This window comes from Pseudoalteromonas sp. CnMc7-15, assembly GCF_022347925.1.
Taxonomy (GTDB): Bacteria; Pseudomonadota; Gammaproteobacteria; order Enterobacterales; family Alteromonadaceae; genus Pseudoalteromonas; species Pseudoalteromonas ruthenica.
Genome location: NZ_JAKRFT010000002.1, coordinates 1 through 57,671 on the forward strand (window position 1 = coordinate 1; position 57,671 = coordinate 57,671).

Sequence of the window (57,671 nt, forward strand, 5' to 3'; positions counted from 1 at the left end):
GGGCAGATCATGTTGTGATCGTTTCGCCTATTTGGTGGGGCAGCCTTCCGGCAAAATTCAAAGGCCTGTTTGATAGAAGTTTCCTGCCCGGGTTCGCATTTAAGTACCAAGGCTATACACCCGTGCCTCTACTCACCGACAAGACCTCACGCATCATCTTAACCATGGATGCACCGCCGCAGAGCCTACAAGACCAAGCCGCATCGGTTATTGCACAACTCGATATATTCACCTTACAGTTCAGTGGGTTTCAGCCCAGCGCAGTGAGTTTATTTGGCTCGGTAGTTGCGGCCTCTGAATCCGAAAAGTCTGCTTGGGTAAATGAAATAAAGCAATTAGGCCGAGCAGCGAAATAGCTTTCGATAACTTTCTTGCTCGATAATAATGTAGCTTAGGCCAAGCCCCAACTTCCTTAACAAGGTCTACTTATCATTTACAGCATAGTTTTACTGCTGGTCTCGACTCCTCATACTTAGTGAGGGCCGTTTTAGGTGTTCTGGCAAGCGGGCTACATTTACTATAAAAATAAGTCAAAGCGGTCATTTGTTTCAGACATAAAAAAGCCCCACCTAAAAGGTGGGGGCTTTGGGTTAACGTATTTACGTATTACCAAGGAACTCTGTGCGCACTGGCCATGGGCAGATGGCATAGTGCACCGCAAAGACGTTACTTTGCGTTAACTAAATTTATTTAAATTGATTCAAGCGCGATTTTAACCATTTCGTTAAACGTGCTTTGGCGCTCTTCCGCTGGGGTTGCTTCGCCGGTGATCACATGATCGCTCACAGTAAACAACGCCATGGCTTTGGCACCATATTCAGCAGCTACGCCGTATAAACCAGCGGTTTCCATATCCACCGCTAACACACCCAGTTTGTTGAGCTGCTCATAAAAGCTGCCATCGGCCTGGTAGAAGGTATCGGTGGTGAATACATTTCCTACTTTGGCATCAATGCCTAAGTCGCGGGCTGCGCGCACGCCATTTTCTAGCAAACCAAAATCGGCAATCGCGGCGTAGTCGTAACCACTGATGCGGGCGCGGTTCACGTTAGAGTCGGTGCTTGCGCCTTGGGCAAAGATAACATCACGAATTTTGGTGTCTTGGGCAATGCCACCACAGGTGCCGATGCGAATAATGTTTTTAACGCCAAAGCTAACAATCAGCTCACGCGCATAGATAGACATAGAGGGAATACCCATTCCCGAGCCCATGATGCTCACAGGCTTACCTTTATAGGTGCCAGTAAAGCCAAACATGTTACGTACACTGGTGACTTGTTTGGCATCATCCAAAAAGTGCTCAGCGATGTATTGCGCACGAAGTGGATCGCCTGGCATAAGTACCGTTTCGGCGAAATCACCTGGGGCTGCGCTGATGTGTGGCGTGCTCATATTCTATCCTCTTGCTATTCGTTCTTAGCGCTCTAGCGCCGCTTTAAACCCTGTACCATAGTCTAGCTCAGGTAAGTTAAACCACTGCGCTAAGGTTTGCCCCATATCGGCAAAGGTTTCACGCTCGCCCAGCGCCGCCGGAGTCATCCCCGGCCGATAGGCAATGACTGGGACATACTCACGGGTATGATCGCTGCCAGCTGCAGTGGGATCACAGCCGTGATCCGCAGTGATTAACAATAAATCGTCGTCATTCATTTGCGCGAAAATACGCGGCAAAAAGTCATCAAAGGTTTTCAAAGCTTCGGCATAACCGATGGCGTTGCGACGATGACCATATTTTTCGTCAAAATCCACCAAGTTGGTGAAAATCAGACTGTTATCCGGCGCTTCAGCCATCACTTGCGCGGTTTTCTCGAGCAAGTTTTCAAGGCCCGGCGCTTTGTGTTTTTGAGTGATGCCTTGGTGCGCATAAATATCAGCAATCTTGCCAATACTGATCACCTCACCACCGGCTTGCGCGAGTTTATCAAGCACCGTAGGCGCCGGTGGCAACACCGAGTAATCACGGCGGTTGCCGGTGCGCTCAAAATCGTCGCTACTCTCCCCCACAAAGGGGCGGGCAATAACGCGGCCAATGTTATGCTCATCAAGTAGTGTCCGTGCAACTTCACATACTTCATAGAGTTTATCTAGGCCAAAACTTTGCTCATGAGCGGCCACCTGAAACACGCTGTCACTGGAGGTGTAACAAATCGGTTTACCGCTGCGCACATGCTCTTCACCTAACTCGGCGATAATAGTGGTCCCCGAGGCATGGCAATTGCCTAAGATGCCAGGAATACCTGTACGCTCAATCAGCTCATCAATGAATGCTTGCGGGAAACACGGTTGCTCAACGGGAAAGTAGCCCCAATCAAACAACACCGGCACACCGGCCATTTCCCAATGCCCTGAGGGCGTATCTTTACCACTGGAAAGCTCTTTCGCATAGCCCCAAGCTGCTTGGGGTTGTTGGCGTTCATTAATGTTAATGCTCGCCCCCGATGCAGCCTCACATGCATCGATTAACCCTAAACGCGACAAGTTTGCCAATGCCAATGGCTGGCCCTTGTCTTGCTCGTATGCCTGCAAAAGATGAGCGAGTGTGTTGGCGCCAACATCACCGAATTTATCAGCATCTGGAGCTGCACCGATACCTAAACTATCAGCCATCAGGATAATTGCGCGTGCCATACTCACCTCACTTTTGTGGTTTTATGGAACCACTTTAACGACTTGTTACTAGGCGACACAGGACAAAAGTCCGTGCTTTGTGGGTTGCTATGAATGCAGCCGCAACTGACGATGGCTGTTCACATTCAGCGGACATAAGTCCTTATTTTGACCACTTAATAATAGCTACATTTGTCGGAATAACGTGAGGATTTGCGTCACTAAGGCGCTAGACAGCAGTAAAGGACGACATCTTCAGAGATTAATAGCAGCGAATTTGCTAAAGTAATCCTTTATCTTACATCAGTCTGGGTGCTTGTCTGTGACACAAACGATTATCGCGATCGCTGGTGCGTCTGCATCAGGAAAGTCGCTTTTTAGCCAAACAATATATAACGAGTTGGTAAATGAACTAGAGCCGGGGGCCATCGCCATTATAGAGGAAGATGCCTATTACCGTGATCAGTCTCATTTACCGATGGCGCATCGTATTAAAACCAATTATGACCATCCCGATGCGTTTGAGCATGAGTTAATGGTGACTCACCTACGCAATCTGCGTGCGGGAGAGTCAGTTGATGTGCCAATTTATGATTATAGCGAACACACTCGCAGCGCCGAAACGCGTCGAGTGTTGCCAGCAAAAATACTCATTGTCGAAGGTATATTGTTATTAAGTGACCCAGCACTTCGCGACGAATTTAACATTAAGGTGTTTATCGATACGCCACTGGATATTTGCTTGATGCGCCGAATGCAGCGCGATATTGAACAACGTGACCGCAGTTTGCAATCGGTGGTTGAGCAATACAAACGAACAGTGCGACCGATGTTTTACCAGTTTATTGAGCCCTCGAAGCACAGCGCCGATTTAGTGGTGACCCGAGGCGGTAAGAACCGTGTAGCAATCGATATAATAAAAAGTAAAATCAAACACCTACTACAAGAATAACGGGAACATCGGGCATGACAACATTAATGAGCTTGGTGGGTATGCTAGCCCTACTCGCCATCGCTTTCGGCGCTTCAACGAACCGTAAAGCAATAAACCTGCGTACGGTTGGTATCGCCTTTTTATTACAAGTCATCATCGGTGGCTTTGTATTATTTTTTGAATTTGGCAAAAACATACTCGCTAAGATGTCGGCTGCGGTCGCGCAAGTGATTAGCTACGCCACCGATGGCATTACGTTTTTGTTTGGGCCATTGGCCTCGGAAAAAACACTGGGCTTTTTGTTTGCCTTTCAAGTGTTGCCGGTCATTGTCTTCTTCTCCTCCTTGGTGGCGGTATTGTACTACCTCGGGGTGATGGACTGGGTTATTAAAATTCTCGGTGGGGCGCTGCAACGGTTATTAAAAACCTCGCGTCCAGAGTCGCTCTCGGCAACGGCAAACATCTTTGTTGGGCAAACCGAAGCGCCACTTATTGTAAAGCCGTTTATTGCCTCTATGACTAAGTCAGAGTTGTTTGCGGTAATGGTCGGCGGATTGGCGACGGTGGCGGGCTCAGTGATGGCCGGCTACGTCAAAATAGGCGTCGATTTACAGTATTTGATTGCCGCAAGTTTTATGGCGGCGCCAGGTGGTTTCCTTATGGCAAAAATGATTGTGCCAGAGACAGAAACCCCGAAAGAAGATTTGGCTGAACTGGATGGCGACCACGAGCAGCCCGTTAATGTTATCGATGCAGCCGCATCAGGTGCATCAAGCGGGATGCAGCTTGCTTTGAATGTAGGCGCTATGCTGCTTGCATTTGTGGCCCTGATTGCATTGCTTAATGGCGTATTGGGTTGGTTTGGTGGTTGGTTTGATTACCCACAGCTCACGCTACAAGAAATTCTCGGGTATGTTTTCGCGCCGGTGGCCTGGTTATTAGGTGTACCGTGGGACGAAGCCATTATTGCCGGTAGTTTTATCGGCCAGAAATTAGTCGTCAATGAGTTTGTAGCTTATTTAGACTTTATAAATTATCGCGACCAGTTAAGCGAACACACTCAAGCCATTGTTACCTTTGCGCTGTGTGGTTTTGCTAACTTGTCTTCGATAGCCATTTTACTAGGTGGGATTGGCGGTATGGCGCCAAGCCGGCGAAAGGACATCGCACGCCTAGGGCTCAGAGCAGTGTTGGCAGGATCTATGGCCAACCTCATGAGCGCCGCAATTGCTGGGTTTTTCCTCTCTATTGCTTAGAAACAAAGAGAAGCCACAGTTGCAAAACAGGGCCTCCTCGGCCTAGGTTATTGTTTTAAGGGGTTAAGGCAATAGCTAACTTGAACGATACTTCACCAAAGGGCCGCAAGGCCCTTTTATCGTTTAGGGCAAAAAATCATCGCAATTCGCTGTGAACTTATCTATTCTAAAAACAAGTGCTGTGTCTTTGGTTTATCGCTTTATGGCTTTGTTTTTGGCTCGCTTTACGCTGTGGGTAACGATTTTATTATCGACCACGCGCATTGCTGCACAACCTATTGAAGTGGTCACAGAGCTGAGCCCACCCAACCAATTAGTGATCAACGGTCAAATAGGCGGTAGCAGCACCGATATAGTCCGCCATGTGCTCTCTAAAGCCAATGTCGACGCCACTATCAATATGTACCCTTGGGCACGCGCTTTTCACCTGGCACAAAAAAAGCCTAACACTTTACTTTACAGCGTTGCCAAAACCCCCGACAGGCTCGACAAATTCCAATGGTTAGGCAAAGTGGCGTATTTCCGCTTGGGTTTTGTTACCTTGGCTTCACGTTCTGAGATTAACTTACGCCAAGTGAACGACGCTCGTCCTTATCGTATCGCTGTGCAGCGCGGCGATATCAGCGCCAAGTTCTTTGCCGATCGTCAGTTTAGCACCGTACAAACCGCTGATATTAAACATTCCTATCGACTGCTGCTTTCGGGCAAAGTCGATTTAGTAATTGATGACCCCAATTACCTGGGTGCTATGGCCAAACAGTTTAATGTCCCCGCCAAGGAGCTACGCTTTGTCAGAGATATCGAGCAATTGAGTGTATATGGCTATCTCGCCGCTAATGTCGATAGCGACCCACAATTGGTGGCCAATATAAAAGCCGCTTTCTCAGCTATCGAAAAAGCGGCTTGGTATCAACAAAAATTATATAATCCGTATCAGGATGTATTAACGCGTTAGCACTACGCGATAACGTGCCTTGCCTTCGCGGACATGGTCAAGGGCGGCGTTGATATCATCAAATTTAAAGGTTTCGATTTGTGGAGCAATGTTATGCTGCGCAGCAAAATCGAGCATTTTAGCAATGGTTCCTGGGCTGCCCACTGGGGAAGCAGATACACTGCGCTGGCCCATTAACAAACCAAACACGCTTAAGTCTAACGGCTCAAGCGTAGCGCCAACAAAATGCAAACGGCCTTTGGGTTTCAAGGTATTGATGTACGCATTCCAGTCAAGCTTCACATTGACGGTGGAAATAATAAAGTCGAACTGCCCTGCGGCCTCTTCTAGGGCCTGCTCCGAACGCGAGTTAATAATGTGATGCGCACCCAACTCTTTGGCTTCTTTGGCTTTGCTATCACTGGAACTAAAAGCGGTGACTTCGCAGCCCCAGGCGTTTAAAAATTGCAGCGCCAAGTGGCCCAAACCACCAATACCAATGACTGCGACCTTATCGGTAGGTTTGATATCGAACTGTACCAAGGGGTTGAAAACAGTGATACCGCCACAAAACAACGGGCCTGCCGCCTTGGCATCAAGCCCCTTAGGCAGTGGGATCACACTTTTGCTTTGCGCGCGCACTTTATCGGCAAAGCCACCGTGGTGAGCAATAATAGTCCCTTGCGCACTGGCACAGAGGTTTTGGTCGCCATCATCACAGCTCGGGCAATGACCGCAATAGCCGCTGTGCCAACCTAGGCCTACCGTTTGTCCAACTTCAAGATTACTGACATCGCGGCCGACTTTCTCAATGCGCCCTATCACTTCGTGTCCGCCCACCAGCGGATATTCACTCATCCCCCACTCGTTATCGATCATCGACAAATCAGAGTGGCAAATACCACAGTGATCGACGGCGATTTCAACTTCATCGGCGGCCAGCTCACCCGGATCATATTGGTACGGCTCAAGCGCTTTACCTGCTTCCATCGCAGCATAGGCGTTAATTGTCATTTTTTGCTCCCGTTTAATAACTCAGTACTGAGTGAAAATGTACTGATAACAATGGCATGTCGATCAACTTAATGCAAAATCATAATCGGGTTGCACATTTAAAACTCAAACTCTAGCGCTAAACGAACGCTGTGGTCTTTGCCGCCATGACCTACTTCGGTAATAAAGCCTGCCTCCCACTTTAGCTGTCGCTGCCCTGCAAAACGGTGCAAACCGATAAATCCAGGGCCGATGCCAATAAAATCTTCACCGCTATATAGCTCTATTGCAGGTTGAAATGCAGCACGCCAGCGATAACGATATTGACCTCGAAACTCACTTTCCCATTCACTATCTATATCCGCGCCCCACTCATAAACCGCAAATGCATTAAGCGTTAAGCTGGTCGATCCAAATTCTTTTTCAAATAATAGCCCGGTGGTAAATTCATAGGCATTTTGACGATGGCTTTTTTCTACTTCAAACAGGGCTCCAAAATCAGCCCAATAACGACCTTGCTCCACAACTTGCCAGCGCAATTCAGTTTCATAAGCAGCAAGACCAAAATCACCATTGTCATCGCGCTCACCCACCGCATAAAGCTCCACACTGAGAGTCTCGCTAATAGCGCCGCCGCCACCGATGCGCTGCGCCAGCACATTTCCAGCGTCACTTTGATGCGACACTAAACGCCATTCGAGTTCTTTTTCATAGGGTAAAACATAAGGATGATACACCTTATCAACCACCATACCATCAGCCCAACAGGGCAAGCTGAGGAACAGCAATAAGCCACTAAGGTAACGCATGATTTCTCCTTCGTTGCCAATAGGCGGCAAGCAGCAAGAGAGCTCCAGCGCCAAGATAAACACACACAGACAATATAGATGGCATCGCCTCGTACCCGATTAGAATCTTTAAAAGTCGCCCTATTGGGCTATGCTCATCAAGCCACTGACGACCATCAAACAGTGGTTGTGGCAAGGTGATAAGCCCAGCGCCAGCGGCGATATCTAGCGAAGTAATAAACTGGCCACTGACATGCAAGGCAAAAAGCGCAACACAGAGCCAACCATTTAGCCATTGTGCCAGCCAGGCGAGTAAAAACACGAGCAACACCGCCATACTGAGTACAATGCCCACCCCTAAGCCAATTCCCAGCAACACACTGGTATTGAGTTGCAGCTGCATTAACCAAGGTACATAGTGGCTTAAATACAAACAGGTAGCGCAAGCAAACAGCGCCAGCATTGACATGAAGTTACGAAAAAAAGCCAGCCCGCCAGCACTTAGGGTCAACAACACAATCAACAATATTTGTGAGTATTCAAAACCTAAATAGTTAAACCCTTGACTCAATTGCTCAAGTGCAGCGATATAAGCCACGGTGGGCACAGTGACGAAAAAAGCAAGCGCCCCCCACTGTTTGCCTTGTATTTTTTTATCGACAAAGTAAATTGCAAAAACGCCGATGATAGCAAGCGGCAACAGCTGGTTAATGGTCACGATGACGCTATTGATCATTGTCCCTCCTGAGGCGCTTTGACGATAACGACTCCCCTAGCTGTATCCGGTGAGAATTCACCAAAAAAGGCATATTCGCCTGGTGCTAATGGGCCAATGAAAATAACGTTCACACGTCCAGGAAAGAGCACTTTTTCACGATTTAAATCAAAGCTGTCAAATTCCTCTGGGGTGGCATCGTGATTGCTGACCAATAACCGCACTTTCTCCCCCGCCGGAATTTCCAGGCGTGACGGATAAAATAAATGGTTTTTTAGGGTTAGATGAAACTCTTTGAGCTCGGCCTTAGCGGGTAAGCTCAATAGCAACACAATCCAAATCAGTCGCTGCATAAGGTATCTCGCTGCCTAGCCAAAGTGACCTGCACCTGCAGACCGCCCCAGGGACTGCTCATCAATGCCAGCTTACCTTGATATAATCCGACAACATGCTGCACGATAGCCAACCCTAACCCTGCTCCGGGTATATGGCTTGGGTGACTATCCCCACCGACACGAAAAAAGCGGTCAAAAATACGCTCTCGAAGATCAGTAGCAATGCCAGGGCCTGAATCGCTGACACTCAGTATCACCTCAGCGCCGAGGTCTTGCAGCTCTATCACCACTTTACCCCCTTCAGGTGTGTACTTCACGGCGTTACTAATAATGTTTTTTATCATCACTGAAAGGGTAAAGGTTTCACCCTGAATGTCACGACACTCTCCATTTAAGCTGATATCCAGCTGTTTCTTTTCAATTTGCGGATACAACTCGGCAATACAGACTTGGCATAACTGTGCCAAGGATTGCGGCCCGAGCTTATCCTGCCACTGATGGGAAGAGGTGCGCCCCAGCGCGAGCATTTGTTCAACTAAATGGTTTAGCCGCTCTACACTCTCCACGAGCGCCTGCGCATCATCGTCATCATAGCGCTGCTGTAAGTTATGTAAGTTAATTTTCATTGCGCTTAGCGGTGTGCGCAGTTCATGTGCGGCATCACTGGCAAAATAACGTTCTCGCAAATACGCTTGCTCGGTGCGATGCAAAAGCTCATTAAGAGTTTGCACAACCGGCTTAATTTCCGACTCATTGGGTTGCATCTGCAACAAGGTAAAATCGTGAGCAGCTCGCCCTTTCAACTCCTGTGACAACTGCGATAAGGGCCGCAATGCACGCTTCACTACGATACTAATTAACAGCGCCAGCAGGGCCATACCCCACAACATAGGTACCACCATGGCCATGATCAGCTGCTCACTGAGCGCAAAACGCTCAGCGATGGGCTCAGCAACGGCAACACATTGTTGCTTTTGACAATACGTTGCCACACGCAGGCGTTGTCCTTGTGCATTGAGGGTACTCATGCCTGATTGCTCGGGCTGCGTCAGCCAAGTTGTCGAGCCAGCGACAATATCGCCCTGATGCCAACGCTGCCAAATGACATTAGGTAAACTTTGTGGTGCTATCTCGCCACTGTGAAAAAGAACCTCGGCCTGGGTATGCAAATGTGAATCAAATAACGTCTCGGCGCGGGCTAAACTGCGTTGGTAGCCCTCAACCAGAGCCAAAAATAAGGTCAAAACCATCACTGATATCAATAACAACAAAAGTTTTGCACGAATACTCATCATCGCTGCGCTTATTGAGGCTCACGTGCGAGGACGTAACCAATGCCCCGCAATGTTTTGATCATGTTAGCTGGCAGCTTTTTACGCAAATGGTGAATATGGACCTCAATGGCATTTGAGCCGAGTTCTTCGCCCCATTGATATAACTTTTGCTCTAGCTGCTCCTTTGATAACACTCGGCCTTGGTTTTCCATCAATGCTTTCAGCAACATATACTCCTTACGCGGTAAGGACAGCGGCTGCTCGTCAACCCAGGCTTGATGCGCAGCTAAATCAAGACGCAGTGCAGCACAATGCAGTAAACTAGAGGTGACGCCACTGATACGCCGCGACAACACCCGCAGTCGAGCAAGCAGCTCATCCACTTCAAAGGGTTTCACAAGGTAATCATCAGCACCTAAATCAAGGCCTTTAATCTTATCATCTAAGCTATCTCGTGCCGTTAAGATCAACACCGGCAGCGGCTTTTTGCGCCCTTTTATTTGGCTCATCAAGGTGAGTCCATCACCGTCGGGCAAGCCTAAATCTAAAATCACCATGTCAATGTCGTCGCTGGCGATATATGCGCGAGCTGACGCTAGGTCTGATACCGACTCCATCGCGTAGCCCTCATTGCCTAATGTTCGCGTCAGCCCTTGATTCAAGAGCGCATCGTCTTCAACTAACAAAAGCCGCAACCCAACTCTCCCCTATTAACGGCGTAATTTACGCTCAACTTTAGCTAATAAAGTGCTAATTTCCTGCTGCCGATACTTATCTGCAAGCGGGCGAGCCAAGCGAGGTGGTGCGGCTTGGGCCTTAAGCAGATAGGTTTTCGCTTCTTTATATTCTCTTTCATCATAGAGGAACTGAGCATAAAAGTAATTAACGTCAATGCCTTCAGGGTTGATTTGCAGCGACTTCTGTAGCAGTTCTTTGGCTTTATCATCGTCACCGAAGCCGATAGGCCAACCCGGTACTTGCGCATACAAGGTCCCCAGGCTAGTGTAAGCAGAGCCTTGTAAAGCACTGCCATCTAAACGGATAGCGTACTCCAACTCTTGCTTCGCTTGCTTTGCCAAACCCAAGGCACCTAGTCCCCCTTTCGCACCAGCAAAACTGGAATAAATAATACCTGCCCAGATATGACCCTCTGCATCTTGTGGAAACTTGTGGGTGTAATCTTTGGCAGTCCCCATCAGCGCTTCAAAAGCCTGCTCTTGGTCATCATCTTGTAGCTCATAATTAACGTGTGCCCATTGGCTCATCAATTCAGCGACACTGATAGGTGGTTCATCTGCGTAGGCTGGGGAGTGGCACAGTGCCACAGTGAAGATCAAAGATAAAAATGATGTTTTCATAGCTCACCTCATTAGCTTTTTAATAACAGGAAGTTGCTTGGCTAGCGCGTTATCAACCAAGGTTGGCCATAGTGCATTTACCTTGGCGAAGAATGATTCTTTCTTGCCAACACTGCGTTGGCGCTCTGAAGAGTCGAGTAGGCGTATAAATTCATCGGCTACATAATCAGGCGTATCCATAGCGTTACCGAGTGCCGTGTTAAGTGCCACCACTTTGTCGCTGTTGATCGCCGTGTGTGTTGCTCGTGGGGCGAAGTATTTGACGGTAATCGCGCTGTCGCTGAGCTCTCTAGCTAATGCTTCGCTAAAACCACGTAATGCAAATTTGCTCGCACAGTAATGGCTTTGCAGGGGGTAACCGATGGCGCCGAATGACGAACCAACATTAATAATGGTGCCCCGAGCTTGGCTCAAAGCCGCCAATAACCCCTGGCTCAGCAGCATTGGCGCACGAATATTGACGCTCAATACATTATCGATTTGTGTAGTCGAGAGCGTCTGTAGGGGCTGCATACTGTTGACACCGGCATTGTTAATGAGCAAGTCACAACGACCAATCCCACTAAGTAAATCAATAACATGGTTAATATCATTGGTCATTGCCAAATCGACACTGAGCCCGATATGGTGACCACATTGAGGACTTGGCAACTCGCTTATTAAAGAATCAAGCAGCTGTTGCTGGCGCCCAAGCAGCACCAAACGATAGTGACGTTGCGCTAAGCGTTTGGCGATGGCTTGGCCGATGCCCCCAGTGGCTCCGCTGAGTACGGCGATAGCTTGGCTCATGCGCTCACCTGCTGGTCACGGATTTTGGCGAGACCGTGCTCGGCGCTCAAAGAGTGAAAGATATTCCCATAAAGGTGGTAAAAGCGCTGCGCCGCATGGATGATCGCATGTTGATCATCTGTATCAGTAATACGATTCATAAGCCCCTGAAAAAACTTCACATGTTCTTGGTCTAAGGCGCCATGGGAGGTGAGATAAGTAAACGCCTTTTGAGGCAGCGCCAATGACGTTTTTATTTCGCTTGCAGCAGAATCTGCAAGTGCTATCGAGGTTCCTTCCAGTACATGCACCATGCCAAAAAATCCAAGCGGATTGTTTCGCGCTATGGTGTCGTAGGCATAACTCACCATCAGCTCTGTCGCCATAGCTGGCTTACTGGCCCGGGCTTGCTCTTTATCAAAGCCGCAAGCAGCAATATCATTGAGTATCCATTCTTGGTGCCCCAACTCTTCCTCAATGTATTCGGCAAGGGCGTCTCGTAGCCACTCTTTGTGTTCAGGGACGCGTGCACCACAGGCCATAAGTAACGGCACAGTGTGCTTTACGTGATGATAAGCTTGGGTTAAAAAGGCGACGTACTGATCTATGCTCACCTTACCGGCCAATGCTTCACTAATAATCGGCGCTGACAATAAATATTGACGTTGCGCCTCGGTTTTAGCCACTAGCTGTTCAAAGAAGGTCATTTTGGGTTGCTCCTGGTATAAATCATTTAAAATATCGCTGAATGCGTGCGCGATAGCGGCGCGTTTTGGCCGATGGTTAGCACTTAGGTGCCCAGCGTCCACAGATAAAGGAGTTGCAAGGCGGTGGTAACGCATGATTTGCGCATAACTTGGCAGTGCTTTATTGACACGCGCTAGTGCGCTGTTTAATTGCTGGTCGGATACATTTTCAGGCGCCCACAACAACGCCACAAGGTGGGCTTGAGCCTCACCAAATACCACAGCCTGAGTAACTGCAGTTTGGTTTAACAGTTCAGCCTCCGGCCACTCAGGGGAAACATTGCGGCCATTCGCTAAAATAAGGCGGTTACTTTTTCGACCGACAATAAATAACTCACCCTTTTCCACGCGCACGAGATCGCCAGTTCGATAGTGCTGCTGGGTAGAGTGTGGCTCGCCGAGATACCCCAAGAAATGAGGTGCAACAAGACATAACTCGCCATCTTCAATATGATATTCAACATGCTCTAGTGGTCGGCCGACACTGGGTAAGTTATTGCAGCCCTTAGTTGCAAGGCTCACCACCGAGCCGGCCTCAGAAAGGCCATACCCCTGATAAACAGGCAGACCCAATTGCCTTGCGCGTGCGATGAGTTTGGCACTGACTTTGGCCCCACCCACAGCGATAAACTGCAATGACGTAGGCACGTGCCAGCCATTCTCAGCCCCTTGCACTAACCCCTTAAGCAATTCTGGAACAAGGATCAACGAGTGCGGTGCAAAGGTGCTGATATAGGTCAACAGCCGCTGTGGTTGTACAAGCTCGATACCATCGAATCCAAGTGTTCTTAAACTTGGCGCATGCACTTGCCCTCCCGTCAACAAGGGTGCATACATACCAGCCACATTTTCAAGCAATACCGCGAGGGGAAGTAAACACAAATGTTTCGCTCGAGTCAGGGTCGTGCGTTGCACGAGCGAATTGGCAACTTGAATGAGCTGTTTGTTGCTCAAACACACCCCTTTTGGGTTGCCCGTAGAGCCCGATGTAAAAGTGATCTTCTGGGTGTTTTTAGGAAAGGCCTGAGCTTGCTGCTTATACTCAAGCTTTGTCAGTCGCAATTCAGTGCCTGCCACCCACAGTGATTGACCTTGATGACAAGAATCGCTGAGCACATAATCTGGCTGAGCAGTATCTAGGGCATGCTGGCGCTGTTGTGGGGTAAAAAACGCAGGGAGCGGCAACGCAACAACGTCTGCTTGCTGCATGGCCAAATCCAATACCATCCACGGTACGCCATTATCTAGCTCTAATGCGATACATCGCGCCGACATTATGCTTAGCTGTTGTGCTAGCTGGTATACCGCGAGTTCGAGCTGTTTAGCTGTCAAGGTGGTATGCTCGTCACTAATGTGGCTGCCCGATGGCAACGGCCATAACTTGTGGTTCATAGCATTTTCCCCTGCCAAGCTAGGGTGTTCACTTCCTCACTTAGGCTGTTGGCCAGTGTTTGTAACTTAGGCGTGTTATCTATGTGCTTACACACAGAATCTATATCGACGCGACATACTTGAGGGCGGTTAAAGTAATAACTTCCCCAACATCGCCCCTGATCGCTTAAACATTCGGGTTGAGCGTCGCACACGACCTCAAACGGTGCCCCGATCCGCGATAGTAAAGCGCGTATGTGGGCCGTGGCGCAAAAAAGTAGGCTTTTTTTATGTGCTTGTTTCAACGCCTTAGCAAGGATCACAAAGTGAGATAATGTAGTCTCGCTGTGTGTCGACACTAAATTACCCATTTCTACACATTGCTGCGGCGCTATCTGCCATTGCTTAAGATATGACGACAAAGGCCGAGACAGATAGTTCTCTATAAACAAGGGCTCATTGGCACTGCGTAGGCCGAAACAACAATAGCGCTCTTTGGTAGTCACCAAACAAACCAATAACGGCATAAATTGGTTGATATCCGCATCATAGTGCTTGGCAAAGCCTTGACGGATCCGCGTACATAACACCTTATAATGATGGTGCTCTAACGTGGCCGTAAAATACCCGGTGGACGGAGGTCTTTTTGACGTGTTCAGCGACTCTGGCGCAAGTCGCTGTTGGTGGTTTAACGCTATCGACTCCATAACTTATCTCGTTTTACTTATGCTATGGAATCAAGTTAGTGAGCCAATCTTAAGTAAACCTTAAGGGTGCTTAAAAATATAAAAAGGCCATGATTATGGCCTTTTTGGTGGGCGTATTATTGGCAGGCGGGATCAGAGCCGATTCGGCGCCACACACCCCAGGGACCTGATTCTGAGGGGACATCTCCTTGTGTCCACCAGCGTGCCTGATAGCGATAGCCATTGTACGTGACCTGATCGCGACGATAGTAAATGGTATTAGCGTCCCAATTACCTTTACAGACGCTGCCGCCATCCACTGCGTTAGCCGAAATTGCCGCGCTATATTGGCGTGGACTCTGCTCGACACTGAAATCAAACGTTACACCCAAACTCCCAGCAGCTGATGCACCAAACTCAACACCAACGCTACAACTTTGATTCGCTGGCAATGTTGCAGCGCTGCAGCTATCTTGCGCTTTGACAACAGTTGATGCCACACCAGCGCTTGATAGGCTCACGGTATTGAAAGTGACGGCGCTGCTGCCTGTGTTGGTAATGGTGAAAGTGTGCTGTTGCGTCTCTCCCAAGGTAAAATTACCCAAGGATTCGTTTTCTGTATACGATAAAGACACTGTCGGTGTGCCTGAGCCACCGGTTATCCCATCAATCCAACTGCGTAAGTCAGCGACATCAGCGTACACCCCGTAGTTGTTTGGTCTGGCGCACCCGATCCCCCAACTTACGATACCAAGCTGCACCCTTTGCCCACCGGAATTAATCACAATAGGGCCACCGCTGTCGCCCTGACAGGCATCTTTTTGTCCTTGCGAATAACCAGCACAAAACTGGGTTGCGCCGACATTGTTATAAGAGCCCCCGGATTGGCGACACACACTATCGGACACCAGCGGTACATCTACTTCATATAAGGTACTCGGTGACGAGCCACCTTCACTTAAGCGCCCTAAACCTGCAACGGTGAGTAAATCACCGTTATTAGCGTACTGACCTATCGACCCCTGTGCCATGGTTACCGCTTGGCCTTGATTTGGAAGACGTGCCAGCTTTAATAGCGCCACATCGTATCCCGTTGACACTGAGGCGAAGTTCGGATGTACGTATACTTGCGACACGCCAATACGATCGCCATCACTGCCGCCGCTGCTAAACCCCGCTACTTTTACATTCAACGAGGAAGCTGAGCTGCCATCAACACAGTGCGCTGCCGTTAATACATAGCCATCTCCGATGTAGCTCGCGCCACAAAAGGGAGAGCTACCATAACGTGATAATAGCTGAGTGAAAAAGGGCCAATCTGCGGTGTTAGCAGGATTGCCGCCGACAATAAGAGGGCTCACTTGTCCCGGCCCATCGAGGTGTTGTTGAGCATGCACTGCTGCACTAGTAAGCATAACTACGGTCACCCCAGCGCAGGCCAGAGCTCGTTGAACGGGGTTGAGGGTTGTTGTTTTCATTACCTTGGTCTCCTTGTTAGTTCGAAGTATCAATATAGGTACGGAAACAACAATGTAAATTTTTTGTTATTGAATATTATTCAAGCGTATCGCTCCTGTTGTTCACGCTGCGTTTAAATTTCATGCAATTATTACGTTATATCAAAACTTTGCGTCATTCTTTTATTTGCCTAACAAGCCTTTACTACACGCGTGCGTATCTAAAAATTTACACTTAGCGCAGCTTAGACCAGTCCCCTGAGTTGAGAAAATAGGCTGCGGTTCTATACGAATAAGCAAAAAAAAGCCACCGGGAGGTGGCCTTATAAGTGCTAATCGCGCCCTTATTTTTTTCGCCGTAGCCCTAGCATAGCGAGCAGCAATAATGCCCAACCACCCATGGAGCCACTGCCACCTTCATCACTGTCTGAGGGCGTGGGCTGAGGCTCGGGTTCAGGAGCTGGCTCGGCGATATTATTGACACTCACCTGCGCATCTTGCTGAGCAATCAGCTCGCCATCGCTCACCGTCACGGTGAATTCCAAGGTTTGCTGCGCACTGACTTGTGGTGCATTAAAACTGACTGTGGCCGTGTTAGCTGCGCTGAGAGTCACGTCAGGCCCAGCAGTTTGTTGCCATTGATAGCTCAAGGTATCACCGTCAGCATCTTGCGCATCTGCGCTGATACTGACCTGCTCTCCCTCATCAACACTTTGCGCTGGTATCTGCGCAATAACAGGAGGACGATTATCACACCCTTCCACGTCGCCGGGTACAACCTGATAAAACACCTCAGAGCTGATCCCCGCAATACTGACATTGTCTATCCACCAACCGGTATCTTCTACGCTGCCATCGGAGCTGATACGAAAACGCAATTGCACTTGCTCACCTGCCAGTTGCTGGCCAAAATCAATGGTTTCCATATTGCCAAACACGCTGTCGGTGCTATTGCGCCCAGTAAACACAGGACGCTGTTGCAGCGACTGAGCCGGGTTCTGGTTGAGTTGTCCATTATAGCCGACAGCGAACTGCCCTCCCGCCTCGGTGACATCTTGCCAACCTTGATCATTGATGTTCACTTCAACGACCGCGCCATCCCAAAACTCTTCTAGGGCATAGAAGTGCCAAAAAGAGACGCTAAAGTCTTGCTCTTCAGCAACCGTAAACGCTCGCGTGGTCAGAGCCACATCAGACTCGAAGCTATTGTTGCGTAAAAATAAGCTTTGCTCGCCCAGTTGCACACCTCCTTGTTCAAAGGTGTCGATGATATCTGAACTATCAAAGCTTAATGTTTGCTCAGAACCCACCGTGTCTTTGAGCAAAGAAAGCGCTAAGTTCTCTTTACTCAATGCCGCTAATTCCATGTCGTCACTTTGACTGGCATCGGTGAGAGGCGCATCCGCAAAGGCAATATTTACTGTAAACGTCTGGGTGATAGGTTCGGGACGTTGCACACTCTCACCATCGTCAGGGAAGCTAACCTGAAGCTGCAAAGGCGAGGCAATATCAGCATCATTTAAGCTCACATTGATGGGCGTGCTTTGAGCGCTGGCAAAGGGCTCAATGCTCACCACTTCACTCTCACCGCCATTGCCTAGGGTTACATCTTGCTGCGATAGCACGCTAAATTGCACAGGAATGTTATTAAGTGTTTCACTTCCGGTATTACTAATTTGCACCGTCAGCGTACCGGTTTCACCAATATCAAGGTAGCCATCGGCGCTACAGAAGCTCACTCCTTCGGGGTCGAGCGTTATTTGCTCGGCACTAAATGCTGACGCTTGTGTTTCATAGGACTCGACCACGCCATCTAAAGTAGTACTGAAACGCTCAGGCGATTGCGCACCCAGCCCCATCCCACGGTTGGCAAAGGCATTCAGTGCGAGGCGATAGTCGTCGACGTCCTCTGCGGCAATGGCCGCTAATAAAGCATCTCGTGCTTCGGTGTAAAGCGGAGAGACCGGGGTCATTTTATACCCGGCAACGAGATAGCGCGCCATGCGTTGTTGGGCCTCGCTAAAGCCATGTTCATTAATCAACGCCACGTAGCTATCCCACAGCACAGACGCCCATAGTTCACCCGGTGCATGAGGTGAGGCGACACTGGTAGGTGGTAAACCAACGTCACCACCTGCACCTTCAGTGATATGCCTAAAGTTCAGTGGGTTGATATCTTGATTCGGCGTATAAGGAACACGACGAATACCAAAGTAAAAATCCTCTACAAAGGTGCCGGTAGCATAAGGCTTGGTAAAATCGCTATTACCGGCAATTTGCGCATCACTGGCTTTAGCAATAAACAGGAGTGAATGAAAATCTGCCCAACCCTCGCCCATAGCACGACCTTGGAAGTTACCCAGCCCTGAGCCGTTGCCAATCAACCGGTTACTGATGTAATGACCCCATTCATGAGCGATTATACCGTTATCAAAGGTGCCATCTTTGAGCGGGTTGGTATTAAACATTCGCACCGTAACCGAGCCCAACAGCATGGCATTATACAACTGTTGGCCGTCATCGAAGCTGAGGCCCATATTGCCAATGGTGACGGTGGCGTCCTCACCGCCCATGGGGGCTGGGGTGCCATCATCGACATTGTTAGTGACAATAGCGCCTAATGCGCCAGCATCTTGTGCGTTTTTAACCTTCACCGTGAAGTTACAACTGCCACGCTCAATAATAGCGATTTTACTCGCCAAGGTGCTGGGGTCAGCAGCGGCCTCGCACCCATCAAACACACTGCCTGAATCAACATCGTTGCCATCGTTAAAGCGCGCAAGCTCGCCAGTGATATCAAATTCTAAAGGGCCAAAGGCCGAGCGCTGCGATGAGCTCAAAGTGCCTATTCCTGTCGGCCCGATAACACCAAAGTCTTGGCCAACTTGGGCGTCTTTTGAGTTATACAAATACATTTGCATTCTTGGGCTAGCGCCATCTGCAGGGGTGGCCATATTGGCGTTATTCAAACCACTGTAATCTTGTGCCTGCGCCTCTATCGGATCACCAGCAGCGCCGCCTCGGCCATAATTATTTTGTTGAGCAACGCCAGCCGTCTCATCAAAGCCGTAGTCGTAAAAAAAGTCATGCAAAAAGTTATTCATGTAAAAGAGGTTCACCACCGCCGCTTTTACGTTGCCTTCAGCAGTCGGAGCTAATTCTGGATCAATAGGATAGTCAAAGGTGAACGCCGAAGTCGTCTCGGCACTCACGTCGCCGGAGGTAAAACCTTGGGGAGCATTGATATCTGCATAAGCAAAAACGTTGTTACCCTCGGTGCGGGTGGCACTCTCGCCAAGCCATGGGTCTTGGGTTGAAATCGCCGAGTAATAGGCAATATTAACCAGCGGTGCAGCTAGAATAGTAGTTTCGTCGGTTTGATTCGGGCCATCGGCGGGGATCACATCACCATGCGGCCCCTCTAGGGGATAACCGCTTTGCACATCAGCGTAAACTCGGTAGTTATACTCCGTGGCATGACTGTGCAAATTGTTTTTAAACAGCACTTTACCGGTGTCGCTGGCAATCACATAAGCAAAGTAATCACTCTCCAGTGAGTCGCTGCGTTTGCGTTCCACTTCAACGTAATGGGCTGCTTTCAACTCATCGGCAAGTGGATAAAACACCGCCTTCACACGCACATTGTCAAATTGTTGCTGGTCGCTGGCACTGCGTACTTCAAAATGGTTATAGCCTTGGCGAATACGGCGTGCATCGAGTTGTACCGGCACATCACTGAGCTCGGCAATAGCCCTAAGCGCTGCCTTCTGCTCAGACGAAAATGCGCCAAGGGCGGTAAAGTTCTGCGCGCTTTGCGGTACATCAGCAAAATATCCGGCGCCAGCAACGAGGCTACCTTGACGGTTGAGCATAACGCTGTAGCGGCGATTAAATACTTCAATACCTTGCACAAATTGCTGATAACGCGCCACGATAGCACCAGTACCTATGTCATGCCAGTCATTGAGGCGCACATCAACCTGAGATGATTTGAGCGCACTGATGCCGCTGAGCCGTTGCATATGCGTGTGTGCACGGGTTTTTAAATCTGTGACTTGGGCAGTGACGGGTGCCGCCTTAGCTTGACCCCACACGAAGGTAGCGCGCTCTAAGGTATTATCAAAATGAGATTGATGGCCACTGGCCGTTGGTTGCTGTGCTAGCTTTCGTTGCGCCACGGCCAGCGGCACTGCGGCCTTGGCCACCGCTTGGTAATGGTCTTGGCCAGCCTGTTGTGGCGCGCTATGCAGCGTTAGCGGCATACCAAATAAAGCAGCGCTCAATGCAGCGGTAACTGCAACGCTTGAAGCCGTTCGCGTTAATTTAAAAGAGTTACTGCATTGTTGAGATTGAGCCATAAGTCACCTTGCGTTCGCGGTTATATCGGAGCTACCTTAAAGGTAGACCATATTACTAATACACATTCGGAGTAATAATGCGATCAATTTATCTCCTACTCAGCGCGCTATTGCTAACCAGTTGCATGCCTCAGACGCCGACTTCTGCCACTGCACAAAAAAGCACACCTGCTGTTTACACGCTAAACAACAACGGCGATAAGATTCGCTGGCAAACACCTCGCTTGCAAGCTGGAAACAAGGTATTCAACGTATCGACAGGTGAATATGGCACGGTAGTGGGCGATATTGTTGTGACCAGCCAAGCTTTACCCGCTGACATGCTGCGCGCTCGATATAAAATAAACAACCTCTCTGGGAATAACTATCGCTTAACCCCCATAAATAAAATTGATTTAGCCGCTGAGATGATGCAACTGCAACAAAACGAAGCCATCGACGTTGTTGAGCTATTAGTGGATTATTCAAAACCAAGCCAAGCCGCTATCAAGTGATAAGAAGAATTCTGGTTGTGCTAGCACTCTGATCTCGGTCAAATAAAATGTATCCTTTGCAGGAACTTTTTAGGGCCTAAGCTATACTTTTTAGCATTTGTGGGAAGACTCGCTCTCACGCTTATTGTGGACTGCCTTGTTAAGGATAATCATGAAAACCCTCATTTTTTTATTATTGCTCACTCCCACGCTGGTTCTCGCCAATGACGATGAAGTCCAGGATATGTCTGATCCCTTGGCAGTGTATACCCAAGCTGGTGTTGGCGTTACCGACAAAGGAGTCAATTTTAAAGTGGGTCAGTCTTACGATACTGGCAATGAACAAACCGCCGCGATGAATATCATCGAGGCTAAAGGCCTGTTAGGGGACACTCTAGGTTGGCGCTCCGATACGCGCACATCACAGTCACTCGACTCATTTCGTTTTCGCAACTTCAATGTTACGCTCCCCAAAGGTCAAGCGCAGCAGCTCGATATTAATTACAACTTTCGCGGCAGTTTGGTTGCTGATGAAAGCGCTGATATTTCTTACAGTTTTATTCAGGCATTGCCTGCTCACGGAGCTTTTAGCTTCTACCCGCTCGCCGGGGTGGGGCTCTCAGTGGGTAAAGACCGAGTGCAAAGCGATGGCGGCATTGATGACGGCTACGCGCTCATGGGCAGTTATGGATTGTTAGGTATGTATTCTAAATGGGCCATCAGCGACAATATTTGGGTAAACTACAACCCTTTTTGGTTAACTACGCTAACCGGCTCCAGCCAATACAGAGATAATTACTATGGCGCCCAAGAAAGCACCCTACTCACCCATGAGTTCGCCCTCAGCTATCAGCTCACCCCGCGTATGAACCTGCGCTACTTTGCTAATTGGAATGAAAACACTGACTTTTTTGCTGGCGATCATCGCTTAGAGTTTAACTATCAGCTTTAGTAACAAATACTTAGTGCAAAAATGCTGTGCTTTACTGCGCAGCAAATAAACTGTTATAAACAAGTTAAATTATCAATGTAGTGAATGTAGCAATGGATTTGAGCAAATTAGGCAAATGGAGGATCGTTGGCGTTGCCTTGGTGCTGTTTACTACACTCGCTTTTGCCGACCCTCAGCAGTGCGCCACCTGCCATCAACAACAGGTCATGGATTGGCAGCAATCAGATCATGCCAACGCGATGGCGCTAGCCAGCAAAGAGACCGCCCTAGGGGCATTCGATAACCGCACATTGGCGTTTCAAAACCAACAAGCGATCTTTAAGCAACGCAATGCGCAATTAATTATCTCCATGCCTGACTTACAAGGGCGAATGCGTGATATTGAGGTGACTCACACCTTCGGTCACTTCCCTTTACAACAATACATGTTTGCGTCAGACAATGGCCAACTACAGTTTTTTCCATTCGCTTGGGATAGTCGCCCAAAGGCACAAGGAGGCCAGCGTTGGTTTGTTCTTCACCCTGAACAGCAGCCCCACGACGAATTCCATTACAGCCAAAAAGGGCAAAACTGGAATCATATGTGCGCTGATTGCCACTCCAGTGATTTTGAGAAACGTTATTTAGCAAAACAGCAACAATTCGACTCGCGCTACAGCGCTATTAATGTCGGCTGCGCGTCCTGTCATGGCGATAGTCAGGCGCACTTGGCATGGGCAAAGGGCGACAAAACCATTAACGATAAAGGCTATGAACACACTATCGGTGTAAAAACGCCGCTGTTTAAGCGCCAGCAAGATGGCAGTATGAAAGCGGTCAGTCCACTGCGTCCCAGCTCTCAAGTTGCAGTGTGTGCCACTTGCCATGCACGACGCTCGCAAGTGGCCGACCGCCAAGGTCCGCATAGCTTTATGGACAGTTTTCAACCAGCGCTGCTGGAACCTGAGCTGTACCATGTTGATGGTCAGATATGGGATGAGAACTATGTTTGGGGCTCATTTGTGCAAAGTAAAATGCACCAAGCGGGTGTCACGTGTGCGAACTGTCATAACCCGCACAGTGGCAAATTAACTCTGCCAGGGAATCAAACCTGTACCCAGTGCCATACTGCTGAAGTCTTTGATACCGCCAAACACCATGGCCACAAACACGACACTGAGGGTAGTCAGTGTGTCGATTGCCACATGCCAGCGACTACTTTTATGCAGGTGGATGCACGTCGCGATCACAGTTTTCGCGTACCACGTCCCGATTTAACGGCGAAAACACACGCTCCCAACGCCTGTAACGGTTGCCATCAAGATAAAACGCCGCAATGGGCAACGTCGCACATAAAGCGCTGGCACCCGAACTCAAATTACTTGGGCACGCCGCACTTCTCCGAGGCCTTTTATGCTGCAGACAATGACTTGCCGAGTGCATCCGCCATGCTGACAAAAATAGCGCAGGATAAGAGTTACCCAAATATCGTCCGCGCTTCAGCATTGGCTCGCATGGCAGATCAGCCAGATAGAAATGCCGTAGTCGCAATTGTTCGCGCGGTGCGGGACGACGAGCCTTTAAAACGCCAAGGAGCCATAGCCGGTGCGCGCAACTTTGCCATTGCCGAGCGCTATCGTATGTTACAGCCTTTGCTCACAGATCCTCGCCTGCCCATTCGCGCGGAAGCAGGGCGAGCCTTAGCTGAAATGCTCACGGCTCCCTTTGCGACTCAATTAAGTGATAAGCAGCGTCTTGAGCTTGAAGATGCACTAAAGGACTATCGTCAAATGCAGCATTATCAAGCTGAGCGCGGCTACAGCCATACTAATCTTGGAAACTTGGCACGCTCATTAGGCGAGCATCAGCAGGCTGAGCAACATTACTTAGCTGCCATCGCAGTGGAACCCATTTTTATTCCGGCTTATGTCAATCTGGCCGACCTTTACCGTGCACTATCGCAAGAGCAAAAGGCCCGTACTACGATTAAGCAAGGGCTCAGTGTTAATAAAAATGCCTCTGCGCTGCACTACGCTTTGGCCATGAGCTTAGTGCGCTCAGGACAAAAGCAGCAAGCACTCTCCCATTTAGCGCGCGCAGCACAAAGTGACAATGGTGATTATGTGTATACCTATGCGCTACTTCTGCAAGATAGAGGGCAGCACCAAGAGGCGCTTGTGCAACTAAACAACGCATTTTCACTTACACCAGCCAACCCTGATATCAGCTATAGCTTGATGCAATTGCATGCACAGCAAAAGCAGTATCGCCAAGCCTATCGCTATGCCCAGCAACTGCAGCAATTGCTGCCAGATAACCCGCAGATAGCGGCCATGGTCGAGAAGCTCGCGATGATGCAGCAATTGCAAAACCAGTAACAGCGCAACCAGAGTGAGCAACCTCACTCTGGTTACACGCGCTTAACGGTTATGCGATGCCGATTTCGCCTTTTTAATTGCCTCATTAATATTTAGTGAAGCAGCTTCTTGGCGCGGCGGGAATTTTTCAAAGCTCTTGATGTGTTTGGTCAACAGGGCAATGGCTGGTTGGAATACCCAGCTTTTTTTCATGATTTGGTGAAAGCCTGTCACGCCATCATAATGCTCCATTGGGTCTTTGCGCAGATTAAACAACTTCGGCATGGTATGAGTCACTAAATCTTCGTAGTAGCGGCCACCGGGTTTTGAAGCAAAGTGCATTTTCCATGGGCCAACGCGAATAGCCGTTAGTTGTGATTCATAGTAATAAAAGAAGTGATTGCGCGCAGACTCATTAGCCTCACCACGCCAATAATCCAGATTGTTCTCACCGTCGATATAAACATTGAACTCTTTTTCCATCTCGGTACGTAAATCATCCTCACCGACGGCTGCGGCTATGGTCGGGAACACGTCCTCATGCGAAGAAATACCATTGAGTTTTAAACCAGCGGGAATTTCCTTGGGCCATCGCACTAAAAATGGCACGCGCACTCCCCCCTCCCACGTCGTCATTTTTTCACCTCTGAACTTGGTGGTGCCGGCGTCCGGCCAAGAACTCTGCTCAGGGCCATTGTCGGTGGTGTAAATAACAATTGTATTATCAGCGACTTTCAACTCATCCAGCTTATCCAATAACTGACCAACATGGCCATCATGCTCCAATAAGCCACTGCCAAATACGTCTTCTTCGGAGCTAATATGAGTTGCTAAATGGCGGCTTTCAGGTTTGAGGTGAGTGTAGACATGCATGCGACTGGGGGCATGCCAAATAAAAAACGGTTTATCGGCGGCCACCGCTCGCTCCATAAAATCCAATGATTTGGCTAACACTTCCTCATCAAAGGTTTCCATACGCTTACGCGTCAACGGGCCGGTATCGACAATACGACCATCGGCAAACGCCTCAATCACCCCGCGCGGTCCAAACTTGTTCTTAAACTCTTTGCTTTTTGGGTAATCCTCTTGTTCAGGCTCTTCCGACACATTGAGGTGATAGAGGTTGCCGTAAAACTCATCAAAACCATGGCGAGTGGGTAAGTGCTCGTCCAAGTCACCTAAGTGATTCTTACCATACTGCGCCGTCATATAGCCGCGCTGTTTTAGAAACTCTGCCAAAGTTGGGTCGGCCTCTTTGATCCCTAATGGATTTCCTGGCTGGCCAACCGTCGTTAAGCCTGTGCGTACTGGCAGTTGCCCCATTAAAAAGGCAGCTCGTCCAGCGGTACAACTGGGCTGGGCATAATGGTCGGTAAATAGCGCCCCTTCGTTGGCAATACGGTCAATATTTGGGGTGTTATAGGTCATTCCATGGGAATAAGCACTTAATGAAACTTGCGCCACATCATCCACCATAATGGCAAGCACATTGGGATCATCCTTTGCACTTAAGGTGAAAGTACTTAGCGCTAACACAGCCGCCCCTAGGTATTTTTTCATGATGTTTCCTTACTAACATTTGTACGATTTATTTAATTGCAAATAAAATATAGCAGAACAGGGACAAGCTGCTGGGTGAGAACCGTAATTGATTAAAGTTTCCAACAATAAGTTGATCTGAGCCCATATAGACCGAGCAAAGCTGCTGTTATTAAATGCACACATAATCGCTAGGCGATTGTTTTTCATACGCTAACCATGTAGCCTAAAAAAATAATTAAGTATTTGGAGCGTTATTGTGACATTTACGCCGCCCTAGGCTTTTTCCTTCCTTTTGTGCACTACACTTAGTGCCGCAACCTTTGTTGTGCGCGCAGTATGCGAACACACTCAATAACACAATCATTGTCCATTGGGACAAAGAATAGTTCGTGCCATGTTATCGAGGCTGTGACGCTAAGCTTTTCAGCGTTTGTAGCTTACCCGAGGGCGCCAACTAGTAACGCGTTAGGTTATCTCTATGTTTGAACACGTAAAACAAGACTGGTTTTCTAATATTCGCGGCGATGTGCTTGCTGGAATCGTAGTGGCGCTTGCTCTGGTGCCCGAAGCCATTGCTTTTTCCATTATCGCCGGGGTTGACCCTAAGGTGGGGTTATACGCCTCTTTCTGTATCGCCGTGGTAATCGCCTTTGTTGGTGGTCGTCCGGGGATGATTTCGGCAGCCACCGGCGCCATGGCGCTGCTGATGGTCACACTCGTCAAAGAGCACGGCTTAGAGTATTTACTGGCCGCGACCTTACTCACTGGGGTACTGCAAATCATTGCTGGCGCACTGCGCCTCGGTGAGCTAATGCGGTTCGTTTCTCGTTCGGTGGTCACCGGCTTCGTCAACGCCTTGGCGATATTGATATTTATGGCACAACTGCCGGAGCTCACTAATGTCACCTGGCATGTGTATGCGATGACCGCTGCCGGCTTAGCTATTATCTATTTATTCCCCTATGTCCCTGTGGTCGGCAAAGTGATCCCCTCACCACTGGTATGCATCGTATCGATGACCATTGTTGCCATGGTTCTGGGCTTAGATATTCGCACTGTCGGTGATATGGGTGAGCTGCCAGACACCCTCCCGGTATTTTTGTGGCCGGATGTGCCTTTGAACCTTGAGACCCTTAGTATTATCTTTCCCTACTCTGTCGGCCTTGCCGTGGTGGGCTTACTGGAATCGATGATGACCGCCACTATCGTCGACGATTTGACCGATACCCCAAGCGATCGTAACCGCGAGTGTAAAGGCCAAGGTATAGCCAATATTGGAGCTGGCTTGTTCGGCGGTATGGCCGGGTGTGCCATGATTGGGCAATCTATTATCAATGTTAAATCCGGTGGCCGTGGTCGGCTTTCTACTTTTGTTGCTGGCAGCTTTTTATTGATCATGGTGGTGTTTCTCGATCAATGGCTAAAACAAATCCCCATGGCGGCGTTGGTGGCAGTGATGATTATGGTGTCGATTGGTACTTTCTCGTGGTCGTCTATTCGCGACTTACGCGCCCATCCATTATCGACTAATGTAGTGATGATCAGCACCGTTATCGTGGTCGTTGCCACCCATAACCTCGCCTTGGGAGTGCTCGTTGGGGTGTTACTCGCCACGCTGTTTTTCGCCAATCGTATTGGTCGCTTTATGGCGGTTACAACAAGCCATAATGAACAGCAGCACAGCGTTACCTACACCGTCAAAGGCCAAGTCTTTTTTGCCTCGGCAGAGCAATTTATTGCTGCTTTTGACTTTAAAGAAGCGGCCCCCAAAGTGATTATTGATTTAACTCATGCTCACTTTTGGGATGTGACAGCCGTGGCTGCGTTAGATAAGGTAGTCATAAAATATCGCCGTGAAGGCGCAGAGGTCAGTGTTATCGGAATGAACGAAGCCACCGAAACCGTAGTAGACAAATTTGGCGTTCACAACGACCCCAAAGAAGTGGATAAGCTCATGGGCGGACATTAGGAGCATACTATGAAGAAAATAATTACCTGCGTGGATGGCTCAGCAATCACCCAAGCGGTCACTGACGCCGCTATATGGTCAGCAAATAAACTGCAACACCCGCTGTGTTTTTTACACACCATTGAGCGCCAACAGCAACACGGCGCGGACGACCTTAGCGGTGCAATCGGTCTCGGAGCTCGCTCATCGTTACTCAATGAGATGACAGAGCTCGATGAAAAGCGCGGCAAAATGGCGTTGGAGTTGGGGCAGCAGCTACTCGAAGATTTGGCCACACAAGCCAAACAGGCTAACGTTGAGCAAGTAGAAACGCGCCAGCGCCATGGCGATGTGGTCGAGGCCATTATTGACCTCAGTGACATGTCACGGTTAATTGTTATCGGCCGCTGTGGTGAAAACCATGAAAATAATTTCAAAGCATTGGGCTCACACATTGAGACCTTGCTACGCCAGGCCAGCGCGCCAGTGCTATTGGTGCCAAAGCAGTTCTCAGCACCAAAGTCATTTATGATTGCCTATGATGGCCGCGCCACCGCCGACAAGGCACTGCAAAAGGTTATCGACGGGGGCCTTTTACATGGCATCCCCTGCCACTTAGTGGCGGTAAAAAATAAAGAACGTGACTTAGCACCAAAGCTGAAGCTAGCCACGCAGCGTTTGCAAGAGCAAGGGTTTGATGTCAAAGCTGAGCTGCTTGAAGGCCCTATTTACGACTCGCTGACGGCCTATAAGCAAGCCAATGATATCGAGTTGATGGTTATGGGCGCCTTCGCGCACTCGAAACTGCGGCAACTTTTTGTTGGCAGCAATACCCTACGGATGCTGGAAACCTTAGATATCCCGCTGGTGGTGTTACGTTAAACATACTTAAAGCCCGCTAGGCGCTTTGCGGCGCGGGCTTTGCCTTCAATATTTGCAAAGTAAGGGATTATTTACTTGCTTTGCACAATCAACTGCCTTATAGTAGCCGCTTGTTTGCATTATCTCACCAAGCAAACCCGACACCACAGTGTCATCGTGATGCCTTTCCTTGATCCAGTCAGTTCCATCGCCACAATACAAGCCTTAAAAGTCTGACCAGAGATTTATAAGCTCAATGCCTTTATCTGTTGCAAGTAAAAGCCAGAGCCTGCTCCGTGTGAACAACGCGGCCATTTCCAGACGATAATAAGGCTTATTTTTTGCGCCCAAGGCGCCCAAATAAAAAGAGTTTTATTATGTCCTATTTATATCAAAATCAGCGTATTGATATTGCGCTACCTATCCATGCTATTTCCGTGAACAAACATGCGATGGCGATTCGCCACCATCAAGGAAAAAGCTACATTGAGTTTGCCAACAAAGCCGATATGCAAGGTTTTATGCATTGGCTCTCAAGCCAGTGATCAAGTGTGCGGTGCACCCAAGCGCCGCGCCTCTGTTATTTCACATAATTTGACCTCAATCATCTTACTTACCATTTATACTATAAATTCTCGGTGGCCTGCTTGATTAATTTTTAGGTACTAGCTATACCTAGTTGAGTTTAATCACGAACAAGGAACCAAGATGCTTCGCCTCGCTGTTTTTATATTACTTTTGCCCTGTTTCTCTGCCTTTTCCGCTGACAAACCCAACATTCTAGTGATTTGGGGTGACGACGTGGGTATGTGGAATATTAGCGCTTACCATCGCGGTATGATGGGAGGCAGTACGCCTAACATTGACAGCATAGCCAATGACGGCATGATGTTTATGGACCATTATGCCCAAGCGTCATGCACTGCCGGACGCGCAGCCTTTATCACAGGCCAATACCCAATGCGCACGGGACTAAGTACCGTTGGCTTGCCTGGGGCGAAAGAAGGGATCCAAGAAAGTGATCCAACACTGGCAACCTTACTCAAAGCTCAAGGTTATACCACCGGTCAATTTGGCAAAAACCATTTAGGTGATCGCGATGAGCATCTGCCCACCAATCACGGGTTTGACGAGTTCTTTGGCATCCTTTATCACCTTAATGCCGGTGAGTATCTGGAGCAGCAAGATTACCCTCAAGACCCTCAAGTCCAAGAACGCCTAGGCTTAAAAATGCGTGGCGTAATTCACTCCAAAGCGCTGGAAAACGGCGGTCAACGCATCCAAGACTTAGGTCCATTTGGGCAAGAGCGACAGCGTAACCTAGATCAAGAAGTATTAGTTGAGTCAAAACGCTTTATTCGTGAAGCAGTTAAACAAGATAAGCCATTTTTCGTTTGGCATAACACTACCCGCATGCACTATCGCACTAACCTTAACGACCATTACCAGGGTCGCAGTGGCTATGGATTATATGCCGATGGCATGATGGAAATGGACGACGATGTCGGTGAGCTTTTAAACTTACTTGATGAACTTAAGGTCGCCGATAACACCATAGTTATGTTTTCGACCGATAATGGTGCTGCATCTAATTCGTGGCCAGATGGCGGTAATCAGCCCTTTCATGGCGAGAAGGGCGTTGGTGGTTGGGAAGGCGGCTTTCGCGTGCCATTGGTCGTAAAATGGCCGGGCAAAATTCCCGCAGGCGTGAGCACTGGCGAATTCATGACCATGGAAGACTGGCTGCCCACCCTTATGGCATGGACTGGCAATAGCAATATTAAACAGCAGTTACTGCAGGGCAAAGAAGTCGCCGGACGCTCATATAAAGTACACTTAGACGGTTATGACCAAAGCGAATTGCTGCTCAATAACGGGAAAACCAAACGAAAAGACTTTTACTATTTCACCGAGACCACTTTTCATGGCCTTCGCCATGGCGACTGGAAGCTACTATTCACTGAGCAAGAGCATTGGTTCCGCTCACCACAACAGGCGCTCACCACCCCCTATATTACTAATTTGAAGCAAGATCCTTTTGAGCGTTTCCACGAAGCACGGGGCTATGACGAATGGGCCGAAAACCGCAGTTGGATCCTTGGCCCAGCAGCGAAGCAAATAGCTGAATTTGTCGCTACTTTTAAAAAGTTTCCGCCTTCGCAGAAGAGTATGTCAGTACAAGTTACTGATATTAGTGAGCAGATCAGTAATCAATCAATGGGGCGCTAATCACAGATGGCAGGGTATGCGCCCTGCCTAGCCTGCAATGCTGAGATGCCAGGTACTATTAAACGCCGGGGTAAACCCTTTTATGCCCTCGGGCATGGCTGCTCGGTTAAGGCAATCAAGGCGATAATGGTCACCATAGAGTTGCTGTAATTCATCTGCTGGAACCGATTGCGGTGTGCTTTGCGGCTCGGGTTGAGGATACTCCACAGTGACCACAAGCTGCTGCGCCTGAGGGCACAGCTCTTTTAATTTGGCGCTGTAACGCATGCGCAGGGGCGCATCTAAAGCAACCAGTGCGCCGCGATCGTAGATAGCCGTCACTCCCTCTAATTGTGCCCGTTCAAGCGCAAACACATCACCCACATACACGCAGAGGTTGCCCGCCTGATAACACCGGTGTTCACCCTGCTGAGTGGTATCTGGGGTGAGCTGAAGCGCTTGAAACAACGCCTGCACGGCGTCTTCACTGAGCTCCACCGCAACCACAGCGTGCCCTTGTTGCAACAGCCACTGCATATCAATACTTTTACCACACAATGGCACAAACACCCGCGCGCCTGGAGTCAGTGCTAGGGTGGGGAAAAACGCCACTAGGTTGCTATTAGGCTCTTGTTGATCAAAGCCAATATCCCCTTGCTGCCAACGTTGTAACCAATATTCAGGATTCATAATACACTCTCAATTACTCACAATTAGACTGCCAATGTGTAGGCCGACACCAAAAATACCATGGCTCAGCATGCTTTTACCCCGTGCCAGCCAGGGCTTGGGGGTGTGGCGCGCGGCTAAGCCTGCGCCCATGCCCGGCTGCATTACAAAAAATGCAAACACCACCGTGGCTAAGGCGTAGGCGATAGCAATCATTAGACTGGGTGGGCGCTGCAGCCACTGCAACATAAGAAAATACCCTAAGGCAAAGAGTATTCCAATAGCGTAATGCACGCTCCAGCCCAATGCACATTCACCACGATGCCCTGGTTGTTGCGCAACATGGCGTTGCACCATGCCCTGCCCGGGCATTTGCAGTAGCCAGCGCCCGAGCACACACAAGCGCAATGAAGGCACTTGCAGGGTCGATTTTAATAGCCATGCCCAGGCATCAAGTAACGCAGTGGCGATCACTCCGACAATAAGCGCCGATAACAACATGTCTGTATTCATGTGCGACTCCCAAAAGATATTGGCAGTAGCATATTCAATTTCACTAATAACCTATACACTGAAATAAACAACTTTAAATTTCATCTATGAAATCATGCTTGATGATATTCGTGTATTTGTTCATATTGCTCAACAAGGCGGACTAGGCGCCGCCGCTCAGGTTTTATCGCTGCCACCGGCCACGGTTACCCGGCGTTTACAACGCTTAGAGCAGCACCTTAATTGCAAACTACTAAACCGCAGTGCTCGTCATTGCCAACTGACGCAACAAGGCGAGGTTTACTACCATGCCTATGTCGATTTGGTGGCACAATTTGAGCACACTGAGCACCGTCTTAACGAGGCCAACGCCTCGCTAACGGGACAACTAAAAGTATTGGCGCCGATGAACTTCAGCCACGGTTTTTTAAAGCCGTTTTGGCTGCATTTTACCCGCACCTATCCACAAATTGCTCTACAGTTGGAGCTCAGCAATGATAAGCAGGATATGGTCAACACCCAAGCGGATATGGCAATACGCATTGGGCCCCAACACGATAGCGCGTTTATGCAACAACGCTTAGGTGAAAGTGACACCTTACTGGTCGCCAGCCCTGAATTTATGCAACGGCAAAACTGTGAGGAGGTAAACACTTTAGAGCAGCTGCGTACCTTGCCTTTAATTGGCACTACGCTGCGTAAAAGCTGGCAATTAACGCACTTACCCTCGAAACGCCGCCATAAGTTTGTGCCGCGTTTTATGCATCAATTTAACGATACCAGCTTTGTAAAGTATTTGGCTTGTGATGGCCAGGGCGCAGCGCTGCTACCCCGCTTTGAAATTATCAATGAGCTACAGCGCAATGAACTAAAATGCATCGCCCCAAATTGGCGCTCTGAGCCGCGTACAATTTATGCACTATGGTCCAGTGGCCGATTACTCAGCCGTCGTGCCCAGCTATTAAAACAGCAACTAAATGAGTTTATTGCCACGCATTTACCATCCGACAATGGCTGATCGTTGGCTGCAACGCAGGCATCCAGTCACGCTCGTTTCACTCGTACAGAGTATAAAATGTGAATAAACGGAGACGAGTTTGAAATTAGTTCTTGTATTCAAAAGTTGTTCGCCATGCCTTGCTCATGCTTTACACTAAATGCATGTAGCCTGCGAACACTTAGCTGTCATGAATTACCTCGCGCATTTATTTTTGGCCCAAAACACAGCGGATTCCCACTTTGGTAATCTGCTTGGCGACTTTCGCCGTGGTGTTAGTACCGAGCAATTGCCTCGGCCTGTGTATTTGGGATTAAAAAATCATTTATTAGTGGATAAGTTCACCGATAACAATGAGCAGGTTAGGCAAGCCAAGCAGTTGTTTTCACCTCAGCGCCGCCGCTTTGCCGGGGTGGCGTTAGATGTGTTGTTCGATCACTTTCTCATTCGCCATTGGTCGCGCTTCAGTAGCACGGAGTTTGCTAACTTTCGCAATCACGCCTACACACTGCTACTAAGGCGTCAGTCGCATATGCCCCAAGCCATGCAACAGGTTGTTGCGCGTATGAGCGACCAAGACTGGTTTAGCACCTATGCCCACTTAGACGGGGTGGCTTTGGCGCTGGATAATATTGCCAAACGTATCCGCTTTAACAATGAGTTTGCTGGCAGCATTAACGATATTGAGCAACATTTTGAGCAGTTTGAGGCGGTGTTTTTACACTTTTTCCCGCTGTTGCTCGCTCACGTCAAACGTCATAGCGTCGAAGCCAGCTCTAAAACGCAGTAATGACAGCTACCCAAACGAGCGCATAGATGATTAATGCCACGAGTACAGCGGCTGACCCTAAATCTTTTGCCCGTCCAGATAAAGGATGAATATCTAACCCTACTCTATCGACGACCACTTCAATTGCGGTATTTAATATTTCAGCAAACATCACAAAAAGTGTAGCCCCAATCACAGCTATCCATTGATATATACCGGCTTGTAACACACCAAGCGCGACTAACGATACGAGTAGTAATGTCACCTCTTGCTTAAATGCTGATTCGTTTTTTATTAACCAAGAAAGAGCCCTTAACGAGTGTCGCAATGCGAAGACAATTCGCTTGAACCCTTTTGGCTTTTTGGTGTTGTCAAAGCGCATAGTCAACCCTCTCTCGTTTTATCATGGTGTGGTAATTCATTACTTAGGTTGTGGCAGTTGATATAAGCGCTTTTGATACGCCATCGTGCTATACAAGGCATGGGCCAACGCTTTATTTTTCAAAGTGACCAACTTATTGCCCGTTGATAACGATGTTTGCGTTTTTGATGCTTTGTTATAAGACCAATAACTAGCCCTTTGACCAGGCATTAATACCACCGCTTTATCATTCTCTAAGTATGCAAAGTTGTCGTAATACTGCATCAGCGCTCTTTCCACTGGATAATGCTTTGTAAGATCAAACCCAGTCATAGGCGTTGCTGCTTCAATACCTGCTAAGGATAGTAAAGTCACTGGCAAGTCTATTTGACTGACAAGCCGATCATCTTGAATGCCGTCAAAAGGAGAATTGAGAATAACGCCGGGAATATGAAAGGATTTAATTGGCACTGGCTCACGCCCATACACCCTAACATCATGATCTGCAACGATAAGAAACACAGTATCCTGCCAATATTCACTGTGTTTTGCACGCTCAATGAATTGACCAAGCGCCATATCGGCATATTTTATAGCCAAATCTCGCTTAACATGTTCATTGGTACCGACCGCATCGAGGACGACTTTATTCTCTGGAATATCAAAGGGGTCATGATTACTAGAAGTAAAAATAAGACTAAAAAAAGGTCGTTGCTGCTGCGCTAAATAAGAGAGTTCTTTATCTGCTTGAATAAATAAATCTTCGTCACTGACCCCCCAAGAGGACGTAAACTGAGGCTCGGCAATATCATTCATATCGACAATATCCTGAAACCCATTCCCTAGAAAGAAGCTTTTCATATTATCGAAGTGACTCTCGCCACCATAAATGAACTGTGTCATATAACCGTGCCTAGCAAGCAGCTGAGCAATGGTAAAGAATTGCTTCTGGGACTTTGATAGCTTCACCACTGAACGTGAAGGCGATGGTAAAAAGCCACTAATAACCGCCTCAATGCCTCGCACCGAGCGCGTGCCCGTTGCATAAAGGCTATGAAATCCCCATCCTTGAGCGTATAAATTATCTAGTTGTGGGGTTAATCCTTTACCACCCAAGGCGCCAACAAACCGCGCTCCCAGACTTTCCTCTAAAATAATAACCACGTTTTTACTTTGACCTTGGTGGTAAGGAGCATTAACCGTGAGTGTAGGGATATGCTCATCGCCCATTGAGGAACGAAAAGTGGATGACTTCATTATCTTAACAACCTGCTCCTCAGCCATCGCCCCGTACAAGGTCTGCGCGCTGCGTTCCGAGGCCATATTTTTGGCTGCAAAAACCACACTGTATGACGAGTTCAAAATGAGTGAATTCACTAAAGCGTCTTGAGAGAAATAAACTAGTGCAGGGTTTAAAGGACGATGTGCAAACGTACCTCGAGCTAAAACCGCCAGCGTAACTATCGTGACTAAGACTGCGAATACGCTGAAGCGACGAGACTGATGTTGGCAATAAGGACGTGGTATATAACGGATTGTAGCAATGGCGAAAATCAAGGCCAGAATGAGTGAGATTGCTGCCGCGAGAAAGTGCCCATTAGCAAGCATGGATAGAACCTCTTTGGGGTATTGCACATATTCTATGAATAATCGATTTGGTCGAACGTCATACTGCAAGATAAATGCTGGTGTTGCGGCTTCGACCAACACAATTGTCGCAATAGTAAGTGCCGCATAAGCCTTTAATAAAATAAATAAAACGTATTTCAATTTGCGTGGTGCCATCAAGTACACCACATTGATGATTAATAGTGGCAGAGCTATATAAGCAATACTGCTCAGGTCAATACGCACACCACCTAGCAATACCAACCCCCACTGACCTACTTCCAAGCGCTCATGTTGCCAGAGCATTAAACCGAGCCGAGTAGCCACAAAAATTACTGCTAAAGTAGTTACGAATAAAATAAAGGGGGCAAATTGCCGTATGTATAATTTGAGCATGTCATCGCATTAAAGAGAATTCGTGCGGCTAACATAAAATGTGAAACTTAAGTGAAGCTTATGGCGATGAGAAAACAGTAGAAATGCGAACGCGGTAGACAAAAAAATACCCAAGCTCAAGCTCAGGTATTTCTTATTGCAAGTGAGCGTATGCGCTCAATTACATCACAGGTTAACGCCGTAATTAAACAGCAGTAACTTGTGTAGCTTGTGGGCCTTTTGCGCCTTGTTCAACAGTGAACTGAACTTCTTGGCCTTCTTGCAAAGTGCGGTAGCCGTCATCAGAAACGATAGCGCGGAAATGTACGAATACGTCTTTGCCGCCATCAGTAGGAGTGATGAAACCGAAACCTTTGCTCTCGTCGAACCATTTAACTGTACCAGTTGTATTAGACATAGTGTCTCCAAAATCTTTTAAATATAAATGTGCGCTGTTAACAGACGCGGTAATGCCAAACTAAGTACTAGCTAACACGAACGGCTTGGTGCTTAAATTCGGGTGGAACACTAACTGGATAGGACTCACGAAGAACTGAAGGACAAAAGCAAATATCGAATCTGGGTAGAACTCATCAGACAGGGGCACCTTAACACAGGCACTAGGGTTTACCTAATGTTATTTCATTTATCTGCGCCAAGCTCAGTACCTGACATATTTTGTAACAGCCTTTTATCGCAGCGCTGTCGCAATTGTAAGTACCCTTGTTATGATGTAACAGCTTCTAAAAAAAGGGTTACCAAAGATGAGAAAAATAACCACCTTGGCACTTGCCATGGCCGCAACGCTGGCCCCGTGGGTGTCAGCCTATGAAACTGAAGACACACGCTTATTGCGCTTTCCTGATATTCATAACGAACACGTCACCTTCATTTACGCCGGCGATGTGTATGTAGCAAACACCGAAACCGGTGCCAGCCAGCGCCTGACCGATCATATCGGCTTTGAAACTTTCCCTAAATTCTCCCCTGATGGCCAACGGGTCGCCTTTGCCGCCGAATACAATGGCAGCCGACAAATCTACGTCATTAACCGTGATGGTTCTGGCCTTAAACAGCTTACCTATTACAACGATGTTGGCCCTATGCCACCGCGTGGTGGTTTCGATTACCGGGTGCTTGATTGGACACCCGATGGTAAACATGTGGTATTTCGGGCTAACCGCACTCCTTGGGGTAAACGCATGGGCCGCCCATACATGGTGCCTGCCGATGGTGGCCTAGAGCAGCCTCTGGCTATTCCTGAAACCGGGGGTGGCATGCTAAGCCCAGATGGCAGCAAATATGTATACACCCCGATTGATCGTGAATTTCGTACCTGGAAACGCTCGCGCGGCGGTCGTGCCCAAGATGTATGGGTGTATGATTTAGAACAAAACAGTTCCAAGCAACTGACCACGGATCGCGCCACCGATCAGCAACCAACTTGGGTGGGCGATAATATCTACTTTGTCTCCGATCGCGACTACACCTTAAACCTGTATCAATACCGCGAAGGCGAAGCGCCTAAAAAGCTCACCACCCATGAAGACTTCGATGTGCTGTGGCCATCAGCTGGCCCCAACGCGGTGGTGTACGAAAATGGGGGCTATTTGTATCGCTTCGACCCTAAAACCGAGCAAAGCAATAAACTCACCATTAATGTGGCTGGCGTGCGCCAATATGCCATGCCTTACAGCAAAAATGTGAGCGACTTTATCGACTCTATGTCGCTGTCTCATGATGGCAAACGGGCCTTGTTTACCGCCCGAGGCGAGCTATTTAGCGTCCCCGCTCAAAAAGGCCCAACTCGTAACCTTTCCTACACCCCTAAAGGCCGAGAAATAGACGCCAGTTGGTCACCCAACGGCCGCTATATTGCCTACATGAGCGACGAATCCGGTGAATACGAAATTTATTTACAGGACCGCGCGGATAATAACGCCGTTAAGCAACTGACCAGTAATGGTACCATTTGGCGCTTTACCCCCATCTGGTCACCCGACAGCTCTAAGCTGCTTTTTGCCGATAAAAACCACACGTTATGGTGGCTGGATGCGCAATCAGGCAAGCAGCATAAAATTGATACCAGTATCTATGATGAAGAAGGCATTCGTCAGTACACGTGGTCACCTAATAGCGAAGACATTGTCTATGTTAAAAACAATGAAAACCGCTACGGTTCGTTATGGCATTACAATACCGACGAGCAAGACGTGACTCGCCTAACCGACGAGATGACCAATGAGCACAGCCCCACTTTCTCACCGGATGGCAACTACCTGTATTTCACCTCTGAGCGCGACTTTAACTTAGCCTTTAGCAGCTACGAGTTCGATTACATGTTTAACCGCGCCACACGCATCTACGCTGCGGCGGTGAACACTGATATAACGCCATTGGTTGCATTGCAAAGTGACGAAACCACCATAGTGAGTGACGACGATGCGCAAAGCGATGCCGACAATGGCAACCAACTGCAAAGCTCGGGCTTTATGCAACGCGTGACCGCGCTAAACGCGCCCTCGGGCGATTATCGCTCACTGCATGGCGTTGACGGTGGCGTGTTGGTGATGGCTAACGGCGCCTTGCAACTTCTTGGCACCGAGCACGATAGCGAGCTGAAAACCGTGGCCAAGGGCGTTAGCAGCTATACGGTATCGGCAAATGGCGAACACCTGTTGGTGCGCGCTGGCGATGACTACAGCATTATTGCGCCTAAACCAGAGCAAGATTTAAGCGCCACAAAATTGGATTTAACCAATATGACGCTGAAAATCGACCCTCAGCTTGAGTGGCAACAAATGTATGTGGAAGGCTGGCGCACCCTGCGCGATTGGTTTTACGATGAGAATCACCACGGTCAGGACTGGGATGCCATTGTTAAGAAGTACCAAGGCATGGCCAATGCCGTGGCCCACCGCGCTGATTTAGATTATGTTCTCAGTGAAATCGCCGGGGAAATTAACGCCGGCCATATTTATGTGCAATCCGGCGATATGCCCAAAGCCGAGCGTAAAAACCATGGTCTACTGGGTGCCAAACTAGCCAGCCACCGCTCTGGCTATGTGCAAATTGAGCACATTTTCCAAGGCGAGAACTGGCACGAAAACTTCCGCTCTCCGCTTGGTACCACCGGTGTGAAAGCCAGCAAAGGCGATTTTATCATCGCCGTTAATGGTCGCTCGGTAAAAACAGTAGCGAACTTTTATGAGCTGTTGGAGAACACTCAGGGTGAGCAAGTTGAGCTGGTGCTTAACGACAAACCGAGTCCCAAGGGGGCATGGCAAGTCAGTGTCGAGCCGGTAGCCAGCGAGCAAGGGCTACGTTATTTGCATTGGGTCAACACCCGCGCCGCTTATGTTGATAAGCTCTCTGACGGGCGTATTGGTTACGTGCACTTGCCAAATACCCATTATGAAGGTAACCGCGCCATGTTTAAAAATTACATGCCGCAAACCACCAAAGACGCCATGATCATTGATGATCGTTATAATGGCGGTGGGTTTATTCCCGAGCATATGATCACCTGGTTGGCTCGCAAGCCCCTTAATTATTGGAAGCGCCGTGGTGTCGAGCCGACAAAAACGCCGCAGTTTGCGCACGATGGACCAAAAGCCATGCTGATCAACGGCTATTCCAGCTCCGGCGGTGACGCCCTACCCTATTACTTCCGTCAAGCTGGGTTAGGTAAACTGATTGGTACCCGCACCTGGGGCGGCCTCATTGGCATTTCAGGTAATCCCAGCCTAGTGGATGGCGGCCAAGTGATTGCCGCGACCTTCCGTATTTTAGATAACGAAGGCAATTGGATTATCGAAAATGAGGGAGTCAGCCCTGATATTAAGGTGATTGATCGCCCAGAGCTTATTTACAAAGGCCAAGACCCATCGATTGAGCGTGCGGTTGAAGAGCTGTTAAAAGAGCTGAAAGCGAATCCGAAAAAACCACTGAATGTGCCGCCGGCGCCCAGTGAGTTTTAATTCACCTTGAGCAATGAAAAGGGCGCAAATCGCGCCCTTTTACATATAAAAGAATTGGCTAGCTGTTATTCACCTGCCTTTTTATTAGCACTGTTGATTCACGGTTTCCATGTATTTAAGCACTTTGCGCTTTCTTCGGTGTAAACGTCTTAGTATCAGGGCACTCACGTAGGCTAACCTACTGTTGAGTAACCATAAAGACAGGCTATTCAGGCTCAAAAAAACCAATGCTGATGTGGGAGGGTATGAGTTGAGCTCGGCACCGCCTAAAACCAACAAACATAGGTGCACAATAAAACAGAGTAACACTGCCAACTTACAGTATGGTAAAACGCCTACCTTACCTTGAGATAACATCCATCCCGCAGCGCACACTATGAGTACCCCCAGCATAGTAGCCATATACCATACTTTAAGGTGTTGATCTAAAGAGAACACTATATTGACAGTGATCGATATCGTCGTATAACAAAACACCAACGCCATGATGCAAGCGACTAATGTCAAAGAATACCTCAACTTAGGAATGAACTCATTTATTGGTAAATCTTCGGCTTTCATTATTCTCATGCTCATTTTAAGTTTTCGAGAGCTCTTTCACCATTAGAGTATGGGTAAGAAGTTAGAGGTCATTTGCAGATTTGCTCACACTATGAAGTGCCCCTAACTGGGCTTCAATATGCAGCAGGTTCCGAGTCTATAACTTGTTTGTTTTCTAACGCACCACAAAGTCAAAATAGGTATCTGGATAGGGTTGGGGTTTTAAGGAAAAGTGCCACCATTCCATCGCGTAGGGGGCAAAGCCCTGTGCAGTCATGAGATCGCGTAGTAGATAGCGATTGTTGCGCTGTTGCGCACTGATACGCGGATCATCAGTATTTGATATCGGGTCAAACATATCAAACGCCGAGCCCATATCCAGCTCCTCACCGGAAGCCATGTCGACTAAGGTTAAATCAACGGTTGCGCCTCGGCTATGGCCCGACTTTGCGGCAATGTAATCACCAAGTAAGACGCCCTTATCTAGATTCGGGTAATAGTGTGCTTTGGTATCTTGTGCGCTGGTATCGCTCACCCAGCGGACAAAATGATCAACGGCGCGCTGTGGTCGGTAACAATCAAACACTTTCAGGGTCATGCCTTGTTGCAGTGCCTTTTTTTGTACCTTTGCTAGCGCTTTAGCGGCATCTTGATGTAATAGACATTTAGGTGCCAAGTAACCATCGATAGTCGTACCAACAAAGTTATCACGACTAAAATAACGGATATCTTTTTGAATACTTGGCGCGATATCAGCAATGGCGACAAATTCACTCGGCTTCGCTGCCACAGGGTTGAGAATGACGCTGGCAAACACAGCTGCACCGATAACACACCCTTTCATAACCTTTCATTCCTGTTTTTGACCAAAGCGATAAAATAAACAATACCCTATTCCATCGCTAAGGAAAACCACCGCTCATGCGGGACTCAGCGATGCACATGTTCGTTGAGGTTAGCGCTTTGACAGCGCTGCAGTGCCGCCTGCATGGACGCACTGGCGCTTTCGCCTTGGTGAACAGCTCGCGCTGGTAAGCTCAGGTTTAAATAGTCGGCGCTGTAGCGCACGAGCTGAGCCAGGCTATCATCTTTTATTTGTGTATAGCGTGCTCTTAAATGCTGCTCGGTGTGGCGTACTGGTTGGTGTTGCTGCTTATCGAGCATTGCGTGCAGGTATGCAGCCAAGGTACGGCGGTCAGGGTCAGCAGACTGTGCAACTAACGCATCTATATCGGCAAGTAATCGTGCTCCGCGCTCGCTCTGCTCGTTTAACAAAAGCGCTAAGGTCAAGTTCATCGCTGCATTCAATTGACTTAACGCGAGATTATGTTGCTCTTTTAAAAAAGTGGCTTTACGAAAATCCCCCACAGCTCCTTTAATATCGCCCAAACTTAACCTTAACATACCCATATTATTGGCAAGGCTGGCGCTTAAAGCATCATTTGGATGGACTTGTAAAATGGCTGCTGCGCGGTCGTAATAACTTTGCGCCAACTGATAAGACTGCCGATGACGGGCAACAATCAACATATTATTAAGATAGATAGCGCGATAAATAGGTCGTGATTCGTTTGTAAATGCGCATTGGTAGGCGTGCTCTGCATCAGTTAATAGGTGGTTTTTCTTAAGCCAAATACCCAATAAATTATAGCTACGACTCAGCTGCTGCGTTTTGCTATCACCAAGGGCTAAAAGACTGTCGATAAGATCGCGCGCCTGGCTAAAGTTATTACTGAATATGGCCGCTTGAGCAGTCGCGAAATACCAGCGAAAGCGCACCGACGTCGGCACAGAGCCGAAGCTATCGTTATATTGTTGATATAGAGCCAATGTTTGCTGCGGGCGCTCACGCGCATGGCTTTCGGCCCGCACCAGCACGTCATTTAATTGCATGGAGGTTAACGTTGCAGCTAACACTATTAAGCTGGGAACTACGGCCATAAGCGCACTCTGTTATTGTCGTCACCGTCAAAGTATAGAAACATTTTACCATTTCAGTAATGACAATAATTCAATTCGCACGTTGGCTGCACGATGTCCCGCCTCATAGCCAGACATCGCGCGCAACTTAGGGCAGTAATTTATCTATCTGCCGCCAATCAATAATTTTAAAGTTTTGTGGTTGTTGTGGCATACGGTTATAACCATCTTGGACAACCAGCACTCCTTGAGGATAACCTGGTAAGGCATGGGCGGTAACCGTTAGTCCGTCTGTTTCCGAGACGCCATCTATGCCTTTTTCTATATCCGCCGTTACCGCAAACTTCACTAATCGCGTTAGCGTCGGCTTTGATCGCTTACCCTCTATGCGATACAGCACATAGCTGTTATCACCTTGACTGGACACCACCAGCAATCGTGTGCCATCGTCGCGATGATAGATCTCCATGCCCTCAACATCGGCAACAAGGTGACTATCTAGCTGCTGTATACGCTGTGCCCTGGTGCCGGCATCAGGCTCCGCGCCGATAAACCAAATACCCGCATCTTCCTCGCCCATAAATAGCTGCCCGGATTGATCGTCTGCGGTGCAGCCTTCGGGTTGGCTTGGCAATGAGAACTGGCGTACACGTTGACCGTGAACCTCGGTGTCTTGCACGCTAATACGATACTGTTGATAGGTGCCATTTTTGTCATTCACAAACACATAATGACCACTTTGCGCGCTGTACATACACAGGCCATAAATTTCTGTTAGGTTAGTGGCAATATCACTGAGCTGCTGTACCTGCCCATCGCTGCTCACGGTAAACAAACTAATGCTATTGTTGCTGCGGTTGCTTGCAGCAATTAACGTGTGGGTGGCATTATTGATACCTTGATGCTGGCGCACATCGACATTGTTCACCCGCCCTACAGCGAGCTGTTGCCGTAACTGACCATCAAGCCCATAGACCATTAAGCCACGACGTTTATCTGTGCCCAAAATCAGCGAGTGTTGCGCGTTATTCGGATGGACCCAAATAGCGGGGTCGTCCGCCGCATCGCCAAAGGCGGCTACCGGCGTAGTTTCAGCGCTTGCGCTCACCTGTTGCAACCCTTTTGTATGCCTCGCAGGCACCTGTTTAGCACTGGGTAGCTGGGTGCTGATATAGCTATCGAGCTTATCGGCAAACAATACGGCTTGTTGTTGCCCTTGGCTGTTTGCGCCCACAGCAATGGCCTCAACGCCTAACTCGGCCCCCTCAAGGTGCCAGCTTTGCAGGGTTTCACGCAGTGGATCGTAGCGATACACCTGCTGGCGCTGACTGCTGGTAAAGTAGATATAGCCCTCGGAGTCGCTGCTGAGCGCCGCAATTTCCGGTGCCAGTTGCCCAAAGGGCGAAACCAAGGCCACAGGTGTTTTATCGGCCCGCGATTCGCTGTTGGCGTTTATCTTCCACACACCTAGCTCTGCCTCACCGATAAAGAGCTGCTGAGCCTGATCGCTGACGGCACAGCCAGACGCTTCACTGACTCCAGCAAAAGTGCGAATCGGTAGCTGCATCGGCTTCACAGCCTCTAGATCATACACCAGTGTTTGCGCAATAAGCCCGCGCACATCGGCAACAAATACCGACACCGTACGCGTTTGCTCATCATGATATAAACAGGCCGCTTCCGGCTGCGCTTGCGGCGGTGTTAGCCGTGACAGCTCATCAATCTGCCATTGCGCGCCATCATAATCTAACTGCCATACCACCACAGCATCGGCACTATTATCAATACTGGTCAGCACATAGCGCTGTGGGCTTAGCTGGCGTAAAGACAAGCCTTCATAGTTACCAGCAAGCAACGGGGTAATCTGTTGCTGATGTTGCTCGAGCAGCAATAAGCCTTGGCTTTCACTGGCGAGCAGCCAGTGCCCGGTGTGCAACCACTGAGCCTGCGAGCCCTGCATATTATGTTGCTCGCCGAGCTCCGTCACCGCCAGGCTTTCGCTGTAACTATGTTTAGTAAATAGGGTTAGCGCCATTAGCGCCGCCGCCATACTGACATTAACGAGCTTATTATTTTTGTTGATCATGTTTGTGCTCCTTATTACGGCGCAGTTGTTTATGTTGGTAACGTACTTCGCCTCGGTGATTAACCGCCGTCATCTGCAGTGCATCGGCATTAATTGAAAATGTTAAAAAGCCTGGGGTGGCTTCGGCGTAGCGCGTAAATTCTCGCTGCTCGACGCTGCGCGCTTCGCTGCCGCCGCCAGAAACATAATGCGCCAGGTCACTGTGTTTAATTTGGTTATGTTGTAAGTCATGTTCATGGCCGGCTATATAGGCATCAACGTCATGGCGCTTCAACAGCGGTGCTAACGTCTCAACCAAGCCGTTATCGCGACCATAGCGTTTGCCACTGGTGTAAATGGGGTGATGGCCTACAACGAGGGTCCATGCCGCGTCACTGCCCGCCAATTGCCGCTTTAGCCATACAAGCTGTGGCCCTGGGTCTTGCCCTTGGGTGGCGCGGTACTTGGCGCGAGTGCGATAGTCACTGACTAGAGTATTGGTATCCAAAAACAACACCAGCACAGGCTCACCACTGGCCAACGTGAAGCGCTGGCTGTAATAGCGTGCCGGCATCTGCCAACGGCCACTGACGTTGCTGTAATCAATTTGCGCTTGGGCATTGCCTAAATAGTCATGGTTGCCCAACACACTGTGCCACGGCACAAAACTATGAGGGCCGTGATATATCCGCTCAAAGGCACTTTGCCACAACGAGTCCTGGGTACTGGCAACGCCATCGGGATAAAAGTTATCGCCGGTGGAGATCACAAAGTCACCATCCAGTTGGTACAAGGCAATCTCTAACTGGTGGGCAACGGGGCGCTGGTAAAAGTGTCCGTTGTGGCCCCAATCACCAATAACGGCAAAGTTGATGCTATCAGCCAAGGGCGCCAACCCTTCAATGCGCTGCTGTTGATAGAGCGCATCGCTATAAATGGGCGCACTCTGGGCCAACAATGGCGGCGCCACGAGCAAGGCAATGAGAGTTATTAACTGCTTAATCATGTTCATTCCTCATTGGCGTGGTGCACTACTCACCACGCCTAAATTTAAAAGGCGTAGCGCAACATCAATTGCACCACGGGCCCGGCCTGCTCCGACTCCAATTCGTATTCATCAAAGTCCCGCTCGATTTGCTGCTCCAAGGTATCGAACTTGTTGAATACTTCCTCTTTACTGGCATCCAGTAAGTTGGAACCCACCATCCGTAGCGTCAGCTTTTGCCAACGTTTTTCTATAAACAGCTCGAGATCGGCGCCATAGTGCGTGCTTACCTCTTCACCGACAAAACGCCCAAGGGCATCGCCTTGCTTGCGGTAGGTGGCCCCGAAAGACGCGCCTAGCTGAGGAAAGTCATGAATAAACCCGAGGTTATAGACGTAATCTGATTGGTCGTTAAATTTACGCTCACCGAAAAAGTCCTCGACTTCGCTATCAAGCCAGGAGTAATTCACAAACACCCCGGTATTGGGTAGCCCCAACGCGCCTAGGGGTGTCGATAAGTCGAGCTCGACGCCATACACCGTGCCATCGCCGGTATTACGGGGTTGCAGCACAAAGGTGCCCTCGCGCTCGGCCCCTTGCATACCGGTATTGGCGATTTCAATTAAATCGCTGACATCACGATAAAACAGATTCACGCCCATCACCCCGGTCTGACCGAGACGATACTCATAACCTAGGTCGACGCCCCATGCCGACTCCGGCTCAAGCGCCGGGTTGCCCAATAAGTCGTTGTCGGCCAACTCCTCCTCACGCAGCGCGGGGGTAATATAGTCAAAGTCCGGACGACGTAAGCTGCGCGCTAACGACGCGTTGATGCGGCCGTTTTCTGCCACTTGCACGCGTATATGAGCGGAGGGCAAAATAAAGTCGTAATCGTTGTCGGTGCGCACCGCATCAACATGGTTGTCCACCTGCGAATCGGTGCTTTCCCAACGTACACCCAGCTCCCAAGCAAACTCCTGACTCTCGTGTTTAAGCAACGCAAAGACATCAAAACGCTGCTCTTGCACTGTATTTACACCGCCGCTAACGGCCTCAAAAGGCGCATCAAAAGTGGCCAGCGACAGCGGCGACTGCGCGAATTGATCCCAGCTGCTTTGCATGGTTTCTAATTCACTTTCAGAGGCGAAAATATCGGTGTCCCGCTCTTTTTGCTGCCAAAACGCGCCGATTTGCCATTGTTTGCTATCGCTGTAGGGCTGACTGTGCTGCCATTGTAGTGTCCACTCTTTATCATCAATGTCGCTGCGCTCTTGCTCCTGCTCCAATACCATGGGCAATTCAGCGGTATCGAGTTCAACCTCTTGTTCAAATACCGACTCTTCAAAGCGCGCCACAGCCACCTTGAATTTACTGTTACCGCCAAAAAGTGGCTGGTTATAGCTGGAGCTAAGGCTGTAATTGGTCTGCTCAATATCGGCAATATTGGCATTATCGGTCAGTAAACTACCGCCGTTGGCCGCATCACCACTGGCCGTACTGGGGTGGTTATACTCATATGAACGTTCATCCTCACTGCGCTCGGTGTCGACCCAAATACCGCTGATGTCGAAATAGGCGCCATCGTTAAAGGTGTATTCATAGCTGGCGTTCAGTGAGGTGTCATCGCCATCACGGGTATCGTCTTGATGTTCGCGATTATCGAAGCTTTGTTCACGGTAATCGGGGTTGTTTTCCGGGCTATCACCGTAGCGAAAACTGGTCTTTTTCTTGGGGTTGTAGCGCCCTTGTAAATTGGCTCCCAGTAACAAGCGCCCGCCGCCAAGTTCAGTGCCATAGACACCGCCTAGGCTTTCTTTAAGTTCACCATCATCGTAGCGCAGGCCGCCGGCGCGCAAGTAGCCACCGTCTAGGCTATAGCCATCACGCAAAACGATATTCAGCGTGCCGGCAATGGCATCAGCGGAGCGGTTAGCACTGGGCGAGCGGATGATCTCTACTCGTTCAATGAGCTCAGCGGGAATGCGATCAACAAAGAATGAGCGGTCGGCGCCAGCACCGGGTACTTCTTCGCCATTGATCAGCACCTTAGTATAGGCAGGACTCAAACCGCGCATACGCGCGCCGTCGGATTCCAACACATCAGATAAAAAAGTCACACTCGGCACCCGTTTAAGGGCATCGCCAGCGGTCAGTGGTTCAAAGCGCTGAAAGTAATCTTGGTCATATTCCAAAGTGGGTGCTAGCTGCTGCGAGCGGTTGCGATAGCCGATGTCGCCATACACCACCAGCTCCTCAGATACTTTCACCGGTTTGTTGGCGTTTTCTTGAGCGCCATAGGCGCTGATATTGGTAAGCGCTAATGCCGCCACCAGCGCTTTTAGTTTAAAGCTTGTCATTGCTGTTCTCTCCTGCGTGTCCTTGGTATGGCGCTAAGCTAAAAACAGCAGATGACAGCACTGTGACAGTCGCTGCTATGGCGCTGCCCAAGCGAGCTAAATGGGCCGCGTTATGGTGGCTTTTGAGCTATAAAAACCCTACTCACAGAGCAAAGAACGGGCTCTTGCACGGTGTTATCGCATGGCGTGGTCATGATGCTGTCATATCATTGAGCCAATATGACCCTGCCCATAGTGAAGTTAGCCCGCTAGCATAACCACACACTAATTAACTCAAGGTCTTTCATGCGCTTTAACCCATTTCGCACTCATCCCTTACTGGCTCATATAAGTATCGCTTGGCTGGTACTTGCCGCGCTACTCAGCTATCAGTTGGGGGAGCTCAAATACAGTGGTGATATTGCCTGGCTTGATATCCTTGGCGAAGGCGGCATTGTGCTCATGACATTAAGCTGGATTGTCGCACTGCTGGTGTCTCGGCCACCGGGTAAAGTCACAACCTTGTTGGTGCTAGGGCTGGGGCTATTTATGTTTTCTGCATCATTAGACTTGCTTGATGAGTGGTTACACCAGCCCAGTCGCTATTGGTTAAGTTGGATTGAGTCTCTGCCTGCTCCCATAGGCATGTTATTCACCAGCGCCGGGCTGTATTGGTGGCATCAAGAGCAGTTTGTGCTGAACCGCCAACTGGCTCGCCGTGAGGCGCACATGCGCGACCATCAAAAAGTGTGCCCGGTCACCGGATTATATCGTATTCAGTATGTGCAAAAAGTCTTCGATAGCAGCCGCGAGAGCGAGACTAAATGCTGTATTGCCATGATTGATGTAGAAAACTTTGCCACCGTTAACGCCCGCTTCGGCCTAGCCACTGGCGACCGATTACTGCGTGAGCTCAGCGATTTAATGGTGATGAATATTCGTATGGGTGATGTACTCAGTCGTTATGCCAGCGACAGCTTCGTTCTGCTTTTGCCCGCCACCACGAGTCGCCAAGCACAGCAGCTTATCGCGCAGTTACAAAGCGCCATTCGCCACTGCGCCTTTCGCCTTGACCCCCAAGGGCAAGCCCACTACATAAACACCTACAGCGCGGTTATTGAAACCGCAAAAGATGAGCCGTTGCCGCAGCTGTTGAGGCAGCTGCAACAGCAATTACAACAACAAAAACACCGACCAGGCCAGGGTGATGCCACGCTTTGCGCTTCAAGATAAAAAAGTCATTAGCAGTGAGGGGCTGATCAGTGCCATCGCCGAGCTGGCTCTGGCTCGTGGCGCTGATTTGCACAAGCTATTGCGAGGCACGGGGATTTTTAGTGACGATTTACTCGACCCACACAGCCGTTTTAGTCATCATCAGCTAATGCGCTTGCTGGCACAATACCAAGGCCAATTTCCTCACCCCGATGCGGGGTTTTTATTGGGGCAGCAACTACTTAACGAACTGGGCTCTGTCGGGCAAGCCTTGCTAAGCGCGCCCACTGTTGGCGATAGCCTAGGTATGCTGCAACGCCTCTACCAACACATTGCGCCACTGGTCCATGTTCGTTATCACCTTTATCAGCGCCAAGTGCATGTGTTTATTACGCCAACGCTGGCCCCAGAGAGTAAGGCAACCGAATTACTTATGCAGGCCTATAGCAGCGCTTTCTATGCCCTGTTAAAGCGCCTAAGCCAAGGCTATCCACACTGTCACTTTGATTTTGCCTGTAAGCGCCCACGTCATATGTATGAGTTTGAGCACAACCTCGGCACGCGTTTACGCTTTGCCCAGCCCGTGTATAAATGGTCCTTTGCTGCCAGTATGCTCAGATGCACTAACGACAATGCCAGTCTGTTGCGCTGGCAACGTCTGCAAAGCCAACCTCGGTGTGAGTCGCCGCCGTATTTCATCGATGCGCTGTGCCAGTTGTTATCGCGCCAACCGCACCTTAGCTTAGCCGCACTCGCGCAACATATGGCCATGAGCCCTGCCACTTTTAAGCGCAAACTCAAAGAGCATGGCTGGCGCTTTTCCCAATTACAACAACAACAGCAAACGCTTAGAGCGGTTTATTTACTTAGCATTCGTGATAAAGGCAACGATTATGTGGCCAACCGCTTAGCCTTTTACGACACCCCGAACTTTCGTCGCGCATTTAAGCGCTGGACCGGCCTCACTCCGAGCGAATTAAAAGACTCAATGAGCCTGTAAAAGGGCATAGGGTAACGCCGTGTAATACTTTTATTGCGCGCAGGCATTATGCTGTCATTAACAACAGGAGTGACTTATGCACAGCAAACCCAATTTAAATCACCGAAGTGCCTATCCACGCTGGCTACTCATCGGCATTCGCGCCTTGCTCGCAAAGCTGCTAACCCTCTATTTCGCATGGCATTCACCAAAATGCACCGCTACGTATAAATTAGCGTTAATCGCCGCATTGGCGTATCTGCTTTTTCCCTATGATTTAATCCATGACTTGGCCACAAGTTTTGGTTACGCCGACGACGGCACCTTTATGGGCGCGGCGATCATGACGTTTTCATCATGCATTGATGCGCGAGTAAAAAGCCTAGCCAAACGCAAAGCACAGGCCATGGTCTATGTCCCCAAGGGTCAGCGTTAACTGCGTGCCTGCGCTTGCTCATTTAAGCGCAGCAAAAGCGACGTAAACACTACACCACTGTGTGCTTTAAGACCAATTTCACAGGTGCGACTGTTGCTGTAACCGCTTTTGCAGCCAGGGGGCTGCGAGTCTGTGAGGTGACGCAAAGCATGGCTGTTGAGCTCAGGATGCGTGAACCCTTTATCACCGGCAAAACCACAACAACTAATATCGGTGGTACTGACTTTCTCACTCAATGCATTTGCCAGCGCCAACATGGCCTTGCCTCCGTCGAGGTGTTGCGAGCTACAGGTGACATGTAACCAGATAGGCTCGGCACTGGGGGTAATGTGCAGATGTGGCAGCAGGTACTGCTGCGCAAAGGTAATACTATCAAGCGGCGCGATGTCGCCGTCACTGGCGCTGTGCAAGGCACAGGGGCTGGCATCCATGACCACTGGCCAACGCCCGTTGTCACTGAGCTCGGCCATAACCTGCTGAAGCTGTTGCTGCTTATACCGGGCTTGGTGCACCGCGCCTCGACTGTGAAACGCCATACCACAACACAATTGCCCTAGTTGTTTGGGCACAATAACCGTAAAGCCTGCTTTGGCACATAATTGTTGCAGTGTTTGCTGCACACTGTGCTCGCCATCGTTGGCAAAAACCCGATTTGCACAACTAGGAATGTACACCACGTTACGCTCCCCCGACTTACTGTGGCTCTGTGCTGGGTTTGGCTGCTCCTGCCCTTGCGGCCAGGCGCTGAAATAGAGAGGGGTGCCAAAACGCTGATGCAACCACTGGGTGCTGTTGTGCAGCTGCGCCTCGCCCACTACATGGGCCAGTTTTTTCATGCTACTGAGGCCAAAACGGGCAAGCTGCGTACTGCCCTGAAAATGCTGCGCGCTGTATTGGGCAATGTGATTAGCCAAACGCGATTGCGCAAACCCTTGTTGGCGTAACGATTTCACATAGGCACCGGTGTCTATGCCAACAGGGCAACGCGTTGCACATAATCCGGTTGCGGCGCAGCTGCTATCGACTAAGTGCTGAAAGCGGCTTTGAACGGCCCCTAAACGCTGCCGTAAACGAGGGCTTGGGCTGGTGCTACTGGCTAATTGCGCCTGAAGCTCTTGTTGATGACGACTCAAACTAATACGTTGGCGCGGCGTTAATGTGTAACCTTGCGATGGGCAAACAGGCTCGCAAAAGCCGCACTCGATACAGCTATCAATCGTGTCATCGGTCGCTGGCAGAGCTTTAACATGCTGCACGTGCGCACGCGGGTCGCTGTTGATGATCACCCCAGGGTTAAAAATCCCCTTGGGATCAAACAGCTGTTTGATCTTTTTCATGACTCCATAGCCGTCATCACCCCACTCTAGGGCCACAAAGGGGGCCATGTTTCGTCCCGTCCCATGCTCGGCTTTCAGCGAACCATTGAGTTCAACGGCCACCAACTGCGCCACCTCGGCCATAAACCGTTCGTAGCGCGCCACCTGTTCATCGTTATCAAAGCGCTGGGTAAATACAAAATGAAGGTTACCGGCTAAAGCATGACCAAAGATAATGGCTTCTTGGTAATCGTGCTTGGCAAACAAGGCATGCAACGCCTTAATGCCGCGTGCCAAATCGCTGAGCGCAAAGGCGACATCTTCAATAATCACTGTGGTGCCTACCTCCCGCACCGCCCCCACCGCTGGGAAGGTGCCCTTACGCACGTTCCACAGCGCCTGTGCCCGCTCGCTATCACTGCTAAGAGCATATTGATGAATAATATCGCCTTGATAACGTTCGAGTAAGGCACTGACAGTGGCGCTGGTGGCCTGTAATTCAGACTCGTCAGCGCCGGCAATTTCAATCAACAGCGCGGTGGCCTGCGCCGGAAAATCAACAACCTCGTTGGGCATAATGGCCTGTTCGCGCACCGACATCAGCGCGCGTTTATCGAGCATTTCCACCGCCTCTACGGGGTAGCGACTGAGCTGCTCGATAAAATCGCAGGTACTGTCTATTGTCGCAAAGGTAAACATCCCGGTGTGTTTATGCGCACTGTAGGGAACGGTGTGGTAGGTAATATTGGCAATGAATCCAAGGGTGCCTTCGGAGCCGATCAGCAAATGCTTGATAATATCGATGCCATCTTGGTAATCGACAAGCGCATTCAGGCCATATCCTGTGGTGTTTTTCAGTCGGTATTTATGTTCAATGCGCGTGCGCAGCGCCTGGTTTGCCCGCACTTGCTCGCCGAGGTGCTCAAGTGCCTGTACGAACTCGCCGTGACTGCGACGAAATTGCTCACAAGAGTGTGCATCTGCGGTGTTCAGCTCAGTGCCGTCGGCCAATATAATGTGCATGTCCTTAAGCGTGTGGTAGCTGTTATGCTTAACACCACAGCACATGCCCGAGGCATTATTTGCGGCAATACCTCCCACTTTACAGCTGTTGATCGAAGCCGGATCAGGGCCTATTTTACGGCCAAATGGTGCCAGCAGCTGATTGACCTTAGCACCGATAAGCGCCGGTGATAGCGTTATCCAATCACCGTTGCTACCGATTTCATAATCCTGCCATTGGTCACTAAGCACCACCAATACACTGTCGCTAATCGCCTGCCCCGAGAGGCTGGTGCCAGCAGCACGGAAGGTTAACGCAACCCCAAAGCGCTGGGCTAGGGTAATTAACTGTTGCACCTGCGCGCGGTGATGTACCCGTACCACACACTCGGGGGTAAGGCGGTAAAAACTGGCGTCGGTGCCCAAGGCATAACGCAAAGCATAATCTGTGATCACCTGCTCGCAGGATAAGGTTTCACGGGCTGCCTCAATGAAGGCTTCCATGGCGGCGCGGTACTCTGACATAATGACGGTCACTAATAGCGGGCGATGTGCCTTAGCATAGCTTGGAATAAAATATTATTAAATCCCTTAAGGTAGATAGTTTTGCACCTAAGCAACCAGTGCCCTGTCGCTAACTATTGTGACCAAGTATTTGGTGTGGCTAGCCAATTAAAGGCAATAGCGGGGAATCGAACCAATTCTGTGCTGGTAAATTTAGCCTAATTTAACTGGGAGTGTATTATTTACCGCACGAATCAATAAAATCTTGTGGCTCAATAACAACTTCTAGTTCATGATTCTCAACTTTTTTATCTATGGCATCACGATTTAAGGTAATTGTACATCCGTTACTATTTGTCGCCTCAACTTGAGATAAGTCTTGGTCTATTTTGGTCTTTACTAATGATGACTGCTCATAGTGCCAAAGCTCATTTTCTTGCGATTTAATAGGTTGTAACTCTAAGATCTGAGTACCATATTCATTAGAAAAAGTAAGCTTTACATGAATTCCTTCACTCGTGTTGTTTTTTATACTGCCCCAGTAAACACTAGAACAACCACTAACAAAAATAATAACCGCTGCAAGTAATGAACATTTAAAAAAAATATTTATATTACCCATGTAATTTGAGGGCTCCATATTAGTCGTTTGATATCCATTTCAACAGCAACCGAGTCTGTGACTCTTTGATATGCACTTTGTGGCCTTTTGTTAATGTCATAATACCCCATTAAAGTTTCACGGGCAGCCTCAATGAAGGCTTCCATGGCGGCGCGGTACTCTGACATAATGACGGTCACTAATAGCGGGCGACGTGCCTTAGCATAGCTTGGAATAAAATATTATTAAATCCCTTAAGGTAGATAGTTTTACGCCTAAGCAACTGAGATCAGTACATGTTAAGGTCAGTCCGTCTAAAGTGGTTGTTTTTTTACCACTACACACTATAGAATCGTGAATAGTTTATTCCAAAATCAGTCTCGGAGCGAGCCGTGTTTTTTCGCCAGATAGCCAAGGCACTAAGCCTTGCCATAGTAGGATATGCCGTTATGAGTGCCCCAAGTTTTGCCGCTACCCAGCTCACCTTAAAGCAGCAAATTGGCCAAAAGCTAATGTTAGACTTTCGCTATTATTGCGGTGATAGCACTGCCAGTGAGCGCTGTCGCACCCCGATGACCAAGCTGCCAGAGGCTCTTGCCGATGCCATTAGCACGCACCACATTGGTGGCGTGATCCTATTTGCCGAGAACATCGACAACACCGAGCAAATTGTCGCGCTGAACCGCGACTTACAACAAGCGGCGCTGGCCTCCTCATTAGCGGCCCCTTTGTTTATTAGTGTGGACCAAGAAGGGGGGCGCGTTGCTCGTATTCCCCGTCATCTTGGTACGGCGATGACTGGTAATATGTCCATCGGTGCGACCTATGCAAAGCATGGCAGTGATTATGCCAGCGCCAGTGCCAAAGTGATTGCTAAAGAGCTTCGGGCAGTTGGTTTTAACGTTAATTACGCGCCCACCTTAGATGTCAATATGAATCCTAACAACCCGGTGATCAATGTGCGCTCCTTTGGTGAAGACCCGGCCCGAGTCGCTGAGCTTGGCGGCGCTCAGGTTGACGCCTATCAACACCAACAGGTCATTGCCGCGTTAAAGCACTTTCCGGGTCATGGCGATACCAATGTCGATAGCCACACAGGTTTGCCCAAGGTCATGCATAGCAAAGAGCAGGTCATGGCCCAAGATATTGCCCCGTTTAGGGCGGTAATTGAGGCCGGCCATGCCCCGGGCATGATTATGACCGCACACATTCAATACCCGGCGCTCGACAGCAGCACCTTTGTCAGTAAACAGGGGCAAACAATGGTTAAACCGGCTACCATGTCGCGGGCCATTATGACCTCACTGCTGCGTGAGGAGCTGGGTTATCAGGGTGTCACCATCACCGATGCGTTAGATATGGCGGGTATCAGTGACTTTTTTACCCCCGAGGATGCACTCATTAACACCTTCAAGGCCGGTGTCGATATTGCGCTTATGCCTATTGCTATTCGCAATGAACAAGATATTGCCGAGCTTAATAAGCTCATTGATGCCGTAGCCCATGCCATTGAGCGCGGCGAGTTAGAGCGCGGCGAATTTGCGCAATCAGCGCAGCGAGTCATGGCTTTGAAAGCCGACTATCAATTACTGCCAGCGCACTTTGACAATCACCTGCTACAAACCGAACTAGCGGCGATGACCTTAGGCAACGCCAGTCACCGGGCCATTGAAGCCGAGCTGGCCAGCGCCGCCATCACCGATATCAAAGCTGGACAGCGGGCCACCACCTTAATAAAGCAAGCGCGCAAAGTGGCGCTCATTATGCCCGATACCCGCAAGTGTATGGCGTTGCAGCAAGCTCTGGATCACCTCAGCGAACAGCACCGAGTGTTTCACTGCATTAGTTTGCAAGGCCACGACCCTGAGCAAGCATACTTGGATATCAATGACGCCGATGTAGTCATCGCCGCGAATGCCAGCCCACCACAAAGTGCCGTCGAAATAGGCGGCATGGACGATGTTTCAGCCTTAGCGCAGTTTGCGCTGAATCGTCAGCAGCAACCCGATGCGCTGGAATCGTTATTACAACACGCGCAGCAAAGCGACACCCCGGTGATATTTGTCAGCTTGCGAGCCCCTTATGACATTACTCAATTTGGCGCCTACGCGCAGGCCGTGTTGGCAACCTATGCGTATAATATTGATATTGATGATGGCGAAACCGTACAAGGCCCAGCCTTTACTGCATTGGCCAAGGTACTCTTAGGATTGCGGGATGCCCCTGGAGAACTGCCGGTTACTATAGCGCCGACCAAGGTTCTGCGCTAGGGTGGGGATAAACACGATATAAGATACTGTTATGGACGCAAACGCCTCTTTAAAAACACCTGCGGACATCCGTCGGTTGATACGCGATGGTCATTATTCAGGGCATACTTCTGGGTTTGCCCCCGGTTATGTGCAAGCAAATGTGGTGATCTTGCCTAAAAAGTATGCCTATGATTTTTTGGGCTTTTGTCAAAATAACCCACGAGCCTGTCCGTTACTCGGTCACACAGAAGCGGGCGCCACCGAGCTACCGCGTTTAGCGCAGGATCTGGACATTCGCACCGACATTCCCAAATATCGGGTGTATGAGCTAGGACAAAAAGTCAGTGAGCAAACCGAGATCTCCTCGCTGTGGCGCAAGGACTTAGTGACCTTTCTGATCGGCTGCTCATTTTCTTTTGAAGAGGCGTTATTGGCCGATGGCATTGAAGTGCGTAATATCACCGAAAACAGCAATGTTCCCATGTATGTGACCAATCAAGCCTGTCACCGCAGCGGCGTGTTTGGCGGCAACATGGTGGTGAGTATGCGGCCCATGACCCCTAAAGATGCCATTCGCGCCATTCAAATATGCAGCCGCTTTCCTAGTGTGCATGGCGCACCGGTGCATTTTGGCGATCCTCAGGCCATTGGCATTAACGATATTAAGCGGCCCAACTTTGGTGATGCGGTGACCATAAAACCAGGCGAGGTGCCGGTTTTCTGGCCATGTGGGGTGACGCCGCAGGTGGCCATTGCCACTGCTCGCCCGGATTTTTGCATCACCCATAGCCCCGGGCATATGCTGATTTTAGATATTAAAAACACCGCACTATCGAGCTTTTAGGAGTGTTTATGCTATTGAATTGCGACTTAGGTGAAAGCTTTGGCAACTGGCGTATGGGTGAGGATGCCTTAGCCATGCCCCACATTGATTTAGCCAATATCGCCTGCGGCTTTCATGGCGGCGATCCTCAGGTAATGGCCCGCACCTTAGCACTGGCCAAACACCATCAGGTAAGTATTGGCGCACACCCCAGCTACCCTGACCGCCAAGGCTTTGGGCGACGCTCCATGGCGCTCAGTGCCGACGAACTGTGTAGCGATTTACATTATCAAATCGCCGCTTTAGAGGGCATGGCCAGGGTGCAAGGGTTAACGCAGCGCTATGTGAAGCCGCATGGCGCCTTATACAACGATATGATGCGTGATAACGCTATTCTCGCTACCGTGATGCAGGCCATCGCCGACTATCCGAGCGAGTTGCAGCTGATGTTGCTGGCCACCGGGCAGCGCCAACAACATGAATTAATGGCGCAGCAGCACGGCCTGTCATTATTATTTGAAGCCTTTGCCGACCGCCGCTACACCG

47 protein-coding genes and 1 pseudogene (1 of these 48 running past the window's edge) are annotated in these 57,671 nt (G+C 49.3%); 20 read left to right on the forward strand and 28 right to left on the reverse strand.

The window, feature by feature from the left end:
- The coding region (locus tag MHM95_RS03800) for an NAD(P)H-dependent oxidoreductase (protein ID WP_239384290.1) at positions 1-356 on the forward strand (356 nt) is incomplete at its 5' end.
- Between the two features lie 334 nt (positions 357-690).
- On the opposite strand, the gene deoD is transcribed toward MHM95_RS03800, so the two are convergent.
- Positions 691-1,392 (reverse strand): purine-nucleoside phosphorylase, encoded by a 702-nt coding sequence (deoD, locus tag MHM95_RS03805; RefSeq protein WP_022944793.1) that lies wholly within the window; start codon positions 1,390-1,392, stop codon positions 691-693.
- A gap of 24 nt (positions 1,393-1,416) precedes the next feature.
- Positions 1,417-2,628: a phosphopentomutase gene (locus MHM95_RS03810; protein WP_239384292.1), complete on the reverse strand. Its 1,212-nt coding sequence runs from the start codon at positions 2,626-2,628 to the stop codon at positions 1,417-1,419.
- A gap of 301 nt (positions 2,629-2,929) precedes the next feature.
- Between MHM95_RS03810 and udk the strand changes: the two genes are divergently transcribed.
- From udk to MHM95_RS03825, 3 genes are all read left to right on the forward strand, one after another.
- A complete protein-coding gene (gene udk / locus MHM95_RS03815) occupies positions 2,930-3,559 on the forward strand; it encodes a uridine kinase (RefSeq protein ID WP_022944791.1) in 630 nt (209 codons plus the stop codon).
- 14 nt (positions 3,560-3,573) lie between these two features.
- The gene (locus MHM95_RS03820) at positions 3,574-4,797 is read left to right on the forward strand and encodes a NupC/NupG family nucleoside CNT transporter (RefSeq protein ID WP_022944790.1); all 1,224 of its coding nucleotides are present in this window, start codon (positions 3,574-3,576) and stop codon (positions 4,795-4,797) included.
- 151 nt (positions 4,798-4,948) lie between these two features.
- Positions 4,949-5,752 carry a transporter substrate-binding domain-containing protein gene (locus MHM95_RS03825; RefSeq protein WP_138548113.1) on the forward strand — a complete coding sequence of 268 codons (804 nt, stop codon included), beginning with the start codon at positions 4,949-4,951 and terminating at the stop codon, positions 5,750-5,752.
- Here the strand turns inward: MHM95_RS03825 and MHM95_RS03830 are convergent.
- The 13 genes and pseudogenes from MHM95_RS03830 to MHM95_RS03890 form a co-directional block, all read right to left on the reverse strand.
- Positions 5,741-6,745 carry an NAD(P)-dependent alcohol dehydrogenase gene (locus tag MHM95_RS03830; protein ID WP_022944788.1) on the reverse strand — a complete coding sequence of 335 codons (1,005 nt, stop codon included), beginning with the start codon at positions 6,743-6,745 and terminating at the stop codon, positions 5,741-5,743. The genes MHM95_RS03825 and MHM95_RS03830 overlap by 12 nt on opposite strands.
- 98 nt (positions 6,746-6,843) lie before the next feature.
- Positions 6,844-7,533, reverse strand: coding sequence for a hypothetical protein (locus MHM95_RS03835; RefSeq protein ID WP_130146114.1), 690 nt, complete (start codon positions 7,531-7,533; stop codon positions 6,844-6,846).
- On the reverse strand, positions 7,520-8,248 hold the full coding sequence (locus MHM95_RS03840) for a hypothetical protein (protein ID WP_239384294.1): 729 nt from the start codon (positions 8,246-8,248) through the stop codon (positions 7,520-7,522). Before MHM95_RS03840 ends, MHM95_RS03835 begins: the two co-directional genes overlap by 14 nt.
- Entirely contained in the window at positions 8,245-8,580 is a 336-nt protein-coding gene (locus tag MHM95_RS03845) for a cupredoxin domain-containing protein (RefSeq protein WP_138548116.1), read from the reverse strand. The genes MHM95_RS03840 and MHM95_RS03845 overlap by 4 nt, the downstream gene beginning before the upstream one ends.
- Positions 8,568-9,857 (reverse strand): ATP-binding protein, encoded by a 1,290-nt coding sequence (locus tag MHM95_RS03850; protein ID WP_138548117.1) that lies wholly within the window; start codon positions 9,855-9,857, stop codon positions 8,568-8,570. The genes MHM95_RS03845 and MHM95_RS03850 overlap by 13 nt, the downstream gene beginning before the upstream one ends.
- Before the next feature lie 8 nt (positions 9,858-9,865).
- Complete coding sequence (locus MHM95_RS03855) at positions 9,866-10,531, reverse strand: response regulator (RefSeq protein WP_235418524.1); 666 nt, start codon at positions 10,529-10,531, stop codon at positions 9,866-9,868.
- A gap of 15 nt (positions 10,532-10,546) precedes the next feature.
- Complete coding sequence (locus MHM95_RS03860; RefSeq protein ID WP_022944782.1) at positions 10,547-11,194, reverse strand: tetratricopeptide repeat protein; 648 nt, start codon at positions 11,192-11,194, stop codon at positions 10,547-10,549.
- A gap of 3 nt (positions 11,195-11,197) precedes the next feature.
- Entirely contained in the window at positions 11,198-11,983 is a 786-nt protein-coding gene (locus MHM95_RS03865) for an SDR family oxidoreductase (RefSeq protein WP_239384296.1), read from the reverse strand.
- Entirely contained in the window at positions 11,980-12,669 is a 690-nt protein-coding gene (locus MHM95_RS03870; protein ID WP_231657990.1) for an iron-containing redox enzyme family protein, read from the reverse strand. The genes MHM95_RS03865 and MHM95_RS03870 overlap by 4 nt, the downstream gene beginning before the upstream one ends.
- 465 nt (positions 12,670-13,134) lie before the next feature.
- Positions 13,135-14,100: pseudogene (locus MHM95_RS03875) on the reverse strand (AMP-binding protein); the annotation flags it as partial.
- Entirely contained in the window at positions 14,097-14,786 is a 690-nt protein-coding gene (locus tag MHM95_RS03880; RefSeq protein ID WP_239384298.1) for a thermostable hemolysin, read from the reverse strand. The pseudogene MHM95_RS03875 and the gene MHM95_RS03880, both read right to left, overlap by 4 nt.
- Positions 14,787-14,902: 116 nt before the next feature.
- Complete coding sequence (locus MHM95_RS03885) at positions 14,903-16,243, reverse strand: trypsin-like serine protease (RefSeq protein ID WP_239384300.1); 1,341 nt, start codon at positions 16,241-16,243, stop codon at positions 14,903-14,905.
- Positions 16,244-16,566: 323 nt separating this feature from the next.
- On the reverse strand, positions 16,567-20,580 hold the full coding sequence (locus MHM95_RS03890) for a rhombosortase-dependent M36 family metallopeptidase (RefSeq protein WP_239384302.1): 4,014 nt from the start codon (positions 20,578-20,580) through the stop codon (positions 16,567-16,569).
- 77 nt (positions 20,581-20,657) lie between these two features.
- On the opposite strand from MHM95_RS03890, the gene MHM95_RS03895 reads away from it, so the two are divergent.
- The 3 genes from MHM95_RS03895 (at position 20,658) to MHM95_RS03905 (ending at position 24,362) form a co-directional block, all read left to right on the forward strand.
- Positions 20,658-21,074: a hypothetical protein gene (locus MHM95_RS03895; RefSeq protein WP_239384304.1), complete on the forward strand. Its 417-nt coding sequence runs from the start codon at positions 20,658-20,660 to the stop codon at positions 21,072-21,074.
- 151 nt (positions 21,075-21,225) lie between these two features.
- Complete coding sequence (locus MHM95_RS03900; RefSeq protein ID WP_239384306.1) at positions 21,226-22,005, forward strand: hypothetical protein; 780 nt, start codon at positions 21,226-21,228, stop codon at positions 22,003-22,005.
- A gap of 92 nt (positions 22,006-22,097) precedes the next feature.
- Complete coding sequence (locus MHM95_RS03905; RefSeq protein ID WP_239384308.1) at positions 22,098-24,362, forward strand: tetratricopeptide repeat protein; 2,265 nt, start codon at positions 22,098-22,100, stop codon at positions 24,360-24,362.
- A gap of 42 nt (positions 24,363-24,404) precedes the next feature.
- Here MHM95_RS03905 and MHM95_RS03910 read toward each other — a convergent pair whose 3' ends face one another.
- Positions 24,405-25,901: an arylsulfatase gene (locus tag MHM95_RS03910; RefSeq protein ID WP_239384310.1), complete on the reverse strand. Its 1,497-nt coding sequence runs from the start codon at positions 25,899-25,901 to the stop codon at positions 24,405-24,407.
- Positions 25,902-26,361: 460 nt separating this feature from the next.
- Between MHM95_RS03910 and MHM95_RS03915 the strand changes: the two genes are divergently transcribed.
- From MHM95_RS03915 to MHM95_RS03930, 4 genes are all read left to right on the forward strand, one after another.
- A complete protein-coding gene (locus MHM95_RS03915; RefSeq protein ID WP_239384312.1) occupies positions 26,362-27,852 on the forward strand; it encodes a SulP family inorganic anion transporter in 1,491 nt (496 codons plus the stop codon).
- A 9-nt stretch (positions 27,853-27,861) separates the two neighbouring features.
- Positions 27,862-28,713 (forward strand): universal stress protein, encoded by an 852-nt coding sequence (locus MHM95_RS03920; RefSeq protein WP_239384314.1) that lies wholly within the window; start codon positions 27,862-27,864, stop codon positions 28,711-28,713.
- Between the two features lie 356 nt (positions 28,714-29,069).
- The gene (locus MHM95_RS03925) at positions 29,070-29,237 is read left to right on the forward strand and encodes a hypothetical protein (protein WP_022944222.1); all 168 of its coding nucleotides are present in this window, start codon (positions 29,070-29,072) and stop codon (positions 29,235-29,237) included.
- 163 nt (positions 29,238-29,400) lie between these two features.
- Complete coding sequence (locus MHM95_RS03930; protein WP_239384316.1) at positions 29,401-30,921, forward strand: arylsulfatase; 1,521 nt, start codon at positions 29,401-29,403, stop codon at positions 30,919-30,921.
- A 27-nt stretch (positions 30,922-30,948) separates the two neighbouring features.
- Here the strand turns inward: MHM95_RS03930 and MHM95_RS03935 are convergent, their stop codons facing one another.
- Together MHM95_RS03935 and MHM95_RS03940 are read right to left on the reverse strand one after the other, a co-directional pair.
- A complete protein-coding gene (locus MHM95_RS03935; RefSeq protein WP_239384318.1) occupies positions 30,949-31,590 on the reverse strand; it encodes a thiopurine S-methyltransferase in 642 nt (213 codons plus the stop codon).
- 9 nt (positions 31,591-31,599) lie between these two features.
- Positions 31,600-32,082 carry a DUF2938 family protein gene (locus MHM95_RS03940; RefSeq protein ID WP_239384320.1) on the reverse strand — a complete coding sequence of 161 codons (483 nt, stop codon included), beginning with the start codon at positions 32,080-32,082 and terminating at the stop codon, positions 31,600-31,602.
- 94 nt (positions 32,083-32,176) lie between these two features.
- Here MHM95_RS03940 and MHM95_RS03945 point away from each other — a divergent pair, with 94 nt between their 5' ends.
- Together MHM95_RS03945 and MHM95_RS03950 are read left to right on the forward strand one after the other, a co-directional pair.
- Positions 32,177-33,079 (forward strand): LysR family transcriptional regulator, encoded by a 903-nt coding sequence (locus MHM95_RS03945; RefSeq protein WP_239384322.1) that lies wholly within the window; start codon positions 32,177-32,179, stop codon positions 33,077-33,079.
- Positions 33,080-33,248: 169 nt separating this feature from the next.
- Positions 33,249-33,848 carry an ACP phosphodiesterase gene (locus tag MHM95_RS03950; protein ID WP_239384324.1) on the forward strand — a complete coding sequence of 200 codons (600 nt, stop codon included), beginning with the start codon at positions 33,249-33,251 and terminating at the stop codon, positions 33,846-33,848.
- Here MHM95_RS03950 and MHM95_RS03955 read toward each other — a convergent pair.
- The 3 genes from MHM95_RS03955 to MHM95_RS03965 all read right to left on the reverse strand — a co-directional run bounded on the left by MHM95_RS03955 (position 33,835) and on the right by MHM95_RS03965 (position 36,589).
- Positions 33,835-34,209, reverse strand: coding sequence for a diacylglycerol kinase (locus MHM95_RS03955; protein WP_239384326.1), 375 nt, complete (start codon positions 34,207-34,209; stop codon positions 33,835-33,837). The genes MHM95_RS03950 and MHM95_RS03955 overlap by 14 nt on opposite strands.
- A gap of 39 nt (positions 34,210-34,248) precedes the next feature.
- Positions 34,249-36,123 (reverse strand): LTA synthase family protein, encoded by a 1,875-nt coding sequence (locus tag MHM95_RS03960; RefSeq protein ID WP_343224295.1) that lies wholly within the window; start codon positions 36,121-36,123, stop codon positions 34,249-34,251.
- Positions 36,124-36,376: 253 nt separating this feature from the next.
- On the reverse strand, positions 36,377-36,589 hold the full coding sequence (locus MHM95_RS03965; protein ID WP_022946139.1) for a cold-shock protein: 213 nt from the start codon (positions 36,587-36,589) through the stop codon (positions 36,377-36,379).
- Between the two features lie 346 nt (positions 36,590-36,935).
- On the opposite strand from MHM95_RS03965, the gene MHM95_RS03970 reads away from it, so the two are divergent.
- The gene (locus tag MHM95_RS03970; RefSeq protein WP_239384328.1) at positions 36,936-40,151 is read left to right on the forward strand and encodes a S41 family peptidase; all 3,216 of its coding nucleotides are present in this window, start codon (positions 36,936-36,938) and stop codon (positions 40,149-40,151) included.
- Between the two features lie 715 nt (positions 40,152-40,866).
- Here MHM95_RS03970 and MHM95_RS03975 read toward each other — a convergent pair.
- The 5 genes from MHM95_RS03975 to MHM95_RS03995 all read right to left on the reverse strand — a co-directional run bounded on the left by MHM95_RS03975 (position 40,867) and on the right by MHM95_RS03995 (position 48,021).
- Positions 40,867-41,535 carry a M15 family metallopeptidase gene (locus tag MHM95_RS03975; protein ID WP_239384330.1) on the reverse strand — a complete coding sequence of 223 codons (669 nt, stop codon included), beginning with the start codon at positions 41,533-41,535 and terminating at the stop codon, positions 40,867-40,869.
- Positions 41,536-41,621: 86 nt separating this feature from the next.
- Positions 41,622-42,632, reverse strand: coding sequence for a hypothetical protein (locus tag MHM95_RS03980; RefSeq protein ID WP_239384331.1), 1,011 nt, complete (start codon positions 42,630-42,632; stop codon positions 41,622-41,624).
- Between the two features lie 127 nt (positions 42,633-42,759).
- Positions 42,760-44,697: a phytase gene (locus MHM95_RS03985; protein ID WP_239384332.1), complete on the reverse strand. Its 1,938-nt coding sequence runs from the start codon at positions 44,695-44,697 to the stop codon at positions 42,760-42,762.
- On the reverse strand, positions 44,681-45,682 hold the full coding sequence (locus MHM95_RS03990) for a metallophosphoesterase (RefSeq protein WP_239384333.1): 1,002 nt from the start codon (positions 45,680-45,682) through the stop codon (positions 44,681-44,683). Before MHM95_RS03990 ends, MHM95_RS03985 begins: the two co-directional genes overlap by 17 nt.
- Before the next feature lie 44 nt (positions 45,683-45,726).
- Positions 45,727-48,021, reverse strand: a complete 2,295-nt coding sequence (locus MHM95_RS03995) for a TonB-dependent receptor (RefSeq protein ID WP_239384334.1) — start codon at positions 48,019-48,021, stop codon at positions 45,727-45,729.
- A 285-nt stretch (positions 48,022-48,306) separates the two neighbouring features.
- Between MHM95_RS03995 and MHM95_RS04000 the strand changes: the two genes are divergently transcribed.
- The 3 genes from MHM95_RS04000 to MHM95_RS04010 all read left to right on the forward strand — a co-directional run bounded on the left by MHM95_RS04000 (position 48,307) and on the right by MHM95_RS04010 (position 50,627).
- Complete coding sequence (locus MHM95_RS04000; RefSeq protein ID WP_239384335.1) at positions 48,307-49,233, forward strand: diguanylate cyclase; 927 nt, start codon at positions 48,307-48,309, stop codon at positions 49,231-49,233.
- The gene (locus MHM95_RS04005) at positions 49,208-50,212 is read left to right on the forward strand and encodes an AraC family transcriptional regulator (RefSeq protein ID WP_239384336.1); all 1,005 of its coding nucleotides are present in this window, start codon (positions 49,208-49,210) and stop codon (positions 50,210-50,212) included. Before MHM95_RS04000 ends, MHM95_RS04005 begins: the two co-directional genes overlap by 26 nt.
- Positions 50,213-50,288: 76 nt before the next feature.
- On the forward strand, positions 50,289-50,627 hold the full coding sequence (locus MHM95_RS04010) for a DUF1232 domain-containing protein (protein WP_138548143.1): 339 nt from the start codon (positions 50,289-50,291) through the stop codon (positions 50,625-50,627).
- On the opposite strand, the gene MHM95_RS04015 is transcribed toward MHM95_RS04010, so the two are convergent.
- A complete protein-coding gene (locus MHM95_RS04015; RefSeq protein WP_239384337.1) occupies positions 50,624-53,470 on the reverse strand; it encodes an FAD-binding and (Fe-S)-binding domain-containing protein in 2,847 nt (948 codons plus the stop codon). The two genes, MHM95_RS04010 and MHM95_RS04015, sit on opposite strands and share 4 nt — an antisense overlap.
- 217 nt (positions 53,471-53,687) lie before the next feature.
- Positions 53,688-54,071: a hypothetical protein gene (locus MHM95_RS04020; protein ID WP_239384339.1), complete on the reverse strand. Its 384-nt coding sequence runs from the start codon at positions 54,069-54,071 to the stop codon at positions 53,688-53,690.
- A 428-nt stretch (positions 54,072-54,499) separates the two neighbouring features.
- Between MHM95_RS04020 and MHM95_RS04025 the strand changes: the two genes are divergently transcribed.
- The 3 genes in view from MHM95_RS04025 to MHM95_RS04035 are tightly spaced (at most 31 nt apart) and all read left to right on the forward strand, a layout consistent with a single transcriptional unit that may run on beyond the window.
- On the forward strand, positions 54,500-56,320 hold the full coding sequence (locus tag MHM95_RS04025) for a glycoside hydrolase family 3 protein (protein WP_239384341.1): 1,821 nt from the start codon (positions 54,500-54,502) through the stop codon (positions 56,318-56,320).
- Positions 56,321-56,351: 31 nt separating this feature from the next.
- Positions 56,352-57,146, forward strand: coding sequence for a putative hydro-lyase (locus MHM95_RS04030; protein WP_239384343.1), 795 nt, complete (start codon positions 56,352-56,354; stop codon positions 57,144-57,146).
- Between the two features lie 8 nt (positions 57,147-57,154).
- Positions 57,155-57,671, forward strand: partial view of a 5-oxoprolinase subunit PxpA gene (locus tag MHM95_RS04035; protein WP_239384345.1) — the 5' portion only. The gene runs 212 nt beyond the window's last position; only the first 517 of its 729 coding nucleotides appear in the window; the start codon lies at positions 57,155-57,157; its stop codon lies off the right edge, out of view.

Excerpts from the sequence above, each read along its gene's own strand:
- MHM95_RS03975 (WP_239384330.1), bottom strand. The coding sequence starts at position 41,535 with ATGAAAGGGTGTGTTATCGGTGCAGCTGTGTTTGCCAGCGTCATTCTC.
- MHM95_RS03920 (WP_239384314.1), top strand. The coding sequence starts at position 27,862 with ATGAAGAAAATAATTACCTGCGTGGATGGCTCAGCAATCACCCAAGCG.
- MHM95_RS03970 (WP_239384328.1), top strand. The coding sequence starts at position 36,936 with ATGAGAAAAATAACCACCTTGGCACTTGCCATGGCCGCAACGCTGGCC.
- MHM95_RS03900 (WP_239384306.1), top strand. The coding sequence starts at position 21,226 with ATGAAAACCCTCATTTTTTTATTATTGCTCACTCCCACGCTGGTTCTC.
- MHM95_RS04010 (WP_138548143.1), top strand. The coding sequence starts at position 50,289 with ATGCACAGCAAACCCAATTTAAATCACCGAAGTGCCTATCCACGCTGG.
- MHM95_RS04030 (WP_239384343.1), top strand. The coding sequence starts at position 56,352 with ATGGACGCAAACGCCTCTTTAAAAACACCTGCGGACATCCGTCGGTTG.
- MHM95_RS03880 (WP_239384298.1), bottom strand. The coding sequence starts at position 14,786 with ATGGAGTCGATAGCGTTAAACCACCAACAGCGACTTGCGCCAGAGTCG.
- MHM95_RS03995 (WP_239384334.1), bottom strand. The coding sequence starts at position 48,021 with ATGACAAGCTTTAAACTAAAAGCGCTGGTGGCGGCATTAGCGCTTACC.
- MHM95_RS03830 (WP_022944788.1), bottom strand. The coding sequence starts at position 6,745 with ATGACAATTAACGCCTATGCTGCGATGGAAGCAGGTAAAGCGCTTGAG.
- MHM95_RS03845 (WP_138548116.1), bottom strand. The coding sequence starts at position 8,580 with ATGCAGCGACTGATTTGGATTGTGTTGCTATTGAGCTTACCCGCTAAG.
- MHM95_RS04005 (WP_239384336.1), top strand. The coding sequence starts at position 49,208 with ATGCCACGCTTTGCGCTTCAAGATAAAAAAGTCATTAGCAGTGAGGGG.
- MHM95_RS03945 (WP_239384322.1), top strand. The coding sequence starts at position 32,177 with ATGCTTGATGATATTCGTGTATTTGTTCATATTGCTCAACAAGGCGGA.
- MHM95_RS03980 (WP_239384331.1), bottom strand. The coding sequence starts at position 42,632 with ATGGCCGTAGTTCCCAGCTTAATAGTGTTAGCTGCAACGTTAACCTCC.
- MHM95_RS03985 (WP_239384332.1), bottom strand. The coding sequence starts at position 44,697 with ATGATCAACAAAAATAATAAGCTCGTTAATGTCAGTATGGCGGCGGCG.
- MHM95_RS03990 (WP_239384333.1), bottom strand. The coding sequence starts at position 45,682 with ATGATTAAGCAGTTAATAACTCTCATTGCCTTGCTCGTGGCGCCGCCA.
- MHM95_RS03925 (WP_022944222.1), top strand. The coding sequence starts at position 29,070 with ATGTCCTATTTATATCAAAATCAGCGTATTGATATTGCGCTACCTATC.
- MHM95_RS03905 (WP_239384308.1), top strand. The coding sequence starts at position 22,098 with ATGGATTTGAGCAAATTAGGCAAATGGAGGATCGTTGGCGTTGCCTTG.
- MHM95_RS03940 (WP_239384320.1), bottom strand. The coding sequence starts at position 32,082 with ATGAATACAGACATGTTGTTATCGGCGCTTATTGTCGGAGTGATCGCC.
- MHM95_RS03930 (WP_239384316.1), top strand. The coding sequence starts at position 29,401 with ATGCTTCGCCTCGCTGTTTTTATATTACTTTTGCCCTGTTTCTCTGCC.
- MHM95_RS03895 (WP_239384304.1), top strand. The coding sequence starts at position 20,658 with ATGCGATCAATTTATCTCCTACTCAGCGCGCTATTGCTAACCAGTTGC.
- MHM95_RS03910 (WP_239384310.1), bottom strand. The coding sequence starts at position 25,901 with ATGAAAAAATACCTAGGGGCGGCTGTGTTAGCGCTAAGTACTTTCACC.
- MHM95_RS04015 (WP_239384337.1), bottom strand. The coding sequence starts at position 53,470 with ATGTCAGAGTACCGCGCCGCCATGGAAGCCTTCATTGAGGCAGCCCGT.
- MHM95_RS03955 (WP_239384326.1), bottom strand. The coding sequence starts at position 34,209 with ATGCGCTTTGACAACACCAAAAAGCCAAAAGGGTTCAAGCGAATTGTC.
- MHM95_RS03810 (WP_239384292.1), bottom strand. The coding sequence starts at position 2,628 with ATGGCACGCGCAATTATCCTGATGGCTGATAGTTTAGGTATCGGTGCA.
- MHM95_RS03885 (WP_239384300.1), bottom strand. The coding sequence starts at position 16,243 with ATGAAAACAACAACCCTCAACCCCGTTCAACGAGCTCTGGCCTGCGCT.
- MHM95_RS04020 (WP_239384339.1), bottom strand. The coding sequence starts at position 54,071 with ATGGGTAATATAAATATTTTTTTTAAATGTTCATTACTTGCAGCGGTT.
- MHM95_RS03840 (WP_239384294.1), bottom strand. The coding sequence starts at position 8,248 with ATGATCAATAGCGTCATCGTGACCATTAACCAGCTGTTGCCGCTTGCT.
- deoD (WP_022944793.1), bottom strand. The coding sequence starts at position 1,392 with ATGAGCACGCCACACATCAGCGCAGCCCCAGGTGATTTCGCCGAAACG.
- MHM95_RS03935 (WP_239384318.1), bottom strand. The coding sequence starts at position 31,590 with ATGAATCCTGAATATTGGTTACAACGTTGGCAGCAAGGGGATATTGGC.
- MHM95_RS03915 (WP_239384312.1), top strand. The coding sequence starts at position 26,362 with ATGTTTGAACACGTAAAACAAGACTGGTTTTCTAATATTCGCGGCGAT.
- MHM95_RS03850 (WP_138548117.1), bottom strand. The coding sequence starts at position 9,857 with ATGATGAGTATTCGTGCAAAACTTTTGTTGTTATTGATATCAGTGATG.
- MHM95_RS03860 (WP_022944782.1), bottom strand. The coding sequence starts at position 11,194 with ATGAAAACATCATTTTTATCTTTGATCTTCACTGTGGCACTGTGCCAC.
- MHM95_RS03965 (WP_022946139.1), bottom strand. The coding sequence starts at position 36,589 with ATGTCTAATACAACTGGTACAGTTAAATGGTTCGACGAGAGCAAAGGT.
- MHM95_RS03870 (WP_231657990.1), bottom strand. The coding sequence starts at position 12,669 with ATGACCTTCTTTGAACAGCTAGTGGCTAAAACCGAGGCGCAACGTCAA.
- MHM95_RS04025 (WP_239384341.1), top strand. The coding sequence starts at position 54,500 with ATGAGTGCCCCAAGTTTTGCCGCTACCCAGCTCACCTTAAAGCAGCAA.
- MHM95_RS03950 (WP_239384324.1), top strand. The coding sequence starts at position 33,249 with ATGAATTACCTCGCGCATTTATTTTTGGCCCAAAACACAGCGGATTCC.
- MHM95_RS03820 (WP_022944790.1), top strand. The coding sequence starts at position 3,574 with ATGACAACATTAATGAGCTTGGTGGGTATGCTAGCCCTACTCGCCATC.
- MHM95_RS04000 (WP_239384335.1), top strand. The coding sequence starts at position 48,307 with ATGCGCTTTAACCCATTTCGCACTCATCCCTTACTGGCTCATATAAGT.
- MHM95_RS03890 (WP_239384302.1), bottom strand. The coding sequence starts at position 20,580 with ATGGCTCAATCTCAACAATGCAGTAACTCTTTTAAATTAACGCGAACG.
- MHM95_RS03865 (WP_239384296.1), bottom strand. The coding sequence starts at position 11,983 with ATGAGCCAAGCTATCGCCGTACTCAGCGGAGCCACTGGGGGCATCGGC.
- MHM95_RS03835 (WP_130146114.1), bottom strand. The coding sequence starts at position 7,533 with ATGCGTTACCTTAGTGGCTTATTGCTGTTCCTCAGCTTGCCCTGTTGG.